Annotated in this window: 55 protein-coding genes and 1 pseudogene (2 of these 56 cut by a window edge); 36 read left to right on the top strand and 20 right to left on the bottom strand. The window is 64.3% G+C overall.

Going from position 1 to position 52,830, the window contains the following annotated elements; translation table 11 throughout:
* From IVA79_RS01800 to IVA79_RS01780, 5 genes are all read right to left on the bottom strand, one after another.
* On the bottom strand, positions 1-416 hold the beginning of the coding sequence (locus IVA79_RS01800) for an ABC transporter substrate-binding protein (protein ID WP_247549915.1). 673 nt of this gene lie to the left of the window's left edge; 416 of the gene's 1,089 nt are visible here — the first part of the coding sequence; its start codon is at positions 414-416; its stop codon lies off the left edge, out of view.
* Between the two features lie 183 nt (positions 417-599).
* Positions 600-1,913, bottom strand: coding sequence for a Gfo/Idh/MocA family oxidoreductase (locus IVA79_RS01795; protein ID WP_247549913.1), 1,314 nt, complete (start codon positions 1,911-1,913; stop codon positions 600-602).
* 163 nt (positions 1,914-2,076) lie between these two features.
* A complete protein-coding gene (locus IVA79_RS01790; protein WP_247549911.1) occupies positions 2,077-2,877 on the bottom strand; it encodes a phytanoyl-CoA dioxygenase family protein in 801 nt (266 codons plus the stop codon).
* A 142-nt stretch (positions 2,878-3,019) separates the two neighbouring features.
* Complete coding sequence (locus IVA79_RS01785; protein WP_247549909.1) at positions 3,020-3,697, bottom strand: GntR family transcriptional regulator; 678 nt, start codon at positions 3,695-3,697, stop codon at positions 3,020-3,022.
* Positions 3,698-3,880: 183 nt separating this feature from the next.
* The gene (locus tag IVA79_RS01780) at positions 3,881-4,738 is read right to left on the bottom strand and encodes a sigma-70 family RNA polymerase sigma factor (protein ID WP_247549907.1); all 858 of its coding nucleotides are present in this window, start codon (positions 4,736-4,738) and stop codon (positions 3,881-3,883) included.
* Between the two features lie 97 nt (positions 4,739-4,835).
* Between IVA79_RS01780 and IVA79_RS01775 the strand changes: the two genes are divergently transcribed.
* A complete protein-coding gene (locus IVA79_RS01775) occupies positions 4,836-5,294 on the top strand; it encodes a carboxymuconolactone decarboxylase family protein (protein ID WP_247549905.1) in 459 nt (152 codons plus the stop codon).
* Between the two features lie 41 nt (positions 5,295-5,335).
* On the opposite strand, the gene IVA79_RS01770 is transcribed toward IVA79_RS01775, so the two are convergent.
* On the bottom strand, positions 5,336-6,148 hold the full coding sequence (locus IVA79_RS01770) for an alpha/beta hydrolase (protein ID WP_247549903.1): 813 nt from the start codon (positions 6,146-6,148) through the stop codon (positions 5,336-5,338).
* A 2-nt stretch (positions 6,149-6,150) separates the two neighbouring features.
* A complete protein-coding gene (locus IVA79_RS01765; protein WP_247549902.1) occupies positions 6,151-6,969 on the bottom strand; it encodes an alpha/beta hydrolase in 819 nt (272 codons plus the stop codon).
* Between the two features lie 136 nt (positions 6,970-7,105).
* On the opposite strand from IVA79_RS01765, the gene IVA79_RS01760 reads away from it, so the two are divergent.
* The gene (locus tag IVA79_RS01760; RefSeq protein ID WP_247549900.1) at positions 7,106-7,648 is read left to right on the top strand and encodes a methylated-DNA--[protein]-cysteine S-methyltransferase; all 543 of its coding nucleotides are present in this window, start codon (positions 7,106-7,108) and stop codon (positions 7,646-7,648) included.
* A 98-nt stretch (positions 7,649-7,746) separates the two neighbouring features.
* On the opposite strand, the gene IVA79_RS01755 is transcribed toward IVA79_RS01760, so the two are convergent.
* Together IVA79_RS01755 and IVA79_RS01750 are read right to left on the bottom strand one after the other, a co-directional pair.
* The gene (locus tag IVA79_RS01755) at positions 7,747-9,291 is read right to left on the bottom strand and encodes an acyl-CoA synthetase (RefSeq protein WP_247549898.1); all 1,545 of its coding nucleotides are present in this window, start codon (positions 9,289-9,291) and stop codon (positions 7,747-7,749) included.
* 157 nt (positions 9,292-9,448) lie between these two features.
* Entirely contained in the window at positions 9,449-10,621 is a 1,173-nt protein-coding gene (locus tag IVA79_RS01750) for an acetyl-CoA C-acetyltransferase (RefSeq protein ID WP_247549897.1), read from the bottom strand.
* A gap of 150 nt (positions 10,622-10,771) precedes the next feature.
* On the opposite strand from IVA79_RS01750, the gene IVA79_RS01745 reads away from it, so the two are divergent.
* The 8 genes from IVA79_RS01745 (at position 10,772) to IVA79_RS01710 (ending at position 20,053) form a co-directional block, all read left to right on the top strand.
* Complete coding sequence (locus tag IVA79_RS01745; protein ID WP_346658137.1) at positions 10,772-11,431, top strand: TetR family transcriptional regulator; 660 nt, start codon at positions 10,772-10,774, stop codon at positions 11,429-11,431.
* A gap of 54 nt (positions 11,432-11,485) precedes the next feature.
* Positions 11,486-12,244: an SDR family NAD(P)-dependent oxidoreductase gene (locus IVA79_RS01740; RefSeq protein ID WP_200457351.1), complete on the top strand. Its 759-nt coding sequence runs from the start codon at positions 11,486-11,488 to the stop codon at positions 12,242-12,244.
* A 197-nt stretch (positions 12,245-12,441) separates the two neighbouring features.
* The gene (locus tag IVA79_RS01735) at positions 12,442-13,248 is read left to right on the top strand and encodes an enoyl-CoA hydratase/isomerase family protein (protein ID WP_247549894.1); all 807 of its coding nucleotides are present in this window, start codon (positions 12,442-12,444) and stop codon (positions 13,246-13,248) included.
* 43 nt (positions 13,249-13,291) lie between these two features.
* Positions 13,292-15,163 (top strand): AMP-binding protein, encoded by a 1,872-nt coding sequence (locus IVA79_RS01730; protein ID WP_247549891.1) that lies wholly within the window; start codon positions 13,292-13,294, stop codon positions 15,161-15,163.
* A gap of 120 nt (positions 15,164-15,283) precedes the next feature.
* A complete protein-coding gene (locus IVA79_RS01725) occupies positions 15,284-16,411 on the top strand; it encodes an acyl-CoA dehydrogenase family protein (RefSeq protein ID WP_247549889.1) in 1,128 nt (375 codons plus the stop codon).
* A gap of 144 nt (positions 16,412-16,555) precedes the next feature.
* Entirely contained in the window at positions 16,556-17,797 is a 1,242-nt protein-coding gene (locus tag IVA79_RS01720; RefSeq protein WP_247549887.1) for an acyl-CoA dehydrogenase, read from the top strand.
* Positions 17,798-17,934: 137 nt separating this feature from the next.
* Positions 17,935-19,179, top strand: coding sequence for an acyl-CoA dehydrogenase (locus IVA79_RS01715; protein ID WP_247549884.1), 1,245 nt, complete (start codon positions 17,935-17,937; stop codon positions 19,177-19,179).
* Between the two features lie 172 nt (positions 19,180-19,351).
* Positions 19,352-20,053, top strand: coding sequence for a nitroreductase (locus IVA79_RS01710; RefSeq protein WP_247549881.1), 702 nt, complete (start codon positions 19,352-19,354; stop codon positions 20,051-20,053).
* A gap of 97 nt (positions 20,054-20,150) precedes the next feature.
* On the opposite strand, the gene IVA79_RS01705 is transcribed toward IVA79_RS01710, so the two are convergent.
* Together IVA79_RS01705 and IVA79_RS01700 are read right to left on the bottom strand one after the other, a co-directional pair.
* The gene (locus IVA79_RS01705; RefSeq protein ID WP_018316216.1) at positions 20,151-20,699 is read right to left on the bottom strand and encodes a sigma-70 family RNA polymerase sigma factor; all 549 of its coding nucleotides are present in this window, start codon (positions 20,697-20,699) and stop codon (positions 20,151-20,153) included.
* A complete protein-coding gene (locus IVA79_RS01700) occupies positions 20,699-20,932 on the bottom strand; it encodes a NepR family anti-sigma factor (protein ID WP_247549879.1) in 234 nt (77 codons plus the stop codon). The genes IVA79_RS01705 and IVA79_RS01700 overlap by 1 nt, the downstream gene beginning before the upstream one ends.
* Before the next feature lie 231 nt (positions 20,933-21,163).
* On the opposite strand from IVA79_RS01700, the gene IVA79_RS01695 reads away from it, so the two are divergent.
* Together IVA79_RS01695 and IVA79_RS01690 are read left to right on the top strand one after the other, a co-directional pair.
* On the top strand, positions 21,164-21,970 hold the full coding sequence (locus tag IVA79_RS01695; protein ID WP_247549877.1) for a response regulator: 807 nt from the start codon (positions 21,164-21,166) through the stop codon (positions 21,968-21,970).
* A gap of 139 nt (positions 21,971-22,109) precedes the next feature.
* Entirely contained in the window at positions 22,110-22,709 is a 600-nt protein-coding gene (locus IVA79_RS01690) for a nuclear transport factor 2 family protein (protein ID WP_247549875.1), read from the top strand.
* A 54-nt stretch (positions 22,710-22,763) separates the two neighbouring features.
* Here the strand turns inward: IVA79_RS01690 and IVA79_RS01685 are convergent, their stop codons facing one another.
* On the bottom strand, positions 22,764-23,018 hold the full coding sequence (locus IVA79_RS01685) for a hypothetical protein (protein ID WP_247549873.1): 255 nt from the start codon (positions 23,016-23,018) through the stop codon (positions 22,764-22,766).
* A 172-nt stretch (positions 23,019-23,190) separates the two neighbouring features.
* On the opposite strand from IVA79_RS01685, the gene IVA79_RS01680 reads away from it, so the two are divergent.
* From IVA79_RS01680 to IVA79_RS01625, 12 genes are all read left to right on the top strand, one after another.
* Positions 23,191-24,330, top strand: a complete 1,140-nt coding sequence (locus IVA79_RS01680; protein ID WP_247549871.1) for a patatin-like phospholipase family protein — start codon at positions 23,191-23,193, stop codon at positions 24,328-24,330.
* Between the two features lie 151 nt (positions 24,331-24,481).
* On the top strand, positions 24,482-26,563 hold the full coding sequence (locus tag IVA79_RS01675) for a tetratricopeptide repeat-containing protein (RefSeq protein WP_247549868.1): 2,082 nt from the start codon (positions 24,482-24,484) through the stop codon (positions 26,561-26,563).
* A gap of 358 nt (positions 26,564-26,921) precedes the next feature.
* Positions 26,922-27,344 (top strand): hypothetical protein, encoded by a 423-nt coding sequence (locus tag IVA79_RS01670; RefSeq protein WP_247549866.1) that lies wholly within the window; start codon positions 26,922-26,924, stop codon positions 27,342-27,344.
* 125 nt (positions 27,345-27,469) lie between these two features.
* Complete coding sequence (gene htpG / locus IVA79_RS01665) at positions 27,470-29,347, top strand: molecular chaperone HtpG (RefSeq protein ID WP_247549864.1); 1,878 nt, start codon at positions 27,470-27,472, stop codon at positions 29,345-29,347.
* A 127-nt stretch (positions 29,348-29,474) separates the two neighbouring features.
* The gene (locus IVA79_RS01660; RefSeq protein ID WP_247549863.1) at positions 29,475-29,756 is read left to right on the top strand and encodes a DUF3551 domain-containing protein; all 282 of its coding nucleotides are present in this window, start codon (positions 29,475-29,477) and stop codon (positions 29,754-29,756) included.
* A gap of 33 nt (positions 29,757-29,789) precedes the next feature.
* A complete protein-coding gene (locus IVA79_RS01655) occupies positions 29,790-30,053 on the top strand; it encodes a DUF3551 domain-containing protein (protein WP_247549861.1) in 264 nt (87 codons plus the stop codon).
* A gap of 293 nt (positions 30,054-30,346) precedes the next feature.
* Entirely contained in the window at positions 30,347-32,152 is a 1,806-nt protein-coding gene (locus tag IVA79_RS01650; RefSeq protein WP_247549858.1) for a long-chain-acyl-CoA synthetase, read from the top strand.
* A gap of 141 nt (positions 32,153-32,293) precedes the next feature.
* Positions 32,294-32,539, top strand: coding sequence for an acyl carrier protein (locus IVA79_RS01645; RefSeq protein ID WP_008135396.1), 246 nt, complete (start codon positions 32,294-32,296; stop codon positions 32,537-32,539).
* Positions 32,526-33,911, top strand: coding sequence for a fatty acid--CoA ligase family protein (locus tag IVA79_RS01640; RefSeq protein ID WP_247549856.1), 1,386 nt, complete (start codon positions 32,526-32,528; stop codon positions 33,909-33,911). The genes IVA79_RS01645 and IVA79_RS01640 overlap by 14 nt, the downstream gene beginning before the upstream one ends.
* A complete protein-coding gene (locus IVA79_RS01635; RefSeq protein ID WP_247549854.1) occupies positions 33,901-34,626 on the top strand; it encodes an SDR family NAD(P)-dependent oxidoreductase in 726 nt (241 codons plus the stop codon). The genes IVA79_RS01640 and IVA79_RS01635 overlap by 11 nt, the downstream gene beginning before the upstream one ends.
* A 126-nt stretch (positions 34,627-34,752) precedes the next feature.
* On the top strand, positions 34,753-34,962 hold the full coding sequence (locus IVA79_RS01630; RefSeq protein WP_247549851.1) for a hypothetical protein: 210 nt from the start codon (positions 34,753-34,755) through the stop codon (positions 34,960-34,962).
* Between the two features lie 242 nt (positions 34,963-35,204).
* Positions 35,205-36,350 (top strand): DUF3095 domain-containing protein, encoded by a 1,146-nt coding sequence (locus IVA79_RS01625; RefSeq protein ID WP_247549849.1) that lies wholly within the window; start codon positions 35,205-35,207, stop codon positions 36,348-36,350.
* 4 nt (positions 36,351-36,354) lie between these two features.
* Here the strand turns inward: IVA79_RS01625 and IVA79_RS01620 are convergent, their stop codons facing one another.
* The 3 genes from IVA79_RS01620 to IVA79_RS01610 all read right to left on the bottom strand — a co-directional run bounded on the left by IVA79_RS01620 (position 36,355) and on the right by IVA79_RS01610 (position 38,880).
* Positions 36,355-36,789, bottom strand: a complete 435-nt coding sequence (locus IVA79_RS01620; RefSeq protein ID WP_247549847.1) for a DUF2147 domain-containing protein — start codon at positions 36,787-36,789, stop codon at positions 36,355-36,357.
* A gap of 95 nt (positions 36,790-36,884) precedes the next feature.
* Entirely contained in the window at positions 36,885-38,270 is a 1,386-nt protein-coding gene (locus IVA79_RS01615) for an MATE family efflux transporter (RefSeq protein ID WP_247549845.1), read from the bottom strand.
* An 82-nt stretch (positions 38,271-38,352) separates the two neighbouring features.
* Positions 38,353-38,880, bottom strand: coding sequence for a GNAT family N-acetyltransferase (locus IVA79_RS01610; RefSeq protein ID WP_247549842.1), 528 nt, complete (start codon positions 38,878-38,880; stop codon positions 38,353-38,355).
* A gap of 235 nt (positions 38,881-39,115) precedes the next feature.
* Between IVA79_RS01610 and IVA79_RS01605 the strand changes: the two genes are divergently transcribed.
* From IVA79_RS01605 to IVA79_RS01555, 11 genes and pseudogenes are all read left to right on the top strand, one after another.
* Entirely contained in the window at positions 39,116-39,712 is a 597-nt protein-coding gene (locus IVA79_RS01605) for a superoxide dismutase (RefSeq protein WP_247549841.1), read from the top strand.
* Between the two features lie 264 nt (positions 39,713-39,976).
* Positions 39,977-40,581 (top strand): annotated as a pseudogene (locus IVA79_RS01600) (permease).
* Positions 40,578-41,078 (top strand): hypothetical protein, encoded by a 501-nt coding sequence (locus tag IVA79_RS01595; RefSeq protein ID WP_247549838.1) that lies wholly within the window; start codon positions 40,578-40,580, stop codon positions 41,076-41,078. Before IVA79_RS01600 ends, IVA79_RS01595 begins: the two are co-directional and overlap by 4 nt.
* Before the next feature lie 43 nt (positions 41,079-41,121).
* A complete protein-coding gene (locus tag IVA79_RS01590) occupies positions 41,122-41,352 on the top strand; it encodes a hypothetical protein (protein ID WP_247550537.1) in 231 nt (76 codons plus the stop codon).
* Positions 41,353-41,354: 2 nt separating this feature from the next.
* A complete protein-coding gene (locus IVA79_RS01585; protein ID WP_247549837.1) occupies positions 41,355-42,110 on the top strand; it encodes an ABC transporter ATP-binding protein in 756 nt (251 codons plus the stop codon).
* Positions 42,111-42,116: 6 nt separating this feature from the next.
* Positions 42,117-42,986 (top strand): metal ABC transporter permease, encoded by an 870-nt coding sequence (locus tag IVA79_RS01580; RefSeq protein WP_247549834.1) that lies wholly within the window; start codon positions 42,117-42,119, stop codon positions 42,984-42,986.
* Positions 42,987-42,988: 2 nt separating this feature from the next.
* Positions 42,989-43,852 carry a zinc ABC transporter substrate-binding protein gene (locus IVA79_RS01575; protein ID WP_247549832.1) on the top strand — a complete coding sequence of 288 codons (864 nt, stop codon included), beginning with the start codon at positions 42,989-42,991 and terminating at the stop codon, positions 43,850-43,852.
* Between the two features lie 54 nt (positions 43,853-43,906).
* On the top strand, positions 43,907-44,950 hold the full coding sequence (locus IVA79_RS01570) for a GTP-binding protein (RefSeq protein ID WP_247549830.1): 1,044 nt from the start codon (positions 43,907-43,909) through the stop codon (positions 44,948-44,950).
* Positions 44,950-45,969 carry a WD40 repeat domain-containing protein gene (locus IVA79_RS01565; RefSeq protein ID WP_247549829.1) on the top strand — a complete coding sequence of 340 codons (1,020 nt, stop codon included), beginning with the start codon at positions 44,950-44,952 and terminating at the stop codon, positions 45,967-45,969. The genes IVA79_RS01570 and IVA79_RS01565 overlap by 1 nt, the downstream gene beginning before the upstream one ends.
* A gap of 144 nt (positions 45,970-46,113) precedes the next feature.
* Positions 46,114-46,830: an MgtC/SapB family protein gene (locus tag IVA79_RS01560; RefSeq protein ID WP_247549828.1), complete on the top strand. Its 717-nt coding sequence runs from the start codon at positions 46,114-46,116 to the stop codon at positions 46,828-46,830.
* A gap of 101 nt (positions 46,831-46,931) precedes the next feature.
* A complete protein-coding gene (locus tag IVA79_RS01555) occupies positions 46,932-47,270 on the top strand; it encodes a hypothetical protein (RefSeq protein ID WP_247550535.1) in 339 nt (112 codons plus the stop codon).
* Positions 47,271-47,456: 186 nt separating this feature from the next.
* Here IVA79_RS01555 and IVA79_RS01550 read toward each other — a convergent pair whose 3' ends face one another.
* The 5 genes from IVA79_RS01550 to IVA79_RS01530 all read right to left on the bottom strand — a co-directional run bounded on the left by IVA79_RS01550 (position 47,457) and on the right by IVA79_RS01530 (position 52,287).
* Entirely contained in the window at positions 47,457-48,899 is a 1,443-nt protein-coding gene (locus tag IVA79_RS01550; RefSeq protein ID WP_247549827.1) for a homospermidine synthase, read from the bottom strand.
* 64 nt (positions 48,900-48,963) lie between these two features.
* Positions 48,964-49,353: a RidA family protein gene (locus IVA79_RS01545; protein WP_247549826.1), complete on the bottom strand. Its 390-nt coding sequence runs from the start codon at positions 49,351-49,353 to the stop codon at positions 48,964-48,966.
* A gap of 146 nt (positions 49,354-49,499) precedes the next feature.
* Complete coding sequence (locus IVA79_RS01540; RefSeq protein ID WP_247549825.1) at positions 49,500-50,087, bottom strand: N-acetyltransferase; 588 nt, start codon at positions 50,085-50,087, stop codon at positions 49,500-49,502.
* Between the two features lie 130 nt (positions 50,088-50,217).
* On the bottom strand, positions 50,218-51,360 hold the full coding sequence (locus IVA79_RS01535; RefSeq protein ID WP_247549824.1) for a type III PLP-dependent enzyme: 1,143 nt from the start codon (positions 51,358-51,360) through the stop codon (positions 50,218-50,220).
* Between the two features lie 672 nt (positions 51,361-52,032).
* Positions 52,033-52,287 (bottom strand): hypothetical protein, encoded by a 255-nt coding sequence (locus tag IVA79_RS01530; protein WP_008139003.1) that lies wholly within the window; start codon positions 52,285-52,287, stop codon positions 52,033-52,035.
* A 140-nt stretch (positions 52,288-52,427) separates the two neighbouring features.
* Here IVA79_RS01530 and IVA79_RS01525 point away from each other — a divergent pair, with 140 nt between their 5' ends.
* On the top strand, positions 52,428-52,830 hold the beginning of the coding sequence (locus IVA79_RS01525) for a M3 family metallopeptidase (RefSeq protein WP_247549822.1). 1,679 nt of this gene lie beyond the right edge of the window; 403 of the gene's 2,082 nt are visible here — the first part of the coding sequence; its start codon is at positions 52,428-52,430; its stop codon lies beyond the right edge, outside the window.

Raw genomic sequence — 52,830 nt, 5'->3', positions numbered from 1 at the left:
AGCAGATCGTTGAGCATGTCCTGGCCGCCGCTCCACAACAGCCAGGAAATATGCTGGCGCGTGTTGAGACCGAATGGCAGCGATGTGCCGAAGGTGAATGCCGGGTTCTTGCCCCAATAGTAATAGAGCGCCGTGTTGCCCATCTCGACGGTGCCGTTGGAGACGGCGTCGAGCACTTGCAGGCCCGGCACGATCTCACCGGCAGCAAAGGGCTGGATCTGGAAACGATTGTCGGTGATCTCGGCGACGCGCTTGCAGAAATATTCGCAGCCGCCATAGAGCGTATCGAGTGATTTCGGCCAGCTTGCAGCCAACCGCCATTTCACTTCGGGCATCGATTGTGCAACGGCCGGCGCGGCAACGGCACTTGCGGCAAGGCCCAGCCCGCCCGCCGTCAGGAATTTACGACGTTCCATGCGTTTCTCCCTCTTCTTGTGATGTCGAGTCCTCGACGAGGGATCGCGATCTTGTCGTCGCTTTGTCTCCGTCGCTGGCCGACGTTTCTTGATGTCCGAAGTTCAGGGTCCCGGATCGCGGTCAGGATGACCAAAGGGCGGGCGCAAATCAAGCGCACTTTGGTTGCGCTATCGTCGCTACCTTCAATGCTGCGCTGCGAACGCGGCCTCCATGGCCTTGCGCGTCCTTACCGTCTCATTGCCGGCATCGAACTCGACATCGCTCCAGCGCACCACCGCGCCGTGCGCGACGTCATGCTTCAGCTTCACGCGGTGTGCGAGGCCAATCGGCAGCGCACCGGCCTTCAGGCTCGCGGCCGCCGGTACCAGCTTGCCCCACACGGTGTAGCCGCCTTCGCCGTCCAGCATCTCGCCCGCGCGCAGATTGCGTTTGGCCACCGCCGCGACGTCGCCGCGGAAGCTGCTGGCCTGGCCGGTCGGCTCACCCCGCAGCGCGGCCGACAGCACCGAGATGTTCAGCTCAAGTCCGATCAGATGATAGGGCTTGTACATTGCCGCGAAGCGTCCGCTGGAATCGGTCTTGAGGCCATATTGTTTGAAGCAATCGGCGGCATAATCGTTCGGCGCCTCCAGCACGACATAGACGCCCCAGCGCAGATCGCGAAACACCGGCCGTCCGTCGCGCTCGAGCGAGGAGACGACCTCGACCACGCCTGGTCGCTCCAGCACGCCACCGCGCGAGCGCGGCCGCATGATGTGCGGCAGATCGTCGACGCCGCAGGGCGGAAACAGCAGGCCGTCCGCGGGCACGTCGAGCGCGCAGGCGTTCGCGATCGCAGCCATCTCGATCGCCGATTTGGTGCCGTCGAGAAACGAGTTGAACATCTGCGGATTCATGCCGGCCGACTGCGCTTCGCCTGCGGTCAGGCCGTAATGCTGCCAGACGCCGTCCGGCGTCACGTCGTGATAGGCCGGCAGATATTTCGTGCCCTTGCCGGCGGCGACCACGCCAAAACCGGTGGCGCGGGCCCAATCGACCATCTCCGCGGTCAGCGCCGGCTGGTCGCCATAGGCGAGCGAATAGACCACGCCCGCTTTGCGCGCCTCCTCGGCGAGCAGCGGGCCCGCCAGCACGTCGGCTTCGACATTCACCATCACGATATGCTTGCCGGCCGCGATCGCAGCGCGCGCATGTTTGATCCCCACGGCGGGATTGCCGGTCGCCTCCACCACCACGTCCATCGCGCCGCCGGCGATGGCGCGTACGCCGTCGTCGGTAAAGACAGTCGCTGCAATCCGCTCGGCGCTCCAACCGACGGTGCGGCACGCCTCGCGCGCGCGCTCGCGGTCGATGTCGACGATGATGGGCACCTCCAGCCCCGGCGTGTGCGGCACCTGCGCCAGAAACATCGAGCCGAATTTGCCCGCGCCGATCAATGCGACACGGACAGGCTTGCCGGCGGACGCGCGGGCCTGGAGCATGCGGAAGAGGTTCATGGAGGAGATCCAGTATGACTATCGTGTCCTAGACAAGGTGCAGCGTGCAACGCTGCGCCGCAGAGCCGGGACCCAGTGTGAGGCAATTCCGCGTGGCGTGGGCCCCGGCTCAGCAGCGCAGCGCTGAAGAAGCGCTGCACTGTGTCCGGGGCACAAGACCTGTTTACTCCGCCGCTTGCCGCGGTGCCCGTGCCAGCCGCAGCAGCGCATCGTCATCCACGGTCTTGATCGGCGCAAAATCGCGATGGGCGATGTACTCCGGCCGTGTCGGAGTTCGGATGTAGTTCGAGACTGCGTTCAGCGTCAGGTACACGATCTTGCGCGGATAGGGCGTGATGTTGCCGCTTGAGCCGTGCACCAGATTGCCGTGGAACATCAGCATGCCGCCGGGCTTGCCCGTGGGCGCGACGATGCCGCCTTGCTTGACCAGGCGTGTCACTGTGGCCTCATCCAGCGTCCACAGCGGATAGGACGTGGTGGCGAGGTCGTGCGAGGCTTCGAGATCGCCGGCGTTCTGGCTGCGCGGCACCAGCATCAAGGGGCCGTTGATCGGCATCACCTCGTCGAGGAAGATCGCGATGTTCATCGCCCGCGGCTCCGGCATGCCGTCGTCGCGCTTCCAGGTGCCGTAATCCTGGTGCCATTGCCAGACATCGCCTGTGAAGGCCGACTTCGCGTTGATCTTGAACTGGTGCATGTAGACCGGCTCGCCGAACAATTGCTCGACCGGTTCGATCATGCGCGGATGGGCGCCGAGGATTCCGAACGCCTCGTTGTAGAGATGCGCGGCAAAAGCCGTGCGCGGCGCGCCGCTTTTCTCGCGCCAGACTTCCGGCCGGTTGGCGTCGTAGATGCTGACCGCCTCGCGCGCGAGCAGATCGACCTCCTCCTGTCTGAACAGCTCGGGCAGGAACAGCCAGCCCTCGCGGTGGAAGAACTCCAATTGCTCCTGAGACAGTTTCATGGGTCGTCCTCCTGTCTTGCTTATTTGTTTCTCGCTCGTCATGCCCGGGCTTGTCCAGGCTTGTCCCGGGCATCCACGTTCTTCGAGCGTGGAGCAAAGACCTGGATGGCCGGGACAAGCCCGGCCATGACGGCGTTTGCAGCTACGCCGCCGCCTCTTCGCTCGCCCTCAATCTCTCCTCGGTCATCCGTCCCGCCGTCTGCGCATGCGCGAGCGCGGCGCGTTCGGCTGTCTCGGCATCGCCCGCGAAAATGTGGCCGGCGATGGCGGCATGTTCAGCCCAGGCGCTGTCGCGATAGTCGAGCTCCGACAGCACCGTCGCCATCGAGCGGCGCATATGCGGCCATTGCGGCGCGATGGTCTCCTCGATCACGGGATTGCCGGCGAGCTGATAGATCGCGCGATGAAAATCGACATCGAGCACGATCAGCTCGGCGAGCGTCGTGTTGCGGTCGATGCGGCTGCCGGCGGCAAGCGCCGCTTCCAGCCGTGCGCGGCCCGCCGCGTCGTATCCCGCGCGCATCGCCGCGAGCCGGGCGGCCAGCGCATCGATGGCGCCGCGCACCTCGTAGAGCTGGCGGATGCGTGAGGGGTCGAGCTGGGTGACCTCAAAGCCGCGCTTGCCGCTCTCGGCGACAAGGCCCTGTCGGTGCAGCAGGTGCAGCGCGTGTGACACCGGCTGGCGCGACACGCCGAGCCTGTCGGCGAGTTCGTTCTGACGGATGCGCTGGCCGGGCTGCAGCGTGCGGTCGGAGATCGCCTCCAGGATCCGGGCATAGACCTGGTCGATTAGGTTCGGGAGCGGGTCGAGAGGAATCACGCCGGCAGCTCCGAAGATCAATGGGAATACGGAATTCCGTATTCAAAGCTACGCCTTGTCGGGTAGAGCCGTCAAGCGGCATCGAGGGTGATGCGATGACCCTCATAAGGCCGGCTAAGCCATTGATATCGCTAAGCCCGTCTACTGTGCATGGGGTTGTTTTCGCGATATTGTGTCCAGGCCTCAACCCTCCAACACCTCCACATCCAGCGCGGCGATCCGTTCCGCGTCGGCCAGTGCCTCTATCCCGGCGATGCGGTCGCCCCTGAACGTCACGCGCAGCGCGATGCGCAGTTGTCCGCCGAGGATGACGGCCACGCCGATCTCGCCATCGACCAGCGCGGTCCGCGCGGCCTGGGCGCGGCCCTTGTAGAGCTGCGCGACCGCATCGGCGCCGCGGATCTCCGGCAGCGTACCGAGCCGCACCGCGGCGTCGTCGGCGCGGAAGACGACGTCGGGATCGAGCACGGCCAGCAGCCCCTCGAAATTGCCCTCGCGCGACGCTTTGAGGAAGGCATCGACGATTCCGCGCTGGCGTGACATGTCGGTCTCGGGCACCGGCGCGCCCTGCACGCGCCGCCGTGCCCGGCTCGCGAGCTGCCGCGACGCCTCGACCGAGCGGCCGACGATCGGCGCGATCTCCTCGAACGGGACTGCGAACATGTCGTGCAGCACGAAGGCGAGCCGCTCCGCAGGCTGAAGCGTTTCCAGCACGACGAGCAGCGCCGCGCCGACGGAGTCAGCCATCTCGGCCTCGCGCTCCCGCGCGTCGTCGACCGGCTCGGGCACATGCGGGCCCATCGGATCTTCCTTGCGCGACTTTCGCGCGCGCAGCATATCGAGGCAGATGCGCGCGACCACGGTCGTCAGCCAGCCGCGCAAATTCGCGACATCGGACATGTCGTAGCGGCTGACCCGCAGCCAGGCCTCCTGCACGGCATCATCGACCTCGGCGCGGGACCCCAGCATCCGGTAGGCCACCGCGCGAAGATGGTCCCTGCTGGCCTCGAACTGTTCAGTGAGAAAATTCTGTTCGGTCATCGGTCACATTCCCTGGTCGCGATCCGTCATGCCCTTGACGAAGCCAATCCGGCCGATGTGACCGGAACCTTCGAAATTCGAGCGATGGAGACGAAAGATGCACGCCCGTATGAATCACCCCGTCATAGTCCTTCCCGAGGCCATGAATGTCCTTCAGTCCCTCGGCAATCTGACCAAGCAGGGCCTGCCGGAAAAGCTCCTGGAACTGGTGCACCTGCGCGCCAGCCAGATCAATGGTTGCAGCGTCTGTGTCGACATGCACCCCAAGGTCGCGCGCAAGTTAGGGGAGACCGACGAGCGCCTGTTCGCCGTCTCCGCCTGGCGCGACGCGCCCTATTTCACCGACGCCGAGCGCGCCGCGCTGGCGCTGACCGAGGCCGTCACGCGTCTCGCCGATCGTGAGGACCCGGTGCCGGACGCAATCTGGAACGAGGCCGCCAAGCATTTTAACGAGCGCGAGCTGGCGACGCTGATTGTCGCGATCGCGACCATCAACGTCTGGAACCGGCTCAACGCAACGATCAAGATGCCGGTCGGCGTGTGGAAGGTCGCGTGAGGCTTCTTCGCCTCTCCCCGCTTGCGGGGAGAGGCGCGCACCTACTCCGCCAAAAACCTGTTCACCACCTCGCCGAATTCCAGCGGGGCCTGCTCGAACATCCAATGACCGGCGTTCGGGATCACCGCCGTCTTGGCACCCGCAATGTGCGCGGCCAGCACGCGCCACATCACCGACAGGCTTCCCGTCGTCGCGCCGCCGCCGATCAGCAGCGTCGGCGTCTTGATCGCCTGCGCATCGCTGAGCGTGTAGGGCCTACGCTGCTCGTTGATTTGCCCGAGGAAGGTAAGAGCGTTATCGCGCAGCTGCTGCTTCGCCGCCGCCGGCACGCGCCGCCAGGCGCCGTCGCCTTCGATGCCCTCGTAGAAATTCTGCAGCGCGCCCTCGATATCGCCGGCGCGGATCATCTCGACCGATCGCGCCGTGCGCGCCGCCAGCGGCGGATGTGCGGGCGTGCCTTCGGGCACTGGCAAGGAGGCATCGAGATCGCCGCCCGGCTCGGCCAGCACCAGCTTTCGCAGCAGATCAGGCCGCGTCTGCGCCACGCGAAACGCAATGTGGCCGCCGCGTGAATGGCCCATCAGGTCGACTGGGCCAGGCCTCACCTGCTCGATGAACGCAATCGTATCAGTGACGTGCTGCGCCACCTTGTAATCGTCGCCGACGGCATCCCAATGCTCGGGAAAGAAGTGCCGCAGGCTGACCGAGATCACGCGACGGGCCTTCGACAGCGGGCCGAGCACGGAATACCAGGTGCGGAAATCACCCAACGTGCCGTGCACGCAGACCAGCGGCGGGCCGCTTCCGACTTCGAGATAGGCCATGTCGTAATCGTTGACGCGGAATGTCTGCATGATCAGCTCGCCAGGAAGTCCAGGATCACTTCGGAGAATTTTTGCGGCGCCTGCTCGAACATCGGATGTGTCGCGTTCGGGATGATTACCGTTCTGGAATAGGGCACATGCGCGGCGAGCGCATGCAGCACTTTTGGCAGCAGCCCCTTGGTCCGCGCGCCCAGGATGAACAGCGTCGGCATTTGGATGGACTCCGCATCCGCCTTCGAGAATGGCGGGCGGTTGTCGCGGACCTGGCCGATCAGCGTCATGGCATTGTCGCGCAGATTCTGCTTCACCATCGCGGGCAGCCGCGGCCAGGTGCCGGCGCCCTCCAGCGTGTCGACGAAGACGGCGAGGCCGCCGTCGACATCGCCAGCCGCGATCTTCTCTGCGGAAGCCGTGAAGCGCGCCAGCAGCGGCGATGGGCCGCCGACGTAATCCGGATCAAGGCTCGCATCGAGTTCACCGCCGGGCTCGGCTAGTATCAGCCGGCGGAGCAGGTCCGGCCGCCGCTGCGCCACGCGGAAGCAGATATGCCCGCCGCGGGAATGGCCCATCAGATCGACCGGCCCGAGATCGAGCTTGTCGATGAAGGCGATGACATCGTCGACATGCTGGGCGATCGAATAGGTGTCACCGAAGCCGTCCCAGCGGTCCGGGAAGAAGTGCCTCAGGCTGACAGCCATCACCCGGTGCCGCTGTGTCAGCGGCCCGAGCACGCAGCCCCAGACACGGAAGTCGTTGAGCGAGCCGTGCACGCAGACCAGCGGCGGGCGGCCTCTGTCTTCGCCCACGTCGAGATAGGGCATGTCGTATCCGTTGACGTGGAGGTTTTGCATTCGGGACTCGCGAGGCAGGCGGAACTCCTGTGCAAGATTCCCGGAAACCGGGTGGATCGCAACTATTTCCAAGCCTAGATTTGGCGGGAGATGAAACTGGGGGCATGCGACAAGGACGCAAGCCAGGAACCAAGCCATGACCGACCAGCATTTTGCCCTGTTCGACACCAGGATCGGCCTCTGCGCCATCGCCTGGGGCCCGCGCGGCATCAACGGCACGCAATTGCCGATGGGCGGCGAGCAGAAGATCCGCACCCGCATCAGCCAGCGTCACGCCGACGCTGTTGAGACCGAGCCGACCGCCGAGGTGCGAGAGGCGATCGAGCGCATCACAAAACTGCTCGCGGGCGAGCCGGATGATCTCACCGACATCCCGCTCGATCTCGACGGCGTGCCCGAGTTCAACCGCGGCGTCTACGCGATCGCCCGCGCGATCCCGCCGGGCAGGACCGTCACCTATGGCGATATCGCCAAGCAGCTCGGCGGCGTCCAGCTATCGCGCGACGTCGGTCAGGCGCTCGGCCGCAACCCGTGCCCGATCGTCGTGCCCTGTCACCGCGTGCTCGCCGCCGGCAACAAGCCCGGCGGATTCTCGGCCAATGGCGGTGTGGTGACGAAGCTGAAGATGCTCGAGATCGAAGGCGCGCTGGTGAACCACACGCCGAGCTTGTTTGATTGAGGCTTTGTAGGGTGGATTAGCCGACGGCGTAATCCACCACTTCTGGCGCCGCATGAAAGAGGTGGATTACGCTTCGCTAATCCACCCTACGAATTTCGCTAAATCTTCGCCGTCGTCTTCGGCCAATATTTGTCGCGCAAATGCCGCTTGACCAGCTTGCCGGTTGGCGTGCGTGGCAGCTCGGGCTCGAAATCGACCGAGCGCGGGCACTTGATGGCGGAGAGGCGACCTTTACAATAGGCGATCAAATCGGATTCGAGCGCCTTGCCTGCGCGGCTCATGTCGTGCGGCTGCACCACCGCCTTCACCTCTTCGCCCATCTCCTCGTTCGGCACGCCGAACACGGCGACATCGGCGACATCAGGGTGGGTGATCAGCACGTCCTCGGTCTCCTGCGGGTAGATGTTCACGCCGCCGGAGATGATCATGTAGGACTTGCGGTCGGTGAGATAGAGGAAGCCGTCCTTGTCGAGATAGCCGACGTCGCCGAGCGTCGACCAGCCCTTGGCGTTGTAGGCCTTCTTCGTCTTTTCAGGATCGTTGTGATAGGTGAAAACAGGCGCGTCGGCGAAGTAGACCGTGCCGATCTCGCCTAGCGGCAGCTCCTCGTCGCTCTCGTCGAGAATTTTGATCTTGCCGACCACGGCGCGGCCGACGCTGCCGCGATGCTCCAGCCATTGCTGCGAACTGCAGACTGTGACGCCGTTGCCCTCCGAGCCGGCATAATACTCGATCAGGATCGGTCCCCACCACTCGATCATCTTTGCTTTGACGTCGACCGGACACGGAGCGGCGGCGTGGATCGCGCCCTTGAGCGTGGAGACGTTGTACTTGGTGCGGACCTCGTCCGGCAGCTTCAGCATGCGCACGAACATGGTCGGCACCAGCTGCGACTGCGTGACCTTGTATTTCTCGACCAGCTTCAGGAAATCTTCGGCGTCGAAATGTTCCATGATGATCGAGGTGCCGCCGAGCACGCTCGCCATCATGTTGAAGCGCAGGGGAGCGGCGTGATAGAGCGGCGCCGGCGACAGATACGTGCTCTCGGCGTTCATGCCGCACATGTCGGCGCAGAGCACACGCAGAAGCGGATTCGGCTCGTCGATCGCCTTGCCCTCGAACGCCTTCTTGACGCCTTTGGGCCGGCCGGTGGTGCCCGACGAATACAGCATGTCGTAGCCGGCGACCTCGTCCGCGATCGGCGTGGTCGGCTGCGCCGCGGCCTCCTTGTCGTAGGAGCGGAAGCCCGGCAGTGGCTCGTCCATCATGTAGAAGATCGGCTCCCCTAGCGCGCCCTTGATCAGGCCCTTGATCTGGTCGGCGCATTTCGGCGTGGTGATCACGACCTTGGCGCCGCAATCGGCGATGATGTAGTCGATCTCGTCCTGCTTCAGATAGCGGCTGATCGCGGTGTAATAGAGCCCACTGCGCTGTGCGGCCCAGCAGAGCTCCATGAAGGCGAGACGGTTTTCCATCAACAGCGCGATGTGGTCGCCGGCCTTCAGCCCGAGCGAGCGAAACAGATGCGCGCCCTGGTTCGAGAGCTCGTCGAGCTCGCGATAGGTGATCGCCTTGCCGGTGCCGGCCATCTGATAGGCGATCTTGTTCGGCGTGGTGCGGGCGTGGACGGAGGGATGGGTCATGGCGCTGTTTCAAAACCGGTGAACCGATGTGACGTTCCCCGGACGCAGCGCAGCGCGTAGCGGTGCGCTGCAGATCCGGGGTCCACTGTGAGGCATGGGTCCCGGCTCTGCGCCGCAGCGTTTCACGCTGCAGCGCGTCCGGGACACGAGAAAGGACTTACAGTCGCTCCACGATCGTCACATTCGCCATGCCGCCGCCTTCGCACATGGTCTGCAGGCCATAGCGCTTGCCGCGCTGATGCAGGGCGTGGACCAGCGTCGTCATCAGCTTGGTGCCGGAGCCGCCGAGCGGATGGCCGAGCGCGATGGCGCCGCCGTTGACGTTAAGACGCGCGGGATCCGCGCCAGTGGTCTTCAGCCAGCCGGTCGGCACCGAGGCGAAGGCCTCGTTGACCTCGAACAGGTCGATGTCGTCGATCTTCATGCCGGCCTTCTCCAGCGCGCGCTTGGTGGCGTGCAGCGGCGCGTCGAGCATGATGACGGGATCACCGCCGGTCATGGTCATATGGTGGATGCGCGCCAGCGGCTTGACGCCGAGCTGCTTGAGGCCGCGCTCGTTCACAACCATCACGCCGGAAGCGCCGTCGCAGATCTGGCTGGCGCTGGCAGCGGTGAGCTTGCCGTTCTCGGCGATCAGCTTCACGCCCTTGATGCCGTCGAGCGTGACGTCGAAGCGGATACCCTCGTCGATGTGGTGGGTGTCCTTGGAGCCGTCGGCGCGGGTGATTTCCAGCGGCACGATCTCTTTCTTGAAGTGGCCGGCCTGCGTCGCGGCGATCGCGCGCTGATGGCTGTTGTACGAGTACTGGTCGAGCTCCTCCTTGGAGAGGCCATATCGCTCGGCCATCATCTCCGCGCCGGTGAACTGGCTGAACACGATGTTCGGATACTTCGCTTCGATGCCCGGGCTCTTGTAATTGCCAAAGCCGTTCTTGGCCGGAAGCTGCGACGACAGGCCCATCGGCACCCGTGTCATCGATTCCACGCCGGCGGCGATCACGACGTCCATCGCGCCGGACATCACGGCCTGCGCGGCGAAGTGCAGCGCCTGCTGCGAGGAGCCGCACTGGCGGTCGATCGAGGTGCCCGGCACGCTCTCCGGCAGTTTCGAGGCCATGATCGCGTTGCGCGCGACGTTGTTGGACTGTTCGCCGACCTGCATCACGCAGCCCATGATCACGTCCTCGACCTGGGCCGGGTCGACCTTGGTGCGATCGACCAGTTCGTCCAGCACCTTCGCGGCGAGATCGGCCGGATGCCAGCCGGCGAGGCGGCCCCCCTTGCGCCCGCCCGCGGTGCGCGCAGCGGCGACGATGTAAGCCTCGGCCATGTCGGTTTCTCCCTGAATCTTGATTGGGTTGGTTGTCGGGGACGGATTTAAGGGACGGACGATCGTTTAGTCAATCGATCAATTAACTCTTGTGATGACGCGCGGCTTGGGCTTATCTGCGCGCCTCTCGAAGCGCATTCAGGGATCTCCGTGGCTACCAGCGTACCGAACAGGCTCCCCAGCGGAAAGAATTCCACCGCGGAGAAATTGCTCGTGGCCGCGAGCGAGCTGATGATCGAACGCTCCTCGATCGAGATCTCGCTCAGCGATATCGCCCAGAAGTCAGGCGCCAACGCCGCCCTGGTCAAATACCATTTCGGCAACAAGGACGGCCTCTTGCTGGCGCTGCTAGCGCGCGATGCCGCGACCGAGATGTCCAATCTCGAATATCTGCTGGCGCAGCCGATCACGGCCACGGCGAAGCTCAAGCTGCACATCGCCGGGATCATTCGCGCCTATCACCGGTTCCCCTACATGAACCGGCTGATCCACTATCTCCTGCACGAGACCAGCGCCGGCTCGGCCGACGAAGTCTCGAAGTTCTTCGTGGCGCCGCTGCTCGACTTTCATCGCCGGCTGCTCGCCGACGGTGTCAGCCGCGGCGAGTTCCGGCAGACCGATCCGGTGCTATTCTACACCAGCCTGATCGGCGCCTGCGATCACCTGTTCTTCGGCCGGCACGCGATGTCTCGCGCGACCGGCGTCGGCCCGGTCACCGACGACGTCTGCCGGCAATACATCAAGCACATGGAAACGCTGATCTGCGGCGGCATCCTCACGCAAGCAGAGGAAGCTGTCGCTGCCGGATGATCCGGCTGAACCTCTCAAAGTCCAGAGAAGAAACGCCCAAGGAAAGGTACAAGCATGCAGTTGAAAGACGTAGCCGTTCTCATCACTGGCGGTGGTTCGGGTCTCGGTGAGGCGACCGCCCGCGCCATGGCGGCCAAAGGCGCCAAGATCGGCGTGATCGACCAGAACAAGGACAATGCCGAGAAGGTCGCCGCCGAGGTGAAGGGCGTCGCGCTGCATGCCGACGTCACCAGCGAAGAGCAGATCAAGGCGGCAATCGCCAAGGCGGAGGCCGCGCATGGCGTCGCCCGCGTGCTGATGAATTGCGCCGGCATCGGCGGCTCGCAGCGCATCGTCGGCCGTGACGGCGTCTATCCCTTGGAAAAGTTCGCGCGCATCATCAACGTCAATCTGATCGGCACCTTCAACTGCCTGCGTCTGTTCGCCGAGCGCCTCGTCACCATCGAGCCCGTCGGCGAAGAGCGTGGGGTCATCATCAACACGGCCTCCGTCGCGGCTTACGAAGGCCAGATCGGTCAGATCGCCTACTCTGCCTCGAAGGGCGGCGTCGTCGGCCTGACTCTGCCGGCCGCGCGCGATCTCGCCAGCCAGAAGATCCGCGTCAACACCATCGCGCCCGGCCTGTTCTTCACGCCACTCCTGATGGGTCTGAACGAAGAGGCGCGCAAGAGCCTGGGTGCGCAGGTGCCGCATCCTTCGCGCCTCGGAGATGCCGCCGAATACGGCTCGCTCGCCGTGCACATCGTCGAGAACGCGATGCTGAACGGCGAGACCATCCGCCTCGATGGCGCGATCCGCATGGCGCCGCGGTAGGGTTCATTTTCCTTCTCCCCTTGTGGGAGAAGGTGCCTTGCCGAAGGCAAGGCGGATGAGGGGTTCTCTCCGCGATCTCATCTGTGGAGGCAGACCCCTCACCCAAGCTAACTCTGGGCTCACAGCGACCTGCCCTCTCCCACAAGGGGAGAGGGCGCAGCAATTGGCACCGCGTCAGCGGTACTCAGGAACGCCCCATGTCCCAACCGCTGCTGATCGAGCATGACGACGGCGTCGACCGGGTGACGCTGAATCGGCCCGAACACCTCAACGCGCTCGATCCTGCGCTGATCGACGCGCTCAACATTTATTTCCAGGGTCTGCAGCGCAACCGCGACACGCGCGTCGTCGTGCTGAAGGGCGCCGGCAAGAATTTTTGTGCTGGCCTCGATCTCAAGTCCGCGATGGCGCGTCGCGCCGGGCAGCAGGAGCCGCCGGGAGTTACCGAGTCTCTCGACTCGCAGCGCCGCATTGCCGACATCGTGATGTTGATGCGCCGCTGCCCGCAGCCGATCCTGTCGCTGGTGCAAGGCGCGGCCGCCGGCGGCGGCTTTGCACTGGCACTCGCCTCCGACATCCGCATCGCGACGAAATCGGCACGGATGAACTGCGCCTTCATCAAGCTCGGTCTCGGCGGCTGCGACATCGGCACCAGCTATTTCCTGCCGCGTCTCGTCGGCGTCTCCGTCGCATCCGAATTGATCCTTACCGGACGCTTCATCGGCGCCGAACGTGCGCTCGCGGTCGGACTGGTCTCGGAGGTCGTGGACGAGGACAAGCTGGACGCGGCCGCCGAGCCCTATGTCGATGCGATGATGACGGCGTCGCCTGTGGGCCTGCGGCTGTCGAAGGAATGCCTCAACATCAGCGTCGATGCGGGATCGCTGGAAGCCGCGATCGCGATGGAGGATCGCAACCAGGTCCTGTGCAGCCGCTCCGAGGAATTTTCAGAGGGCATCAGGGCCTTCCTTGAGAAGCGAAAGCCTGTCTATATCAAGCGCTGAACTAGAACGATCCGCAAAGGACGATAATTCCGGGAGACGCAAAATGAGTGGAAGCGCGGCGGCCGTGATGACGAAGCCCGCCTTTCGCAAGATCGAGTGGCTCAAGCGCGACATCGGCGTCGAGCGCCGCGCCGACGGCACGGTGGTGCTGAAGTCGCGCATTCCGCTGCAAGCCTACGAGAAACACATTCCAGCTTCGCTGGCGAAATGGGCGAAGGAAGCGCCGGAACGCATCTGGCTTGCCCAGCGCGGCGGCGCAAGCCGCGAATGGCGCAAGGTGTCCTATGGCGAAGCCAAGCGCACCGTGGATGCGCTGACGCAAGGGCTGCTCAATCTCGGACTCGATGGTCGTCCCGTTGCGATCCTCTCCGGCAATTCGATCGAGCATGCGCTGATGACGCAGGCAGCGATGCAGGCGCGCGTCCCGGCGGCGCCGGTGTCGCCAGCCTATTCCCTGATGAGCCACGATCACGTCAAGCTGAAGTATCTGTTCGACCTGATCAAGCCGGCCGTGGTGATGGTGCAGGACGGGCCGACCTTCGAGAAGGCCTTGAGGGCGCTCGATCTCACCGGCGTCACCGTCGTCCATGTCGCGCGGCCCTGCGACGGCATCAAGAGCGTCAGCTTCGCCGAGCTTGCGGCAACCGCCGTGACGGCCGACGTCGAAGCGTCGATCGCAAAAATCACGCCGCAGACCGTCGGCAAGCTGCTGTTCACGTCAGGCTCGACCGGCATGCCCAAGGCCGTCATCAACACGCAGGAGATGATGTGCGCCAATGCGGCGATGATGATGCAGGTGCGGCCGCGCGATCCGAACGGACCGATCGCGACCATGCTGGACTGGATGCCGTGGAATCACACCATGGGCGGCAACGCGGCATTTCATCCGATCCTGGTCGATGGCGGCACGCTCTATATCGACGACGGCCGGCCGATGCCGGGCCAGTTCGAGGAGACGCTGCGGAACCTGCGCGAGATTTCGCCGACCTATTACGCCAACGTGCCCGCCGGCTATGCCGCGCTCGCAGCCGCCATGGAGAAGGACGATGCGCTGTGCCGCTCGTTCTTCAAAAACCTCTCGATCATGGCCTATGGTGGCGCGCGGCTGCCCGACGATCTCTACGACCGCATGCAGGCGCTCGCCGTGAAGACCACCGGTGAGCGCATCGTGTTCTACACCGGCTGGGGCTCGACCGAGACGGCGCCGACCTCGACCGGCACCTATTGGGACACCGAGCGCGTCGGCCTGATCGGCCTGCCGTTCCCCGGCGTCGAATTGAAGATGGTGCCGTGCGGCTCGAAATACGAGCTGCGCCTGCGCGGCGTCAACGTCACGCCCGGCTATTTCGGCCAGCCGGAGCTGACGAAGAAAATGTTCGACGAGGAGGGCTTCTACTGCATCGGCGATGCCGGCATCTTCGTCGATGATGCCGATCCGGTGCAAGGCATCATCTTTGCCGGCCGCGTGGTTGAGGACTTCAAGCTCACGACCGGCACGTTCGTGCATGTCGGCTCGCTCCGTACCGATGCGATCGCGGCGGCCACGCCTGTCGTGCACGACGCGCTGGTCGCGGGACAGGACCGCCCGTTCATCGGCCTGCTGGCCTGGCCGAACCTGCACGCCTGCCGGCAGCTGGTCGGCAATCCCGATCTGAGCTTTGCGGATGCGGTGAAGCACCCTGAGGTGGTCACCCGCTTCAAGCGCGGGCTGGAAGGGCACAACAAAGAATGCGAAGGCGCCAGCAGCCGCATCATCGCGCGCGCGATGCTGATGGTCGAGCCGCCTTCGATCGATGGCAACGAGCTCACCGACAAGGGCTACATCAACCAGCGCGCCGGCCTCGAGCGCCGCGCCGCGTTGGTGGAGCGGCTCTATGCGGATCAGCCGGATGAGAACGTGATCGTGCTGCGATGAACACCGTAGGATGGGTAGAGCGCAGCGAAACCCATCGCCTTTCGTCAGACAATTGATGGGTATCGCTTCGCTCCACCAATCCTACAGAACTACAGAACAGCAATAACAGGGTAGCCCGCCATGAATTTCGACTTCTCTGACGATCAGAAACAGCTCCGCGACCAGGCGCGCAAATTCCTCACCGAAAAATGCTCGCCCAAGGCAGTGCGCGTCGTGCTCGACGGCAAGGCACCTTATGACAAGGAATTGTGGAAGGGCCTCGCCGAGATGGGTTTCCTCGGCGTCGCGATCCCCGAGGAATTCGGCGGCGCCGGTGCCGGCCATCTCGAGCTTTGCGTGATCGCGGAGGAGATGGGCCGGGCGAACGCGCCGGTGCCGTTCTCCTCGACGGTCTATCTTGCTGCCGAAGCGCTGCTGATCGCGGGCAGCGATGCGCAGAGGAAGAAATGGCTGCCGGCGATCGCTTCCGGCGAGGCCATCGGCACGCTGGCGCTGTTCGAGGGCAAGGGCAATCCGTCGCCGAAGAATGTCAAGCTGACGGCTGCGAACGGCGTGCTCAACGGTGTCAAGAAGCCGGTCGCCGACGGCGCCATCGCCGATTTTGCGGTGGTCGCAGCGCGCAACGGTTCGAGCGGGCGCGACAGCGACATCTCGCTGTTCCTGGTCGACCTCAAGGCCGGGGGCGTCGAGGTGAAGAGCCTCACCAATCTCGATCCGACTCGTGGGCAGGCCGAAATCACCTTCGAGGATACCAAAGCTGAGCCACTCGGTGCTGCCGGCGAAGGCTGGAGCATCCTCACTCAGGTGCTCGACCGCGCCGCGGTGCTGTGCGCGTTCGAACAAGTCGGTGGTTCCGACCGTGCGCTGGAAATGGGCCGCGACTACGCGCTCGACCGCATCGCCTTCGGCCGCCAGATCGGCTCGTTCCAGGCGGTCAAGCACATGCTCGCCGACATGTACGTGTCGGCGACGCTGGCGCGCTCCAACAGCTATTACGGCGCCTGGGCACTCTCGACCAACGCGGCAGAGCTGCCGGAAGCTGCGGCCGCCGCGCGCATCAGCGCGACGCAGGCGTTCCAGCATTGCGCCAAGAACAACATCCAGGTTCACGGCGGCATGGGTTTCACCTGGGAGTTCGACTGCCACATGTACTACCGCCGCGCCAACGCCATGGCGCTGGGCCTCGGCAGCTTGTCCTATTGGGAAGACCAGTTGATCGACCGGATGCGCAAGAAGAACGCGGCGTAACGATAGGTGCGTAGGGTGGGTTAGCCGGGCGGATTGCGCGAAGCGCAAGTCGTTTGGCGTAACCCACCTCTTCTGTCGACGAGAAAACCAAAGTGGTGGATTACGCCTTCGGCTAATCCACCCTACGGACAACAGAGAAGCAACATGAACTTCGACGACACCCCGCAGGAAGCCGAATTCCGCGCTACCGCCCGCGCCTGGATCGGCGCCAATGCGCCCAGGCAATATGAGCAGGAGCTGCGCAAATCCTCTCTCGGCCGCACCGTGCTCAAGAACGCTGACATTCTCGAAGTGGCAAAGGCCTGGCAGAAGAAGAAGGCCGACGCCGGTTGGGCCTGCCTGCACTGGCCGAAGGAATATGGCGGCCGCGGCGCCTCGCCGATCGAGCGCGTGATCTGGTCGCAGGAAGAAGGGCCGTTCGGCCAGCTGTCGCGCATGTTCATCATCGGCCACGGCATGTGCGGACCGACCATGATGGCGTTCGCGCGCGAGGAGCATAAGCGCACCTATCTGCCGCCGCTCGCGTCCGGCGAGAAGGTCTGGTGCCAGCTGTTCTCCGAGCCCGCCGGCGGCTCCGACGTTGCGGGCTTGCGCACGCGTGCCGAGAAGGACGGCGATGACTGGATCATCAACGGCCAGAAGATCTGGACCTCGGGCGCGCATTATTCCGACTACGGTATTTTGCTGACCCGCACCGATCCAACCGTGCCCAAGCACAAGGGCCTCACCATGTTCTTCCTGGACATGAAGAGCCCGGGCGTCGAGGTGCGGCCGATCAAGCAGGCGAGCGGGGCGTTCGACTTCAACGAGGTCTATTTCACCAATGTCCGCATTCCCGACCATCAACGTCTCGGTGAGGTCGGCGACGGCTGGAACGTCTCGCTGACCACGCTGATGAACGAGCGCAGCGCGATCGGCGCGGCCGTCTCGACCGGTTTCCCTGAATTGTTCGAGTACTGCTCCAGCCTCATGCTCGACGATGGCCCGGCGATCGAGGATCGCGCGGTGCGCTCGAAGCTGGCGAACTGGGCAGTGAAGGCGAGCGGGCTGAAATACACCAGCATGCGCGCGATCTCGGCGCTGTCGAAAGGCGAGCGGCCGGGGCCGGAAAATTCCATCGGCAAGCTGGTGGCGGGCTCCATGATCCAGGACGTCGCGACCTACGCACTGGACCTGCAGGGCGCGAGCGGCGTGGTCAGCGGCGAGGATGCCGAGCTGGCCGGTCGTTTCCAGGCGATGCTGCTGCGCGCGCCCGGCACCCGCGTCGAGGGCGGTACCGACGAGATTATGCGCAACATCATCGCCGAGCGGGTGCTGGGCCTGCCCGGCGACATCAGGGTCGACAAGGACGTGCCGTTCAACAAGATCCCGACGAAGGGAAGATAATCGTAGGGTGGGTTAGCACCGCGGATGCGCAAAGCGCATCTGCGGGGCGTAACCCACCATTGGCTGCAACGACGCTCGAACAGAAGAGGTGGGTTACGCCTTCGGCTAACCCACCCTACGCAGAAGTGAGGTCCGCCATGAATTTCGACGACACCACGCAGGAAGCCGCATTCCGCGAGACCGCGCGCAAATGGATCGACGCCAATGCGCCTAGGGAATTGCATGCCGAGCTGTCAAAATCCTCGCTCGGCCGCATCCGCCTTGCCCAGCACGACATCGTCGATGTCGGCAAGGCCTGGCAGAAGAAGAAGGCCGAAGGCGGCTGGGCCTGCCTGCACTGGCCCAAGGAATATGGCGGCCGCGGCGCCACGCCGATCGAGCGCGTGATCTGGCAGCAGGAGGAGGGCGTCTACGGCAAGCTGACGCAGCCGTTCCAGATCGGCGAGGGCATGTGCGGCCCGACCGTGATGGCTTTCGGCAGCGAGGATGCCAAGCGCCGCTATCTGCCGAAGCTCGCCTCGGGCGAGGAGATCTGGTGCCAGCTGTTCTCCGAACCGTCGGCCGGCTCCGACGTTGCGGGCTTGCGCACCCGCGCCGAGAAGAAGGGCGACAATTGGATCGTCAACGGCCAGAAGATCTGGACCTCCGGCGCGCATTATTCAGACTACGGCCTGCTGATCGCGCGCACCGATCCGAATGTGCCCAAGCACAAGGGCCTCACCATGTTCTTCCTGGACATGAAGAGCGAGGGGGTCGAGGTTCGTCCGATCAAGCAGGCCAATGGCATGCAGGAGTTCAACGAGGTCTATTTCACCGATGTCGTGATCCCCGACAGCCAGCGGCTCGGCGCCGTGGGCGAGGGCTGGAGCGTCTCGCTGACCACGTTGATGAACGAGCGCATGTCGATCGGCTCGCGGCTTGCGACCGGCGTGCCTGAAATGTTCGAGTTCTGCTCCAATCTGATGCTGGAGGACGGGCTCGCCATCGACGATCCCGCCGTGCGCTCGAAGCTTGCGAGCTGGGCGGCGAAGTCGAACGGGCTGAAATACACCAGCTACCGCACTATCTCGGCGTTGTCGAAGGGCGAGCGGCCGGGTCCGGAGAACTCGATCGGCAAGCTCGTCTCGGGCATGATGCTCCAGGACATCGCGACCTATGCCATGGACCTTCAGGGTGCGGCCGGTGTTCTCACCGGCAGCGACGAGGAGACCGTGCAGGGCCAATTCCAGCAGATGCTGCTATCCTCGCCCTCGATGCGCATCGCCGGCGGCACCGACGAGATCCTGCGCAACATCATCGCCGAGCGCGTGCTGGGATTGCCGGGCGATATTCGTGTCGACAAGGACGTGCCGTATAACAAGATCCCGACCAAGGGGCGGTGAACTCGGTATTGTAGGGTGGGTTAGACGAGCAGATGAGCGAAGCGCATCTGCTCGGCGTAACCCACCACTTCTGCCGATGCGGAAACAAATGAGGTGGGTTACGCCGAGCGGTTTGCGCGCTTCGCGCAATCCGCGGGGCTAACCCACCCTACGAGAACAACGTGAGCTGTCCATGGACGCAAAAGTGAGCCAAACCCGAAACCGCATCGAGGTGCTCGAAGAGCTCCTCAACGAGCGCTACTCTGTTCGCGCCTTCCTGCCCAAGGAGGTCGACCGCGCCACCATCGAGCATGTGCTGGCCACCGCGCAGCGCACGGCGTCATGGTGCAACAGCCAGCCCTGGCAGGTCGTCATCGCCAGCGGCGCGGCCAAGGAGCGCTTTCGCCAGGCGATCTACAAGGAGGCTTCCAGCGGTCTCGGCGACGACTACGATTTCACACCGCCGCGCGAATATGTGGGCGTCTATTTGGAGCGCCGCCGCGAGAGCGGTTTTCAGCTCTACAACACGCTCGGCATCGCCCGCGGTGACAGAAGCGCCTATGCCAAGCAGGCGCTGGAGAACTACAATTTCTTCGGCGCGCCGCATGTCGCGATCATCCACACCAACGAGCCGCTCGGCATTTACGGCGCGATCGACTGCGGCGCTTATGTCGGCAATTTCATGCTGGCCGCGCAGGCGCTTGGGCTCGGCACGATTCCGCAGGCGGCGCTCGCGCGGCATTCCGGCCTGATCCGCCGCCACTTCAACCTGCCCGACGATCGCCGTGTCGTCTGTGGCATCTCGTTCGGCTATGCCGACGACGCCCACAAGGTCAACAGCTACCGCACCTCGCGCGCGAGCGTGGCAGATACCGTGACCTTCGCGGATAAGTGATCGAGCGACGTCGCCCGCGCCATCGGCGTCACACGCGCGCGGAGACGGCCGTGGAAACGGCCGCCTTCGTCTGTCTCGGTCCTGACGTCGCCGCCCGTCAGCCGCCGCTGCCGCCGATCACGGCCCGCACGGTCTCGTCAGGCCCAAAATCCTCGGCACCGTCGACATAGAGCAGCGCGGCGAGCTTCGAGCGCGCGCGGTTGACGCGGCTCTTGATGGTGCCGACCGCGCAGCCGCAGATCGAGGCCGCATCCTCGTAGGAGAAGCCGGAGGCGCCGACCAGGATCAGCGCTTCACGCTGGTCCTGCGGAAGCTTGTCGAGCGCCGTGCGAAACTCCTCGAACTCGAGATGCGCGTTCTGCGACGGCTGTGTCTTCAGCGTCTTGGCGTAGTTGCCTTCGGCATCCTCGACCTCCCGTCGCCGCTTGCGATAGTCGGAGCGGAACAGGTTGCGCAGGATCGTAAACAGCCACGCCGGCAGGTTGGAGCCGGGCTGGAACGAGTCGATATTGGCGAGCGCGCGGAGCAGCGTCTCCTGGACCAAATCGTCGGCGCGGTCCGCATTGCCGCTGAGCGAAATGGCGAACGCGCGCAGACTGGGCACCGCCGCCAGGATGTCGTTACGCAGGGAGTCCGTGAGAGGCATTAATCCCTCCCATTGGTGTTGTCGTTGGATCCGCCCTCATTTTCCACGTGGGGTGTCGCTCCCGGCGCATCAAGCTTCTTGATCAGTTCTGCGAACCGATCTGGAACCCCTTGTCGCACGACATCATCATACATGGCGCGCAACTGATGCCCGATCCGGGATTGAATCTCCGGAGTGAGGCCTCCCTTGCCGGGGGTCGTGCTTCTGCTGGCTTGAGACTTGAGATCTTTCATGACCTGTTCCACGTTTCCCCGAGTTAAGTGACTGAAAATTCGAGAGGTTTTCTCAACCGGGAGCCGTTCCCTGGTTAGGCACAATTCGAGGTTCGAGAAAAAGTTCCCGCCCGAACGGAACTTTTCTTGAGGTGAGGCGTAATCAGCCCAGCAGGGGAACCCGGGCCCCCCGCGTGACGCCTGACCTCAGGATTGGACCTCAAGGCCGGCCCGAACACGAATGGAGTGGGGATGTCCCGTTCACAGCTTGTTGCTGAACACTTGCCGTTGTTGCGCCGGTACGCACGCGCCTTGACAGGCAGCCAGGCCTCCGGTGACGCCTACGTCGCAGCCATGTTGGAAGCCATGCTGGGAGATCCGGCGGTGCTCGATGAGAGCCACGGGCCGCGCGCCGGCCTGTTCCGGCTGTTCACCCAGATATGGAATTCGGTCTCCGTCAACGACGATTCGGAGGTGACGACCCTGCCGATGCCGCCAGAGCGGCGTCTGTCGAACATCACACCGCTGCCACGGCAGGCCTTCCTGCTGCTCTCGCTGGAGGGATTCTCGGAAGAGGAGGTCGGCTACATCCTCGGCGCCGACGTCGCCGAGACGCGGCGCCTTGCGGACGCCGCAGGCCGCGAGATGGCGGCCGAGATCGCGACGGATGTGCTGATCATCGAGGACGAGACCTTCATCGCCATGGACCTCGAGAGCCTGGTGAAGAATCTCGGCCACAACGTCGTCGGCGTCGCACGCACCCACGCCGATGCGGTGGCACTGGCCAAGAACAAGCGGCCCGGCCTGATCCTCGCCGACATCCAGCTCGCCGACGGCTCGTCGGGCCTGGATGCCGTCAACGAGCTGCTCCGCACCTTCGAAGTGCCGGTGGTGTTCATCACCGCCTACCCCGAGCGCTTCCTCACCGGCGAGCGCCCCGAGCCGGCGTTCCTGATCTCGAAACCGTTCCAGCCCGCGATGGTGTCGGCGGTGGCGAGCCAGGCGCTGTTCTTCCAGCGCAACTCGCGCAATCGCACGCCAAAGGCGCCGGCGGCGTAACAGAGCCGGCCATATGGTGAAATGATCTGATCCGGCGTGCTGCAAGGCACGCCGGATCCTTTATGGCCGTCGGCCGGCTTGACGGACATCGAATTCGCCGCTCAAACCTCGTGCATCGCCCCCAATCGGAGACGTGCACATGGACCAGCAACTCCTCGATCGCCTCGCCATCCGCGACCTCGTCGAGAACTGGGCGGTCTGGCGCGACGCCGGCGACTGGGATCGCTTTGCCACGGTCTGGCACGAGGAGGGCTGGATGTCCGCGACCTGGTTTCAGGGGCCGGCGCGGGATTTCATGCGCGTCAGCCAGGAGGGCTTCGCCAGGGGCGTGCGCATCCTGCACTTCCTCGGCGGCACCAGCATCGACCTCTCAGGCGAGCGGGCCATCGCACAGACCAAGATGACGATCTCGCAGCGCGCCCCGGTACACGACGTGCTCTGCGATGTCGTCTGCACCGGGCGCTTCTACGATTTCCTGGAGAAGCGGCAGGGACGATGGGGCATCATCCGCCGCCAGCCGATCTACGAGAAAGACCGGATCGACCCGGTCGATCCCGCCGCGACACTCCGCCTCGACCAGAAGGCGCTTGCCGCGCTGCCCGAAGGCTACCGTCATCTCGCCTACATGCAGGAGCTGATCGGCTACAAGGTCAAGCGCGACATGCCGGGCCTGATCGGCGCCGAAGTGGAGAAGCTGTATGGCGAGGGACGGACATGGCTGGCAGGGAAGGCCTCTTGACGCCTCGAGCGATGGCAGGGCGCCGCTGCCATTGGCGTCCCTTCGCCGGCAAACTCACAATGCAGGCGCGTCGTGCAGGGATGCGGCGGTTTCCAGATCTGCGAGCGTGACGCGGTAGTCGCCGCTCTCGATCCTGCGGCCAACGTCTTGTATCAGCCTCGCCATCTGGTCCATCAGATAGGCTGCGACGGCTGGGCGGCCACGTGGCGCGGTTGGCGTTTTTCTCTGGCGTCTTTTTCTGCATTCCCAGCGCGAAGCCACGACGAGGGCGAGGCCGGTCTGGCCTTTGTCGACTGTAATCTCGATCACTATACTTTAGGCTGTGTTTCCTGCAAGATGGTTGTCTTGAAGCAGCCTGTTTTGAAGGCCGGATCGAATTGATGCCTCGGCACATTTCGTAAGCCGTCGCGGAAGAGAATTGTGAGCTATCGAATTGCTGCAGCCGGCATCGCCGGCTGCCTTTGCAGCCTGGGAGGGCCGCATGCCCAAGACCAAGCAACAACATTTGGACAGGACGAACGGACCGAAGCGGATACTGGCTCTCGATGGGGGCGGGATACGCGGCATTCTCACCCTCGAATATCTTGAAGCCATGGAGCGGGAGTTCAGGAGACGATTCAACAACCCGAAATTCCTGCTCTGCGACTATTTCGATCTCATCGGGGGTACATCGACGGGGTCGATCATTGCGGCCGGTCTGGCCTGTGGATTGACGGTGGAGCAACTCAAGAAGCTCTACACCGGGATCGGGACGGATGTTTTCCAGGCCGAGTTCTGGAGGCTCGGGCTGTTGGCGCCGAAGTTTAGATCTGAACCACTTCAAGATGCGCTCGATGAGCAACTCGGGGCAGATACGACGCTCGACAGCGAGCGCATCCGCACCGGTTTGATGATCATGACGAAGCGCCTCGACACCGGCAGTCCCTGGCCGCTGCACAACCATCCCGCCGCTCGATATGCCGCGCAGGACGGCAAGTTGCATTTGACCAAGGTGGTCCGGGCGAGCACGGCAGCACCGACCTATTTCACGCCTCAGGAGATCGACATCTCCTCGCGTGAGGGAAACGTCGTCGCTGGCGCGTTCGTCGACGGCGGTGTGAGCCCTTTCAATGACCCATCGTTGCAACTGCTGATGCTGGCCGCGCTCGATGGCCATGGTTTTCGCTGGCCAACCGGCAGAGACGAGTTGTTGCTGATCTCGGTCGGCACGGGCGCGTTCAAGAAGACTTACACGACGGAACAGATCACGGGCATGGCTGCGGCCGAGCAGGGCCTGCGATCGCTGCAATCCCTCATGGATGATTGCGGACGCGTCAATCAGGCGATGCTGCAATGGCTGACGAACTGCCTGACGCCATGGGCGATCGACCAAGCTGTTGGGGATATGAAGCTGGACAGCCAGAGTGGCCCGCAGCTGGCCAGCTATGCACGCTACAACGTGCTCCTGGAGCCCGGCTGGCTGAAGACCACGGTCAAGCTCGACCTTGCGCCGAAAGCAGTGGCGAAGATCGCGGCGATGGATGATCCCAACAATCTCGCGGACCTTGCCGACATCGGACGGCTTGCCGCGAAGGAGCAGGTCAAGCCGGAACATTTTCCGTCCTGCTTCGATGTGAGCTGATCCGGGGGCGGCCGCTGCTAAAGCGCGATGCGATTAGGATGAATCGTCATCGCGCTTTAGGTTGTTGTTTGAGCATGATCTTTTCGGAAAACCGCTGCGCACTTTCCCGGATCATGCTTTAGCATCTGATGCAGATCCGAGGATGTCAGTCATGGAAGTCACGCGCGCTTTCATCGTTCGTCCCTTCGGCACGCAGGGCGGCATCGATTTCGATCGGGTGGAGAGGGATCTCGTCGCACCTGCGCTCAAGGCGGCCGGAATTGAAGGCCGCACCACGCTTGAGATCACGCGGCAGGGCAACATTCGAGAGGATATGTTCCGCCTGCTGGTGCTCTCCGATCTGGTGATCGCCGACCTCTCCATCCACAACGCCAACGTATTCTACGAGCTTGGTATCCGGCACGGTTTGCGCGATCGGCACACCCTGCTGATGCGCGCCAGGGATACGAAGGACAAGTATCCCTTCGATCTCCAGACCGATCGATATGGTCAATACGACCCTGCGGACCCTGCCGCCGCGCTCCCTGGCTTCATCGAGTCGCTCAGGGCGACGCTTGCCGACACCGACAAGGACAGTCCGGTCTTCAAGTTGCTCCCGCGCCTGACGCCGCACGACCGGGCCGCGCTCATGATCGTGCCGTTCGATTTCCAGGAAGAGGTCGAGATCGCGCAGAAGGCGGGGCGCGCCGGCGACCTGCGGCTGCTCGCTCAGGAGGTCCGCGGTTTCGAATGGGGGAGCGCGGGATTGCGGATTGTTGGCGAGGCGCAATTTCGGATCAAGGCCTTGGCCGGAGCCAAGGAGACGTTCGAACTGCTTCGGGGCCTGGACAGCAACGATCTTCAGGCCAATTACCGCCTGGGCACGATCTATCAAAAGCTGGCGGCGAGGGCCCTTGGTCCCGATTCAAAGCTCGACTCCATCACGCGTTCGGAGCAGGCGATCAATCGGGTCCTCGCCCGCACGATGCCGCCGAATGATCGCGATGAGACGCCCAAGGAATCGGCGGAGCGGCGGTTTCACCGCGCCGAAGGACATTCACTGCTGGGGAGCAATGCCAAGACGCGATGGATTGACGATTGGCAGGCCGCGGCGTCCCCCGACGCGCAACGCGAGGAGGCCCTCCGCTCGCCGCATCTTGCCTCCGCCATCCAGCATTATCTCGATGGCTTCGCCGAAGATCTGGATAGCTTCTATGCGGGGATCAACGCGCTTGCGATGCTCACGATCCAGATCGGTCTCGCCAAGGCGCTCCCCGACGTCTGGGCCGAAAGTTTCGATGACGGGGATGCGGCGATGATCGCTCTCAAGACCAGCGAACGCCGCGCCGGTCGTCTCGCTGCAGCGTTACACCTGGCCGTCGGCAACGATGACAAAGTGGTGCGGAAGGGCGAGAAATTCGACGTCTGGAAGGAAATCAGCCGTGCGGACCTGTCGTTCCTCACGGCCGAAAGGCCGGCACAAGCCGGGACCGCCTATCGAAGGGGCCTGGCAAACGTGGGCCCATTCGAAATCGATGCAGTGCGGCGCAATCTCCTGCTGTTTCGCGAGCTCGGGGTGCTATCGGCAAATGTCGAAGCCGCACTGAGGGAGATGAACCAGGCCGCGCCCGATAAACCCTCGGCGCTGCCCGTGCGGGTCCTCCTTTTCACGGGCCATATGCTGGACTCGCCCCGCCGGGACAAGAATGACCCGCGTTTCCCCAACACACCCGGGGCCGTCGCCGCGGCGCGCAAGATGATCGAAAAAGCGGTCAAGGCCGAGATGAACGAGAATGGCGGCGTTGCGTTCGGAATCGCAGGCGGGGCTTGCGGCAGCGATATTCTGTTCCATGAGGTCTGCAACGAGCTCAACGTCCCCACGCAGCTCTTGCTGGCGCTGCCGGAGGCCCAATTCCAGGCCGAATCGGTCAATCACGGCGGGGTCGATTGGGTGATGCGATATCAGCAACTCTGCCAACGCGTGACCCCTCGCGTGCTTGCCGAATCCAAGGATCTGCCTCGCTGGCTGTCCGGCAGGAAGGGTTACGATATCTGGCAACGGAATAATCTCTGGATGATGTTCAATGCCCTCGCCACGCAAGCGCGCTACCTGACGCTGATCGCGCTCTACAATCGCGAGAAGGACCCCGACGGCCCCGGGGGTACGGCGCATCTCGTGACTGTTGCGGCGGACTGGGGATTCAAGACGGTCGAGCTCGACGCGCGGCAATTGCTGAAGGCCGGCGGTACGTAAGCTGAAGCCAGGCGGCGATTTGGCTTGATCTCTGCCGCCGGGGGACGTCGAAAACATCGAGGTTTTTCATCGCCTTCCGTCCTTGAGGTCGAGGGAGCGGCGATGAGCGCAAAAGCAAAAAAGTAAGGCGCGACTGGCATCACCACAGTCGCGCCCTACGTCGCCGGCTTATGGGGCAGGGGGGAATAGCCGGCTGCTGAGACGACTCCTGTCTGCGCGAGTCGTTCCAGGCCTTGCGAAATATTTTGCGAGACTGCTCCATTTGTCGCACACGGTTAAGTGATCGTAACGGCCAAGAACCCCCGGTCCTCCGCCCGCGTTGTTCCCGCGATCGCCATGGGGCGAGGGACCGACAGCCATGTCACAGATTCATAAGGTATTTTTGGGCGCCGTCGCGATTGCCGCAACGCTCGGCGCGGTGCAATTGGCCTCCGGCCACGATCTGGCCGACCGCTGGCAGGCGGTCGCCGATACGTCCAGCCACGGCTCGAACTACGCACCAACCCATAACGTCCATCGTGCCGGCAAGGCCGACCGCCTCGCCGAGATCAAGCCGGCACCAGCGCCCACCCGCACCGTCTCAATGCGGCTGAACGACCTCGCCGACACTTCGGTGCTGCTGCGGGTTCCCGCGGTGATCGAGACCGGCAACGCCAAGCCACCGGTGCTGCTCCAGAACCAGAAGAAAGTCCGCAGCAAGCCGACGATCGCCTGCGAGCCGATGGTCAGCTCCCTGACCGAGGTGGCAAAACTGCTCCAGCCCGGCCGCTGCGTGACCTGATCTGCACCGGGCCGACGGACCAGGCGTCCTTCTGCCGAGAGCATGATCGTTCACGTCCACTTGATCCCCCGTACGCGCGCGTTATATCCCGGGTTTCTTCCCCTTCGTTTTGACCGGGTAAACGCATGACGACGTCAGACACGGCTGTGCATACGCAGCCTTTCCAGGCCGAGGTTTCCGAGCTCCTGCACCTCATGGTGCATTCCGTCTATTCGGAGACCGACATCTTCCTGCGCGAGCTCGTCTCCAATGCCTCCGACGCTTGCGACAAGTTGCGCTACGAGGCGATCGCCAGCCCGGCCCTGCTCGGCGAGGGCGATGCGCCCAAGATCCGCATTATTCCCAACAAGCAGGCCACGACGCTCACGATTGCCGACAACGGCATCGGCATGGAGCGGCAGGAGCTGATCGATCATCTCGGCACCATCGCTCGCTCCGGCACCAAGGCATTCGTGTCGAAGCTGAAGGAGGCCAAGGACGGCCTCGGCTTGATCGGCCAGTTCGGCGTCGGCTTCTATTCCGCCTTCATGGTCGCCGAGAAGATCGTCGTGGTCAGCCGCCGCGCCGGCGAGAGCGACGTCTGGACCTGGACATCCTCCGGCGGCTCCGGCTTCGAGATCGCCCGTGCCAGCGACGAGGAGGCGGCGCGCGTGACGCGCGGCACCGAGATCGTTCTGCATCTGAAGGACGATGCCAAGAAATACCTCGAGACCTACGAGATCGAGCGCATCGTCGGTGCCTATTCCGACAATATTCTGTTTCCCATCGAGCTTGTGGCGGAAGAAGGCGAGCCGCGCCAAATCAATTCGGCGAGTGCGTTGTGGCAGCGCTCGAAGTCCGAGCTGACCGCGGACGACTACAAGAAGGCCTATCAGCAGATTGCGTCCGCCTTCGACGATCCCGCGATGACGTTGCATTACCGCGCCGAGGGCCGCTATTCCTACGCCGTGCTGCTGTTTGCGCCCTCGACCAAGCCGTTCGACTTGTTCGAGCCGAACCGCAAGGGCCGGGTGAAGCTTTACGTCCGCCGTGTCTTCATCACCGATGATGCCGATCTGTTGCCGGGCTATCTGCGTTTCATCCGCGGCGTCGTCGACAGCGAGGATCTGCCGCTCAACATCTCCCGCGAGATGCTTCAGAACAATCCGCAGCTGGTGCAGATCCGCAAGGCGGTGGCGACCCGGGTCGTGTCGGAGCTCGAAAGCCTCGCCGAGAAGGATCCGGACAATTTCGCCAAGATCTGGGACGCGTTCGGTGCGGTGCTCAAGGAAGGCATCTACGAGGACTTCGAGCGTCGCGAAAAGCTGCTCGCGCTGTCGCGCTTCACCACGACGTCGGGGGAGAAGCGGTCGTTGAAGCAGGTCATTGCCGATTTCAAGCCGAACCAGACCGAGATCTATTATCTCGTCGGCGACAGCATCGAGCGGCTGAAATCCAATCCGCGGCTGGAGGCTGCGACCGCGCGCGGCATCGAGGTGCTGCTGCTGTCCGACCCCGTCGACGCCTTCTGGACTTCGATGCCGTCGGAGTTCGAGGGTAAGCCGCTGAAGTCGCTGAGCCAGGGCGATCTCAATCTCGATCTGATTCCGCGCGTCGACGACAAGGGCGAGGCGAACAAGGAGGAGCCGGCCGCCGATGAAGCCGCCACCATCGCCGTGATCAAGGCCGCACTCGGCGAGCGCGTCAGCGACGTCAAGGCCTCGACGCGCCTCACCAGCTCGGCCTCCTGCCTCGTCGCCGACAGCCAGGGCCCGAGCCGTGAGCTCGAGCGCATCCTGTCGCAGCAGAACCGCGGCATGAAGACCAAGCCGATTCTCGAGATCAATCTGCGCCATCCGCTGGTGACTGCGATCACCAAGGCGCAGGCCGGCTCCAGGGATGTCGACGATCTCAGCCTGCTCCTGCTCGAGCAGGCGCAGATCCTGGACGGCGAATTGCCGGAAGATCCCGCGGCGTTTGCGGCGCGGCTGAACCGGCTGGTGTTGCAGGGGCTGGGCGCCTAGCGCCGCTAGCCTGCTCACCTTGCCGTCATCTGCCCCAGGAACAGTCGCCGCCGGCCTCGTGCTATGTCATAGCAGGCCGTCGGCATCAAACCCGCCCGCCGACGTCGTCGATTCGAGGATTAAGTCCATGCGCCTGCCGATCTTGACCCTCACCGCGATTGCCGCGCTGTTCGTTGCGGCACCGGCCAATGCCCAGAGATACGACCCGCGCTATCCGGTGTGCATGCACGTTTACACGCCCGGCGGCGGCGGCTTCGGCGGTGGCGGCGGCGACTATTTCGACTGCTCTTTCACCTCGATGCCGCAATGCCGGGCCACGGCGTCCGGACTTGCGGCGAGCTGTGACGTCAATCCCTACTACGCGCCCGAAGAGCCGCCGCCGCGCCGCCGCCACAAGAAGCCGCATTAGCGCTCGTCGATGCGGCGTGCAGGAGCACCCTTCATGCGTCTTTGGTTGTGCCCCATCGTCGCCATCGCGGCTTTGCTCGCGGTCACGCCCTCGCATGCGCAGACCTACGATCCGCGCTATCCCGTCTGTATGCACGTCTATGCCGGTCGCGGCGGCCTGAATTGGTATGATTGCTCTTTCACCTCGCTGCCGCAGTGCCGCGCCACAGCCTCAGGCCGCGCCGCGACCTGCGATCTCAATCCGTATTATCAGTTCAATGCACCGTCGCAGCACCCGCGTCACAAGCGCAGCGGCTAGTGCCACTCCGCCGGCCACCAGGCCAAGCGCGTGCTTGCAAAGATGACGTGAGGGCGAGCCGCATTGCTGGGGTGGATGGCGCGTTTGCAAGCCGGACAGCACTATCCCCTCCCGCATCTCGCGCCGGCAATCGGCCTGCGCTGACAGCATGCCGCCGAAATCGCCGGCCTGGTAAAGGATGGCTAGCGTTAATCCCGCACTAATCGGCTTTTACCTTGTCCTTTAACACCTGGGCAGGGCGCGCGAGTTAAGTTGCCAGAACCAGCAGACACGTTCCGAAAGAATGAACGGCAATGACGACCGCTGTCATCGAGCAACCGAACGCCGGGCGCGCTCCTTCGGCTTCAAAGATCTGGCTGAAGGCGATCGAGCTCACCGCGCGCATCGAGACGCTGCCGGGACGTCTGTTCGCCGACGTCATTGACGACTGGGCGCAGCGTCAGCCCGACCGTGTCGCACTGATCACCGATGACACAAGTCTCGACTATTCAGGCCTGTCGAGGCGCATCAACCGCTACGCGCGCTGGGCGCGCTCGGTCGGTGTGGCCAAGGGTGATACCGTCGCGTTGATCATGCCGAACGGCATCGACTATGTCGCGGCATGGCTCGGCATCAGCCGGGTCGGCGCTGTGGTCGCGCTCCTCAACACCAAGTTGGTCGGGCAGTCGCTCGCGCATTGCATCGACGTCGCCAAGCCCAGGCATATCATCGTGGCGCATGAGCTGACGGAGATATTGGAGAGTTCGACGCCGCATCTGAAGACGGAGGCTAAGGTCTGGACGCATGGCGATGCCCGCAGCGATCGCGCCATCGATGTCGCGCTTGCGGTGCTGGACGACGCTGCTCTTTCGCCGGAGGAGCGCGGCGAGGTCACCATCAACGACCGTGCGCTGCTGATCTACACCTCAGGCACCACCGGACTGCCGAAGGCCGCCAGCATCAGCCACCGCCGCATTCTCAATTGGGGTTTTTGGTTCGCCGGTCTCACTGGCGCCACGCCGCAGGACCGGCTCTATGACTGCCTGCCGCTGTTCCACTCCGTCGGCGGCATCGTCGCGCCGTGCAGCATGCTAGCGGCCGGCGGCTCGGTGGTGATCGCGGCGAAATTCTCTGCCTCGCATTTCTGGCCTGACATCGTCCGTCACGACTGCACGCTGTTTCAATATATCGGCGAGCTCTGCCGTTATCTGCTCAAGGCGCCCCCGTCGGAGTATGAGAACCGTCATCGTCTCCGCCTGGTCTGCGGCAACGGCCTGCGCGGCGACGTCTGGGACGACTTTCAGACGCGTTTCGCCATTCCCCGTATCCTCGAATTCTATGCGGCGACGGAAGGCAATTTCTCGCTGTTCAACGTCGAGGGACAGCCGGGCGCGATCGGCCGCATCCCGCCGCTGCTCGCGCATCGCTTCCCTGCCAATCTCGTCAAACTCGATGCCGACAGCGGCGCGCCGCTGCGCAATGAAGAGGGATTTTGCCTCGCCTGCGTCCGCGGTGAGGCCGGCGAAGCCATCGGCCGTATCGGCACCGCCGACGAGGGCGGCGGTCGCTTCGAGGGCTATACCGACGCCGGTGAGACCGAGAAGAAGATTCTTCGCGATGTCTTTGCCAGGGGCGATGCCTGGTTCCGCACCGGCGATCTGATGCGGATCGACGACAAGGGCTTCTTCCATTTCGTCGATCGCATCGGGGACACTTTCCGCTGGAAGGGCGAGAACGTCGCGACCTCAGAGGTGAACGACGCGATGCGCGACTTCACCGGCATGGTCGATGCGACGACCTACGGCGTCAGCATTCCCGGCGCCGACGGCCGCGCCGGCATGAGCGCGATCGTCGTCAACGAGGGCTTTGACATCGCGGCATTGCCCGCGCATCTCGCGCAGCGCCTGCCGGCCTATGCATGCCCCGTCTTTATCCGCATCTCCAGCGAGATCGATGCGACCGAGACGTTCAAGCAGAAGAAGGGCGACCTGGTTCGAGAAGGCTTCGATCCCGCCACGATCTCCGATCCGTTATTCATGATGGATTCGAGATCCTCGGCCTATGTCCCCCTGGACGCCGCGGCCTATGCCCGGATCCTGGACGGCTCGATCAGGCTGTAGATTCCGGCAAAATCCGCAGATAGGTCCAATTTTATCTGAATTGTCCAAGAAGCCATTTACTTCTCTCCGGTAAACAAGCGGCCATGGGGAGGCGGTCAGCAAGAGCCGCCGCAACACCAACGATAACAAAGCGAGCCAGCCATGTCGGTAAGGTCTAAGGTCATTGAGGCGATCCAGCAGATCGCCAGAGAGCAGCACGTCACGCTTCCCGCTCTTTCGGACGATCTGTCCCTGCACGAAACGGGCTTCGACTCGCTCGCCTTCGCCATCCTGGTCGCGCGCCTCGAGGACGAGACCGGTGTCGACCCCTTCACCATTTCCGAGGACGCAGCATTCCCCGCTACGGTGGGCGATTTCGTGCGGGCCTACGAAAATGTCCCCGCGTGAGATCTTTGCGCTCCGCGACCATCTCGGCGCGGAGCTGAAGGGCCGCACGATTTCCGATGCGCATGAGGTCGTGTCGCTGACCGACATCCTGTCGCACACGGTTCTGGGCGGCCGCCTGCGCGAGCTGTCGGGCCGCGCCGTGCTGCTCAAATTGTCCGACCAGCTTCGCTCCGGCCTTGCGATGATCGAGCTCGATGGCATCGCCCGCCGCATGCTGCTATGTCCGCCCGACCTCAATCCGGCGCATCTCGAAGCGCTGATCGCTGATGCTGCGATTGATGCCGTTGTCACCGACGCGCCCGACCGCTGGGCTGATACGGGCATCACGCTCGTCGTCACTGCGCAATTGCCGCTTGAAGCCACCGCGCCGGTCAAGTCCGAACGCGCCACCGAATGGCTGATGCTCACCTCGGGCACCTCAGGCGTGCCGAAAATCGTCGGCCACACGCTGGAAGCGTTGACCGGGGCGATCGTTGCCGAAGGCCCGGCCCGTGGTCCGGCGCCGGTCTGGGCGACGTTCTACGACATCCGCCGCTATGGCGGCTTGCAGATCTTCCTTCGCGCCGTTCTCTCCGGCGGCTCGATGGTGCTGTCGGACCCGCATGAGGCGCTCGGTGATCACGTCGCGCGGCTGAAGGCGCGTGGTGTCTCGCACATCTCCGGCACGCCTTCGCATTGGCGCAAGCTGTTGATGAGCGGTTCGGCGACGCAATTCACCCCTCGCTACGTCCGCCTCTCCGGTGAAATCGCCGACCAGGCGGTGCTCGATGGGCTGAAGGCGGCATTTCCCAATTCCTCCGTCGGTCATGCCTATGCCTCGACCGAAGCCGGCGTCGGCTTCGCCGTGAATGACGGGCTGGAGGGCTTTCCGGCCGACTATCTCGGCAATCGCAACGGCGTCGAGATGAAGGTGGTCGACGGCTCGCTCCGTATCCGCTCGACGCGCACCGCGCATGCCTATGTCGGCCGCAGCGCCGCGGCGTTGACCGATGGCGACGGATTTGTCGACAGCGGTGATATCGTCGAGCTGCGCGGTGACCGCTATTACTTCGTCGGCCGCCGCGGCGGCATCATCAATATCGGGGGGCTGAAGGTCCATCCCGAAGAGATCGAGGCGGTGATCAACCGTCACACCGACGTGCGGATGTCGCGGGCCAAATCGCGGAAAAGCCCGATCACCGGCGGCATCGTGGTCGCCGACGTGATCCTCACTGAGAGCACCGATCCCGCGCGCGCAAAAGAAATCCGCGACCAGATCCTGGATCTGTGCCGTGCGCAGCTCGCCTCCCACAAGGTGCCGGCGGTGATCCGCTTCGTCGAGGCGCTCGATGTCACCCCGGCCGGAAAACTGGCGCGAACCGATGCACAATAACGTTCTCGTCACCGGCGGTAGCCGCGGCATAGGTCTCGCGATCGGCAGACGCCTCGCTGGCGCCGGCTATAACGTGATCGCGGCGGCACGACGCGAGAGCGACGAGCTCAAGGCGGCGATTGCCGGGTCCGACGGATGCTTGCATTTCCGCGCCTGCGACCTTGCGGTGATCGACGCCATTCCGGCTTTTGCAAAACTGTTGCGCGACGAGTTCGGACCCATCTACGGCCTCGTCAACAATGCCGGCCTCGGCACCGAGGGTTTGCTCGCCAACATGCATAATTCCGAGATCGAGGCGCTGGTGCAGCTCAACGTGCTGTCGCCGATCATTCTCACCAAATATGTGGCGCGCCAGATGATGGCGGACGGCACTGGGCGCATCATCAACATCTCCTCGATCATTGCGTCGACCGGCTATAACGGTCTGTCCGTCTATGGCGCGACCAAGGCCGCCGCTACCGGCTTCACCCGCTCGCTGGCGCGCGAGGTCGGCAAGCTCGGCATCACCGTGAATGCGATCGCGCCGGGCTTCATCGACACCGAGCTCACGCACAATCTTTCCGACGACGGGCGCAAGCGCATTGCCGGCCGCAGCGCGCTGCGCCGCCTGCCGGAGACGGACGACGTCGCGCGCATGGTGGAATATCTGCTCGGCGAGGGCGGCCGCAATGTCACCGGGGCCGTGTTCACCGTTGACGCGGGGAATACGGCATAGGCGGAACCCGGCCGACATGATTGCGTTGATCCGGCGCAATGACATTCAGCCGGATTTGGTCGTAAGATGCCCCGCAATCGATTGGGTTACGTCAATCGATCTGCCCTAATCGAGAAGGAGCAGTCCATGGCCATGCCTGACATGACCGCTTCAAATCAGGGCCGGACGGAGCAATCCCGCGCGAAGCCGGATGATGTCCATTGCCCGCCGATGACTCATCAAAATTCCGGCAGTCACGGCCATGAGATGTACCCACAGCAATTCGTGCGCCTGGTCGGCTGCCACGACGCGACTCTCGATAATATGCGCAAGCGTCAGGACGAGAAGCTGCATTAGCTTCTCACGTCCGGCGCAAGTCCTTCGGCAGGTCAATTCGTTCGTGTGAAAATTCCGGCGGCCCTTCGGTGAGGCGGCGGATGCGGCCGCCTGCGGCCTTGCAACGCGGTCGCATCTTGTTGTCGCCGCATCTTGTTGTCCAGGCCTGTTTCGGCCAATGATCGAAGGGGGCCGCCGGCCGGCGAACCCGGATCGATTCTGCCGCGTATTTGTTTTCGCATTCCAACCATCCAGCATCCCCGATGACCTCAGGCGAATCCTTCTATGGCGGCATTCCCGTCTTCCGCGGCTTCACCAGCCTGATGGACCCTGCGCTCTATGCGCCGCTGCCGGACGACTGGAGCATCGGCGTTGCCGATATCGTCGATTCGACCAAGGCGATTGCGGCGCAGCGCTACAAGGCGGTGAACATGGCCGGCGCCGCCGTGATCGCGGCGGTGACGAACGCGCTTGAGGGACGCGAATTCCCCTTCGTGTTCGGCGGCGATGGCGCCAGCTTTGCGGTCGCGCCTCACGATCTCGAACGGGCCCGCGATGCGCTGGCTGCAACCGCGACCTGGGTGCGAGAGGATCTCGATCTGACGATGCGTGTCGCCCTGGTGCCGGTCAGTGCCATCCGCGCGCAGGGCCTCGACGTGCGCGTCGCGCGCTTCGGTCCCTCGGCGAACCTGTCCTACGCAATGTTCTCCGGCGGCGGTCTCGCCTTCGCCGATGCGGCCATGAAGCGCGGCGAATTCGCGGTGACGGAAGCGCCCGCCGGCACGCAGCCCGATCTTTCCGGCCTGTCCTGCCGCTTCGAGGTGATGCCGGCCTCACGTGGATTGATCCTGTCGGTGCTCGTGATGCCAGCACGCGGCGCCGATCCGCATGCATTCCGCAAGGTAATCGAGGACATCATCCACCTCGTCGAGCGCAGCCCGGATGGCGGCCGCCCGGTGCCGCCGCAGGGGCCGCCGCTGAAATGGCCGCCTCAGGGACTCGACTTCGAGGCCCGCACCAGGCGCGGCGGTCCGCTGCTCGCACGCAGAGCCAGCGTGCTGGCCTATACGCTGTTCGCCTATCTGATCATGCGCTTCGATATCAAGGTCGGCGGATTCGTGCCAAACCTCTACAAACGTCAGGTGGTCGAGAACTCGGACTTCAGGAAGTATGATGATGGCCTGCGCATGATCCTCGACTGTACGCCGGAGCTCGAACGCGCCCTCAACGATCGTCTGACAGCGGCCGCGCGCGAGGGCATCGTGCGCTATGGCCTGTACCAGCAGGACGCCGCCATGATGACCTGCTTCACGCCCTCGGCGCTGCGCAGCGATCACGTCCACTTCATCGATGGCGCGCGGGGTGGCTATGCCTCGGCGGCGACCGCGCTGAAGGCGATGATGGCGTGAGGCGTTACCGCCCCGCGCGCGTCCAGGTCTCGCCGCCGCAGAGCGCGCCGACGCAGCCTTCGACCCGCAGCGAATCCGCTGACATCGCCGTGACGCTGCTGGCATAGCTGCTGCCATCGTCGGCGTTGTAGATCTGGCCCGACCATTTGTTCTGGCCTGACGGCTGCATGCCGTTGAACAATGGCAGGCCGATCATCGGGCGCCTGGCGAGCGCGGGATTGGGATTCTTGCTGTCGGTAGCGGGCTGGCCGGTGGCGGTATCGTAGGGTTCGCGCAGCCAGACGATGTGGCCACAGATGCCGTCGCCGCATTTGCTGATCTTCACGCGCGCATCGCCCGCCTGGGTGAGCCAGGTCCCGTCCGCATTCTGCGCACGCGCGGCAGATGCGCCAAGCAGCGCCACGAGAAGGACGACGAGAGCAGCGAATCTGGAAGTCATGGAGAGGGGCCCCGAAAATGGAGCGCCTCCATAGCAGGCCGGCGGGATAGTGCAACGCTGGCTGGAATCACATTCCTGCGCTTATGAGCCTGCGCTCATTTGCCCCACCGCGCGAAGGCGACCGAGGCCGCAGTCGACAGGCCGAACACGACCATGGCGCCGCCGACCAGCGCGAACAACGTCCAGGCCGGCGCCTGCGCTATCATCAGCCCGATGCCGCCGATCGCGACGATCAGAAGCCGCGCGGTGGAAGCGAGCACGGGGCCACCGACGCGCGCCGCGCCTTGTGAGGAGAAATACAGCGACACGCCTATGCCGAAGAACGCGAAGGCCGGGCCGGCCCAATGGAAATAGCTGTAGGCGGCGGCGGAGACGCCGGGATCCCGCGTGAAGAGCGCGACCCACAGCGACGGATCGAGCGCGATGACGAGCCCGACCAGCCCGACCGTGAGTCCGGAGGCCGCCGCTGCGGTCCAGGCCACACGCCGCGCCCGCTTCACATGTCCCGCACCCATCGCCACACCGACCATCGGCACCGAGGCGATGCCGAAGGCGAAGGTGATCGGGATCAGCAGGAATTCCAGCCGCGAGCCGATGCCGTAGCCGGCTAGCATCTCGGTGCCGAAGGTCGCGAGGATTTTTGTGAAGACCAGGATTGTGAGCACGGTCTGCAACGGCGACAAACAGGCCACCGCACCCACTTTGAGAATGTCCAGGAACATCGCGCGCTCGAAATGAAACGCACGAAGGTTGATCGGCAGCCGGCTGCGGCCGGACGCGAGATACCAGAGCAAGAAGATCGCAGCGAAGGTGAACGCGATCAGCTGGCCGCTCGCGACCCCCGGCATGCCGAATTGCGGCGCTCCGAACAGGCCGAGCCCCAGCGTGCCACCGAGCGCGACCTGGAGCACGCTCGCCCCGATCAACGTTATCGAGGGCAGGCGCATGTCGCCGGTGCCGCGGATCACCGAGGCCAGCGTGTTGACGAGCCAGATCGCGACTGCGCCGGAGAACAGCACCTGCGAATAGCCATTGGCCTCCTCGAGCACGTGATCGCGTCCGCCGAGCAAGGCGAAGAACGAGCGGCCGAAGACGAGCATCATCACCGTGAAGAACAGCCCGCCGCAGAGGCCGATGATGGCGGCATGCAGCGCCAGCGTCGCGGCGCGGTCCCGATCGCCTGCGCCGAGTGCGCGGCTGACCGCGGAGGAAACGCCGCCGCCCATCGCGCCCGCGCTCATCATCTGCGTCAGCATCGCGAACGGAAACACCAGCGCGATCGCGGCGAGCGGAATGGTGCCGAGCCGACCGATATAGGAGGTCTCGGCGATCGCCACCAGCGTGCTGCCGACCATCGCGATCATGTTGGGGATCGCGAGCCGCAGCAGCGTCGGCAGGATCGGCGCCGTCAGCAGGCTGGCTATGGAGAAGGCGACCGGGGCACGCGGCGGCGCGGCGTCAAGGGAGGCGTCGATCGTCATGGGTCACCGGACGGAATTAGATGATGATCGACATGTTATAGGGGCAGGCAGGCCCCGGCGGCAGCCTCACCTCACGCAGGGGTCACCACGGCAGGCCGCATAGGTCGATGGTGCCCAAAGTCGGCGCGCGGACGATGTCGAAGACGTAGGGCGCCATGTGGGTGAAGCGGATCCGCCCCTCCGGCTGCTCGCAATAGACCTCCCCGGTGAAGGGTCGCCATTTGCGGGCCTCGTAGAACGCGAAATTGTGCGGCTCGCAGAACAGCAACGCGAAGCGGACCGCCTTGTTTGCCCGCATGGTGTGCACCGCCGCGTCGATCGCCAGGGTCGCGTAGCCGCGGCCGCGCCGGTCCTCGCGGGTGCAGACTCCGCCGATGCCGCCGACGTGAACCTTCTGCCCATTCCAGGTTACGGTGCGGAAGTAGACGCCGACATGGCAGACGAGACCGTCCTCGGGCGTTTCGACCAGCACGCGAAGATGGGCGTTCTCCCATTTGACGCCAGCCCAGGGCTTGTCCGCGACCATGTGCGGCCCCCAGACCGCCTGGTGCAGCGGCTCCGCAATCGGCCATGAGGCGTCACCGTTCAAGATGTCGATCTCGATGCTCATGATTCTGTCTTTCGCGCGTCGGTTCGTAGTGCATTCGTTCCGCGATAAGCACCTCAAAGGCAACGATATTTTGCATCAAGTCACCAAGGCGGAGCGAATGTCGCGTCGTGCGACGATTTTATGCAATCCGGCCACGCGTCGCGTTTTCGCAAATTCTGAGGTATTTAACGGCCGCGGAACCTTCTATAAGGGGTGACCGTTAGAACTCGTTCCCACCAGTTGCGGACAAGAACCCATGACCTTTACGCTGCCCCCACTCCCTTACGCCTATGACGCCCTCGGCCAGTACATGTCGAAGGAGACGCTGGAATTCCATCACGACAAGCATCATCAGGCCTACGTCACCAACGGCAACAACGCGCTCAAGGGGACCGAATGGGAAGGCAAGTCCCTTGAAGAGATCGTCAAGGGCTCGTTCGGCAAGAACCCCGCAGTGTTCAACAATGCCGGCCAGCACTACAACCACATCCATTTCTGGAGCTGGATGAAGCCCAATGGCGGCGGCACCAAGCTGCCCGGCAAGATCGAGAAGAAGATCAACGAGGACCTCGGCGGCTTTGAGAAGTTCAAGACCGACTTCCAGGCGGCCGGCGTCGGCCAGTTCGGCTCCGGCTGGTGCTGGCTCCAGGTCAAGAACGGCAAGCTCGAGATCTCCAAGACCCCGAACGGCGAGAATCCGCTGGTGCACGGCGCCACCCCGATCCTCGGCTGCGACGTCTGGGAGCACTCCTACTACATCGACTATCGCAACCGCCGTCCGGACTATCTCAAGGCGTTCGTCGAGAACCTCGTGAACTGGGAATACGTCGAGTCCCTGTTCGAGAAGGCCTGAGTTCTCACCTCGTCGTTCCGGGGCGATGCGCTAGCATCGAACCCGGAATCTCGAGATTCTCAGGTGCGCAATTGCGCACCATAGTTCGGCTTCGCCGCCCGGAATGACAGAATAGCGAGAGGCGGTCGCGCATGCGGCCGCCTCTTTTTGCTGTGCGGAATTGCCCTGCGCGGTGCGCGCGCAGGTCTGTCATCGTACCGTTTGCATCCCTCTGGCGGCGCGCTTAATCAGAACGGGCATCATCCTCGAGCCGCCCCACACCCGTTGTCAGAACCTTCCCCGAAAGACCCGGCGCCTGCCGAGGACGCGGACTCCGAGCCGCGGCCGGGGCGAGCGCGCAAGCCGATCGGCTGGTCGACGATCATCATCGCCGCGCTGGTCGCGGTGAGCGCGGCGCTGGTCTGGCGGCGTGACGGCACCGACGGTGTTCTCGACATTCCGACCTCTCGCTGTTCTCAGGCATCCTGCCACGCGTTCTGGCCGGCTGCCTGCTCGGGGCGTTCATCTCGGAAATCCTGCCGCACGAAAAAGTCTCGCGCTCGCTCGGGCCGAAGTCTGGCCTGAAGGGGCTTTTGATCGGGACCGCTTTCGGCGCGATCCTGCCCGGCGGTCCCTTCACCGCATATCCCGTGGCGAGCGCGCTTCTAGCTGTGGGCGCCGATTTCGGCGCCACCATCGCGATGGTCGTGAGCTGGACCTTGATCGGCTATGGCCGGGCGGTGGCCTGGGAAATCCCGATCATGGGCACCGATTTCACGCTGTGGCGGATCCTGATCTCGCTGCCGCTGCCGGTGCTCGCCGGCGCGCTCGGCCGCTTCGTCTATGTGCGGATGTATCCGAAGCCGCCAGCGAAGGACGACGAGACGTGAGCGCGGCGCTGCTGATCGACATCCTGCTGTGGGGCTCGGTCCTCGGCGTCGGGCTGATCGCCTTCCGCCGCGGCCCTCCGGTATTCAAGGCCTCGTTGCGCGAAGGCTCGATGGACTTCATCAACATCGTGCCGCGGATCGCGCTCGGGGTGATCGGCTCCGGCTACATCGCCGCCATCATCCCGCAGGAGCTGATCACCGGCTGGCTCGGACCGGACAGCGGCTGGCTCGGCGTTGCGAGTGCCGTGGTCGCCGGCGCCGCGACGCCCGGCGGCCCCGTGATCGGCTTCTCCATCGGCACAGTCGCGCTGAAGTCGGGCGGCGGGGTGCCGCAGGTGGTCGCCTATGTCGTCGCCTGGGCCCTGTTTGCCTTCCAGCGGGTGATCCTATGGGAAATCCCGTTCATGCCGGCCCGTTTCGTCTGGTTCCGCTGCGCCGTCTCGGTCCCGTTCCCGTTCGTGGCGGCCGGCATCGCGATGGTGATCGGCAAGCCGTGACCCGACGTGGACAGGCGTAATGTTATATTATAACGTCTGTGGCATGGTTCCCGCCGCGTCCCACGCCCATCATCACGACCATGCTCACGGTCACACCCACGCGCATTCGCACGGGCACGACCACACCCACGCCCATGTCCACGATGCGGCCTCGCCGCATCCTGCCCAGGCGGCGCCCTGGTCGATCCTGCGCATGACCATGGCGGGCCGCCTCGCGGCCGCGCTCGCCGTCTGCGCCGTGCTCTGGGGCGTGGTCTTCCTGGCGATGAGGTGACCATGGCTCAGCTCGCATTCCACAACGTCACGCTCGGTTATGACCGGCACCCGGCCGTGCACCATCTCAACGGCGAGGTCGCACGAGGCGCGCTGGTCGCCGTGATCGGCCCGAACGGCGCGGGCAAGTCGACGCTGCTGCGTGGCATCGTCGGCATCCTCAGGCCGCTCGACGGCAGCATCCATCTCGGCGGGCTTGATAGCAGGGACATCGCCTATCTGCCGCAGAGCGCGGAGATCGACCGCAGCTTTCCGATCTCGGTGTTCGATTTCGTCGGCACCGGGTTGTGGCGCGACGCCGGCCTGTTCGGCGGCATCGGCAAGGCCGCCCGCGAGAAGATCCTCCGCGCGATCGCTGCCGTCGGCCTCAATGGTTTCGAGAACCGCCCGATCGGCACCCTCTCGGGCGGCCAGATGCAGCGCGTGCTGTTCGCGCGCGTGCTGCTGCAGGATGCGGCGCTGATCGTGCTCGACGAGCCCTTCAACGCCATCGACAGCAAGACCACGGCCGATCTGCTCGCGCTGGTGAAGCAGTGGCAAGGCGAGGGCCGCACCGTGCTCGCCGCGCTGCACGACATGGAGATGGTGCGCAACCATTTCAGCGAGACCCTGGTGCTGGCGCGTGGACCGGTCGCGTGGGGACCGACGGCGGAAGTGCTGACGCCGGAGAACCTGCTGGTCGCAATGCGGATGTGCGAAGCTTTTGATGACAGCGCGGCGGCCTGTGCGGCCGACGATGCCCGCTCGCGGGCGGCTTGATATCCGATGCTCTATGACGCGCTGATCGGTCCGTTCACCGAATTCGAGTTCATGCGGCGCGCGCTTGCCGCCGTGATCGCCTTGTCGCTGGCCGGCGCGCCGATCGGCGTGTTCCTGATGCTGCGGCGGATGAGCCTCGTCGGCGACGCCATGGCGCATGCGATCCTGCCCGGTGCAGCGGTCGGCTTCCTGCTCTCCGGCCTCAATTTGTTTGCGATGACCGCCGGCGGCCTGGCCGCCGGTTTTGCAGTGGCGATCCTTGCCGGCGTGGTCGCGCGCTCGACGGGGCTGAAGGAGGACGCTTCGCTCGCGACCTTCTATCTGGCCTCGCTGGCGCTCGGGGTCACCATCGTCTCGATCAAGGGCACCAATATCGATTTGCTGCACGTGCTGTTCGGCAACATCCTTGCGATGGATGACCAGACGCTGCTGGTGGTGGCCTTCAACGCCACCGTGACGTTGCTGGTGCTCGCGGTGATCTACCGCCCGCTGGTGATCGAGAGTGTGGACCCTCTGTTCCTGCGCACCGTCAGCCGTGCCGGGGGACCTGCGCATCTCGCCTTCCTCGCCCTCGTCGTCATCAACCTCGTCAACGGCTTTCAGGCGCTCGGCACGCTGCTTGCGGTCGGGCTGATGATCCTGCCGGCCGGTATCGCGCGGTTCTGGTCGCGTGATCTCACCGCCATGATCTGCATCGCGGTCGTTGCTGCTGCGGTCTCGGGCTATGCGGGCCTCGTGCTGTCGTTCCAGACTCGTGTGCCGTCGGGCCCTGCGGTCATTCTGGTGGCGACAATGCTCTACATCGTCTCCGTCCTGTTCGGCCGCGTCGGCGGTATCGTGCGGCAATTGTTTCCCGGCCGGCATCTGGAAGCGTGACGATGCGGATCTTCCTGCTTTGTGCGCTGTTGCTGATCGCCTCGCCGCTCCACGCCGCAGAGCGGCTCAACGTCGTCGCGAGCTTCTCGATCCTCGCCGATCTCGTCCGCAATGTCGGCGGTGACAGGATCAATCTGACCACGCTGGTCGGCGCCGACGGCGATGTGCACGTCTACACGCCGGCACCAGCCGATGCGAAGCGGGTCGCGGAGGCGAAGCTCGTCATCGTCAACGGGCTTGGGCTGGAGGGCTGGCTGCCGCGTCTCGTGCAGTCTTCCGGCAGCAAGGCGCAAATCGTCACCGCCAGCGCCAGCATCGTGCCGCTGAAGCTCGGCTCGGCCGCAGACCCTCACGCCTGGCAGTCCGTCCCCAACGCCAAAATCTACGTGACCGATGTCGCCAATGCACTCGCCGCGGCCGCCCCGGATGACGCGGATGTCTTCCGTGCTCAGGCAAAGGCCTATCTGGAAAAGCTCGAAACGCTTGATCGCGAGGTTCGGGAGGCCATCGCCAAAATCCCGCCGGAGCGGCGCAAGGTGATCTCCACTCACGACGCTTTCGGCTATTTTTCCGCCGAATACGGTATCCAGTTCATCGCCCCTCTGGGTGTCTCCACGGAAACCGAGCCCAGCGCCCGGGATATCGCTGTTATCATCGGCCAGATCAGGGCCCAGAAAATCCCGGCCGTGTTCCTGGAGAATATCAGCGATGACCGCTTGATCCGGCGGATCGCGGCCGAGACCGGGGCCAAGGTCGGCGGGACCCTGATTTCGGACGGGTTGACCGGCGAAAAGGGGCCTGCACCCACTTACATTGACATGGTCAGGCACAATATAAAGGCCCTGTCCAGCGCGCTTGACCATTAGGGCAGGGGCCACCCCGCCTCGCGTCGCGCGAAAAGCCCGAAGTCCGGAGTTGTTATGTCTGAAGTGACCTCTCAAAAGATTCCCGTGACCGTGCTGACCGGTTATCTCGGTGCCGGCAAGACCACGCTTTTGAACCGCATCCTGTCGGAGAACCACGGCAAGAAATACGCCGTCATCGTCAACGAATTCGGCGAGATCGGCATCGACAACGACCTCATCATCGGCGCCGATGAGGAAGTGTTCGAGATGAACAATGGCTGCATCTGTTGCACCGTGCGCGGCGACCTCGTCCGCATCATGGACGGCCTGATGAAGCGCAAGGGCAAGTTCGACGCCATCATCGTCGAGACCACCGGCCTTGCCGATCCCGCGCCTGTCGCCCAGACCTTCTTCGTCGACGAGGACGTGCAGAAGAACGCGCGGCTCGACGCGGTCGTGACGGTTGCCGACGCCAAATGGCTGTCCGACCGGCTCAAGGATGCGCCCGAGGCCAAGAACCAGATCGCCTTTGCCGACGTGATCGTGCTGAACAAGACCGACCTCGTCAACAAGGGCGAGCTTGCCGAAGTCGAGGCCCGCATCCGCGGCATCAACCCCTATGCGAAACTTCACCGCACCGAGCGCTGCTCGGTGGCCCTGGCCGACGTGCTCGATCGCGGCGCGTTCGACCTCGACCGCATCCTCGACATCGAACCGGATTTCCTGGAGGCCGACGATCATGACCACGACCATGATCATCACCACCATCACGGCCACGACCATCACCATCATGGCCACGGCCTGAAGCACTATCACGACGAGGACATGCAGTCGCTCTCGCTCAAGACCGACAAGCCGCTCGATCCCAACGTGTTCATGCCCTGGCTGCAGAACCTGGTGCAGGTCGAGGGCGGCAAGATCCTGCGCTCCAAGGGCATCCTCGCCTTCCACGACGACGACGACCGCTACGTCTTCCAGGGCGTCCACATGATGCTGGAGGGCAACCACCAGCGGAAGTGGAAGGAGGGCGAGCCGCGCGAGAGCCGCCTCGTCTTCATCGGCCGCGAATTGCCGGAAGAGGCGATCCGCAAGGGTTTTGAGAGCTGCATCGTCTCGTGATGAAAGAGTTTACGCCGGCCCCCGATTCCGCCTCGATCGTCTCCGTCACAGACCGCGTCAAGCCTGTTAAGCTCGGCATGGCCGTGACGTCGGTGCACTTCCTCGGGCCCCGCGCCGCCTTCGTTGGCGGCGAGGAGAACGTCGCGTTCGTCGATGCCAAGGGCGAGGTCAGCACTGTCGCCGTGCACAGCGGCGGCATTCTCTCGACTGCCTCTGACGGCAAGCGCCTTGTCATGGGCGGCGACGACGGCAAGGTCGTCTCGCTCGACACCAAGGGCGAGGTGACGCTGCTCGCCACCGATCCGAAGCGGCGTTGGATCGACGCGGTCGCGCTGCATCCGGATGGCGCCTTCGCCTGGTCGGCCGGCAAGGTCGCGACCGTCAAGAGCGGCAAGAGCGAAGAAAAGTCGCTCGAGGTGCCCTCGACCGTCGGCGGGCTGGCGTTTGCGCCGAAGGGGCTGCGGCTTGCAATCGCGCATTACAACGGCGCGACGCTGTGGTTTCCGAACATGGAAGGATCAGCCGAATTCCTGCCCTGGGCCGGCTCACATCATGCGGTCACCTTCAGCCCGGACAACAAGTTTCTCGTCACGGCGATGCACGAGCCGGCGCTGCACGGCTGGCGGCTCGCCGACAACAGGCACATGCGCATGACCGGCTATCCCGGCCGCGTCCGCTCGATGTCCTGGAGCGCGGGCGGCAAGGGATTGGCGACCTCAGGTGCCGACACCGTCATCATATGGCCGTTCGGCAGCAAGGACGGTCCGATGGGCAAGGAGCCCGCGATGCTCGCGCCGCTGCAGGCGCGCGTGGCGGCGGTCGCCTGCCATCCGAAGAACGACATCCTCGCCGCCGGCTACAGCGACGGCACCGTGCTGATGGTGCGGCTGGAGGATGGCGCGGAGATTCTGGTCCGCCGCAACGGCACGCCACCGGTCGCGGCGATCGCCTGGAATGCCAAGGGCACGCTGCTGGCGTTTGCCGACGAAAATGGGGACGGCGGCCTGCTCGAACTTTAATCTGTCATCGTTTGGCCCGTAGGGTGGGCAAAGGCGCCCTTGCGCCGTGCCCACCATCTTTTTGCGAGACAAAGGCGGTGGGCACGTCGCGCGAAGAGCGCGCCTTTGCCCACCCTACCGCATCCTCAATGGCGGCGCGCATACATGCGGTTTCTGACGACATTCCAGCTTGCCGACTTCGGCGACACGCTGATCAGCCTGTTCACGGCGTTCGTGCTGGGCACGCTGATCGGCGCCGAGCGGCAATATCGCCAGCGCACCGCGGGCCTGCGCACCAATGTGCTGGTCGCGGTGGGGGCGGCCGCCTTCGTCGACCTCGCCATGCATCTGACCGGCGCCGACGGCGCGGTGCGGGTGATCTCCTATGTCGTCTCCGGCATCGGCTTCCTCGGCGCCGGTGTCATCATGAAGCAGGGCATGGACGTGCGCGGGCTCAACACCGCGGCGACACTATGGGCCTCGGCCGCGGTCGGCTCTTGCGCCGGGGCCGACATGGTCGCGCAGGCGGCCGCGCTGACCGTGTTCGTCATCGCCGGCAACACCATGCTGCGCCCGCTGGTTAATGCCATCAACCGCATCCCGCTGAACGAGAAGGCGCTGGAGGCGACCTATTATTTCAAGCTCGCGGTGGCCGCCGACGCCTTGCCCGACATGCGCGACCGTCTCGTCGAGAAGCTCGAGGGCGCAAACTATCCGGTGGCCGATATCGACGTGGTCGAGACCGGGGACGATCTGATCGAGATCGTCGCAAGGCTGGTTGCGTCCGCGGTTGATCCGAACGAACTGAATGCGGTGGCGACGGATCTCCAGCACCTGCCCGGCGTGCGGCACGCGACGTGGGAAGTTAGCACCACGGAGTGAACGCGGCGTTTTGGCGCGCAGGTGTTCGGTTCCCGTCTTGCCGGCCAAGGAACTGCAACTGGCTAAATTCGTTGATCCCGCGGATAAAGGCGGTGATCGATATGACCGGCCAATACGACAAGCGCAGATTGAAACGCGACCTGATGATCGCCTGTTCGCTGTTCGCAGCAGGCGTCGTGGTGTCGGGGATATCGCTGGCGCAAATCCGAGCTCAGAGCCGGATGGAACTGGCGCAGGCAACGCCGCCGCTCCAGGGCACGCCGTCCGACGAACAGGGCAAGACTCCCGCGGAGTCGAAGCCCGGCGGCGATCGGCCGACCACGCCGGCGCCCGAGCCTGCAAGGCCCGATTCCCAGACGCAGGGCGCGGCGGGTGGTGCCAAGCCGGCATTGCCGCCAGCTCCGCCCGAGAAGATCGCGCCGCCGATCGAGAAGAAGTAGGCGGTCGGCACGCACGTAGTCACACACTCGGTGTCATCACGCTCGAAAGCGGGTGATCCAGTATTCCAGAGATGGTTGTGATCGTCCGAGAAGCCGCGGCGTACTGGATGCCCCGGTCAAGCCGGAGCATGACAGTGGAGTGTGGGGGCAGGTGCCGCTTCCGACAGGTGAGCGCGAGAAAAGCCCCTACCGCACCAGGATGTTCTTGAACTGCCACGGATCAGACGTATCGATGTCTTCCGGAAACAGCCCAGGACGATCCGTCAACGGCGTCCAGTCGGTGTAAAAACCCTTCACCGGGCCGAGATAGGGCAGCTGGATTTCCAACAGGCGATCGAAGTCAATCTCGTCGGCTTCGACGATGCCTTCGTTCGGGTTTTCCAGCGCCCACACCATGCCGCCGAGCACGGCGGAGGTCACCTGCAGGCCGGTGGCGTTCTGGTAGGGGGCGAGCGCGCGGGTCTCCTCGATGGAGAGCTGCGAGCCGTACCAATAGGCGTTGTTGTCGTGCCCGAACAGCAGCACGCCGAGCTCGTCGATGCCGTCGACGATCTCGTTCTCGTCGAGGATGTGGTGCTTCTCCTGCATCTTCGCCGCGCGGCCGAACATTTCGTGCAGCGAGAGCACGGCGTCGTCGGCCGGATGATAGGCATAGTGGCAGGTCGGCCGGTAGACCGCCGTGCCCGAGGCGTCACGCACCGTGAAGTAATCGGCGATCGAGATCGACTCGTTGTGGGTGACCAGGAAGCCATATTGCGCGCCGCGGGTCGGGCACCAGGTGCGCACGCGCGTGTTGGCGCCGGGCTGCATCAGATAGATGGCGGCGCCGCAGCCGGCCTCATGGGTCCGCGCATTCTCGGGCATCCATTTTTCGTGGGTGCCCCAGCCGAGCTCGGACGGCTGCACGCCTTCCGACAGAAAACCTTCCACCGACCAGGTGTTGACGAATACATCCGGCTCCTTTGGCTTCTTCGAACGCTGGGTGTCGCGTTCGGCGATGTGGATGCCCTTGACGCCGGCCTGCCGCATCAGATCCGCCCATTCGGCCTTGGTCTTCGGCTTGGGAGCGTTGAGCTTCAGGTCAGCGGCGACGTTGAGCAGCGCCTGCTTGACGAAGAAGGAGACCATGCCGGGATTGGCGCCGCAGCAGGAGACGGCCGTCGTCGAGCCGGCGGGGCGCGCTTTCTTCGCAGCCAGCGTCACTTCGCGAAGCGCGTAGTTCGACCGCGCTTCGGGGCCCTTCGAAGCGTCGAAATAGAAGCCGAGCCAGGGCTCGTTGACGGTGTCGATGTAGAGCGCACCGAGCTCGTTGCAGAGTTCCATGATGTCGGTCGAGCCGGTATCGACCGAGAGATTGACGCAAAAGCCCTGGCCGCCGCCCTCGGTGAGCAGTGGGGTCAGCAAGTCGCGATAATTGTCCTTGGTCACCGCCTTCTGGATGAAGCGGACATTGTGCTTCTCGCAATGCGCCTTGCGGCCCTCGTCCTTGGGATCGATCACGATGACGCGCGACTTGTCGTAATCGAGATGCCGCTCGATCAGCGGCAAGGTGCCTTTGCCGATGGAGCCGAAGCCGACCATGACGATGGGACCGGTGATCTTCGCGTAGATCTGCGAGGGAGGGCTCATGGGATGGTTTCTCCGGAACGTGCTGGCAGGCAAACGGTGGGTGGATCAGGCGCTGCGGCGCTTCTCAGAGGTTGCGGCGCTTGGCGGTGGCTTCGATCTCGACTTTCATCTCGGGCTTGTAGAGCGCCGAGACGACGAGCAGCGTTGCGGCCGGGCGGATGTCGCCGAGGACTTCGCCGCAGACGGCGAAATGCGCGTCGGCGTCCTTGATGTCGGTGAGGTAGTAGGTCACGCGGACGATATCGGCCATCTCGAAACCGCCCTCCTTCAGGGCGGCTTCGATGGTCTTGAAGCAGTTGCGTGACTGGCTCGTGACATCTGATGGCATCGTCATCGTGGTGTAGTCATAGCCCGTGGTTCCCGCGACGAAGGCGAACTCGCCGTCGATCACAGCGCGGCTGTAGCCGGCGGTCTTCTCGAACGGGGAGCCGGTGGAAATCAGGCGACGGGACATGCTCGCGGACCTCGACGGAGGAGATGTTTTGCGGGGTTAAAGGGCGTTTCCGGTGCCTGCGCAACCCCCAACGAACAGGCTTAGTTCAGGTGTGGCCGGGCCGCGCCGCGCAACGCGGCTTCGGTCGTCACCATCATGGCGATCCCTCAGGCGGCGCGCGCGTGGAGGGCGCGAACCGACCTCCGTTTGGGCAGGGCCGCGCCGGTCGGGACGATCATCCCTTCGGCGCCGTCGAGCCCGCCTTCCGCGAACTCGATCGCCAGCAGCCGGTCGCGCTCGAACGGGCCGGGCAGCGACAGTGCGCCGGTCTTCTCGCCCGAGAAGCCGAAGCGGGCGTAATAGGGGGCGTCGCCGAGCAATATCACGGCGGCATGCCCGCGCGCCCGGGCGGCGGCCAGCGCTTGATGCATCAGCGCGGCGCCGATCCCGAGCTCGCGGCAGGCAGGGTCGACCGCCAGCGGTCCGAGGACCAGAGCGGGCCTGCCTCCGGCGCTGACGTGCCACAGCCGCACGGTTCCCACGAGCTTGCCCTCGCGCACCGCCGACAGGGCAAGGCCTGCGGCGGGCGCACGTCCGTCGCGCAGGCGCTGGCAGGTGCGGCCATGGCGGTTCTCGCCAAAGCAGGCATCGAGCAGCGCTTCACGCATTGCGACGTCGGCAGCACGTTCCGCGCGGATCACGAACGGAGCGGCTTTCGAGGTCAGGGCGATCTGTGGCTTCCGAAAAGCGGTCATGGCGCGTCAGTCCCCGCTTGAACGGACGTGCGAGTGGCACGCCTGTCCAAGACGTCGTCAGAATCGAGATGTTGGGTAAGAGCCGGCAAGCCGGCTCCCGGGTTCGTCAGGCCTCAGAGAAAGAGGCGGATCAGATGTGGTACGTCCGCAGCGGCGGGATGCCGTTGAACGCCACCGACGAGTAGGTCGACGTATAGGCCCCGGTGCCTTCGATCAGCACCTTGTCGCCGATCTCGAGCGTGACCGGGAGCGGATACGGGCTCTTCTCGTACAGCACGTCGGCGCTGTCGCAGGTCGGACCTGCGAGCACGCACGGCGTCATGTCCGCGCCGTCGTGACGGGTGCGGATGGCGTAACGGATCGACTCGTCCATGGTCTCGGCGAGACCGCCGAACTTGCCGATGTCCAGGTACACCCAGCGCACCTCGTCCTCGTCGCTCTTCTTCGAGATGAGGACGACCTCGGATTCGATGATGCCGGCGTTGCCGACCATGCCGCGGCCCGGCTCGATGATGGTCTCCGGAATCTGGTTGCCGAAGTGCTTGCGCAGCGCGCGGAAGATCGAGCGGCCGTAGGTCACCACCGGCGGCACGTCCTTCAGGTACTTGGTCGGGAAGCCGCCGCCCATGTTGACCATGGACAGATTGATGCCGCGCTCGGCGCAGTCGCGGAACACCTGCGAGGCCATCGCCAGCGCACGGTCCCACGCCTTCACCTTGCGCTGCTGCGAGCCGACATGGAACGAGATGCCGCACGGCTCCAGCCGAAGACGCTTGGCTAGGTCGAGCACCTCGACCGCCATCTCCGGGTCGCAGCCGAACTTGCGCGACAGCGGCCATTCGGCGCCGGCGCAGTCATAGAGGATGCGGCAGAACACCTTCGCGCCGGGAGCGGCACGGGCGACCTTCTCGACCTCGGCGGCGCAATCGACCGCGAACAGGCGAATGCCGAGCGCGAAGGCGCGCGCGATGTCGCGCTCCTTCTTGATCGTGTTGCCGAAGGAGATGCGGTCGGGCGTCGCACCGGCAGCCAGCGCCATCTCGATCTCGGCGACCGTCGCCGTGTCGAAGCAGGAGCCCATGGATGCCAGCAGGGCCAGCACTTCCGGCGCGGGGTTCGCCTTGACGGCATAGAACACGCGGCTATCGGGCAGCGCCTTGGCAAAGCTCTGATAATTGTCGCGCACGACCTCGAGGTCGACGACGAGGCACGGCTCGGTGTCGAGGCCATCCTTGCGGCGGTTGCGCAGGAATTCCTGGATACGTTCGGTCATGGCACTCTCCCAAACGGCCCAGCGACGGGCCCGTTCAAAACATGACGTCGGATAAGAGTGCTCTGGCCGGATCGCGCGATGGAGGCGCGACGAAGCCAAAAGACTCAAACCAGACTGTGCTGCCGTGGATTGGTTGGGAGTGTTCCCGCCCGCACACCTGGCAATGAAGGACAAGCCTTTTCAGTAGCCCGCGCCGGCGTTGGACTGCCGGTAGAGACCAAAAAAGCCCGATCCGTCGTTGCTTTAAGTCGCGTCCCCCGTTGAGAGCGGGGTGCGCCGGTTCGCCTCCGGCTGCCAGTCACGGTTGCAAAAAGTGAAGTCACCTTCGACAAGGCACCTCTTGAGAGAGATGCTGGACGCTCCGGGTTTGCTGTCGTCTTCGGGCTAAGAGCCTTCCGACTTCCGCACTTCCGAAGAGCCCCTCGGCTTCTTCACCCCTTGGCGGCTGTCCGGCCTCTTGTCCGGATACCTACCGACTGACACACGACCACAGGCACGTGCGAAATTGGGCAAGTCCGCACATAAGTGTTTTGACTCAGCTTCGCAAGAATTTTTTTAGGCTGACAACAGAATTGCCTAACATCTGCTTGCGCAGTGTTGCGCGAGCGACGCGGAAGATGAACGGGCGTTAAGTTTTCTGTGTCGGCGCGCGTCTGTAGCGCGCGAGAAGCGTCAGCCGCGCTTCGTAAAGGGCTCGACGCGCTGAGCCGCGCGGATGAACGCCGTCATCACGAGCACGCCGAGTGCGAACAGCACGGCCTGCAGGATGTGCGTGCCCTGATCGCCGAGCCCGAACAGGATCGCGAGCGCCCAGCCGCCGGCGAACGCCGCGCCGAACACCTCTGCGCCGATCAGGATGGCGGCGCTGATGACGGTGATGACGCTGGGCCAGACGATCCGGCGGGAAGACGAGGAAGACGCGTTCATGAGATTAAGGGGTCCGTGGTCCATCGAGGGCCGCAATCTCCCCGAAAAGGCGGCCGGGAGCAAGGCCAAATGGCCCAAAAAAGCCCCATCGCGTGCTATAGCTGGCCGCAACAATCGACCCATGAAAACCGGGACTTGCGATGTCAGAACCCCGCCAGACTACGGACTCCGAGACCAATCCGCTGCTGAAGGCCTGGGTGACGCCGTTTGCGACCCCGCCCTTCGACGAGATCGAGCCGGCGCACTTCCTCCCGGCGTTCGAGCAGGCCTTCGCCGACCACTCGGCCGAGATTGCGGCGATCACCAATGATCCGGCCGCGCCCGACTTCGCCAACACCATCACGGCGCTGGAGCGCTCGGGCAAGCTGCTGAGCAAGGTGGCGGCCGTCTTCTACGACCTCGTCTCGGCGCATTCCAACCCGGCCATCCTGGAGATCGACAAGGAGGTCTCCTTGCGGATGGCGCGGCACTGGAATCCAATCATGATGAACGCCGTGCTGTTTGGTCGTATCGCCCAACTGCACGAGAACCGCGCCAATCTCG

Origin of the sequence: Bradyrhizobium sp. 138 (genome assembly GCF_023074075.1) — a bacterium.
In the GTDB taxonomy this organism is placed as follows: domain Bacteria; phylum Pseudomonadota; class Alphaproteobacteria; order Rhizobiales; family Xanthobacteraceae; genus Bradyrhizobium.
This window is presented reverse-complemented; position numbering and strand designations above follow the sequence as displayed.

Excerpts from the sequence above, each read along its gene's own strand:
- IVA79_RS01560 (WP_247549828.1), top strand. The coding sequence starts at position 46,114 with ATGCGGTTTCTGACGACATTCCAGCTTGCCGACTTCGGCGACACGCTG.
- IVA79_RS01790 (WP_247549911.1), bottom strand. The coding sequence starts at position 2,877 with ATGAAACTGTCTCAGGAGCAATTGGAGTTCTTCCACCGCGAGGGCTGG.
- IVA79_RS01660 (WP_247549863.1), top strand. The coding sequence starts at position 29,475 with ATGCGCCTGCCGATCTTGACCCTCACCGCGATTGCCGCGCTGTTCGTT.
- IVA79_RS01565 (WP_247549829.1), top strand. The coding sequence starts at position 44,950 with ATGAAAGAGTTTACGCCGGCCCCCGATTCCGCCTCGATCGTCTCCGTC.
- IVA79_RS01645 (WP_008135396.1), top strand. The coding sequence starts at position 32,294 with ATGTCGGTAAGGTCTAAGGTCATTGAGGCGATCCAGCAGATCGCCAGA.
- IVA79_RS01585 (WP_247549837.1), top strand. The coding sequence starts at position 41,355 with ATGGCTCAGCTCGCATTCCACAACGTCACGCTCGGTTATGACCGGCAC.
- IVA79_RS01570 (WP_247549830.1), top strand. The coding sequence starts at position 43,907 with ATGTCTGAAGTGACCTCTCAAAAGATTCCCGTGACCGTGCTGACCGGT.
- IVA79_RS01725 (WP_247549889.1), top strand. The coding sequence starts at position 15,284 with ATGAATTTCGACTTCTCTGACGATCAGAAACAGCTCCGCGACCAGGCG.
- IVA79_RS01615 (WP_247549845.1), bottom strand. The coding sequence starts at position 38,270 with ATGACGATCGACGCCTCCCTTGACGCCGCGCCGCCGCGTGCCCCGGTC.
- IVA79_RS01715 (WP_247549884.1), top strand. The coding sequence starts at position 17,935 with ATGAATTTCGACGACACCACGCAGGAAGCCGCATTCCGCGAGACCGCG.
- IVA79_RS01530 (WP_008139003.1), bottom strand. The coding sequence starts at position 52,287 with ATGAACGCGTCTTCCTCGTCTTCCCGCCGGATCGTCTGGCCCAGCGTC.
- IVA79_RS01765 (WP_247549902.1), bottom strand. The coding sequence starts at position 6,969 with ATGCAAAACCTCCACGTCAACGGATACGACATGCCCTATCTCGACGTG.
- IVA79_RS01590 (WP_247550537.1), top strand. The coding sequence starts at position 41,122 with ATGGTTCCCGCCGCGTCCCACGCCCATCATCACGACCATGCTCACGGT.
- IVA79_RS01535 (WP_247549824.1), bottom strand. The coding sequence starts at position 51,360 with ATGACCGAACGTATCCAGGAATTCCTGCGCAACCGCCGCAAGGATGGC.
- IVA79_RS01695 (WP_247549877.1), top strand. The coding sequence starts at position 21,164 with ATGTCCCGTTCACAGCTTGTTGCTGAACACTTGCCGTTGTTGCGCCGG.
- IVA79_RS01575 (WP_247549832.1), top strand. The coding sequence starts at position 42,989 with ATGCGGATCTTCCTGCTTTGTGCGCTGTTGCTGATCGCCTCGCCGCTC.
- IVA79_RS01670 (WP_247549866.1), top strand. The coding sequence starts at position 26,922 with ATGTCACAGATTCATAAGGTATTTTTGGGCGCCGTCGCGATTGCCGCA.
- IVA79_RS01545 (WP_247549826.1), bottom strand. The coding sequence starts at position 49,353 with ATGTCCCGTCGCCTGATTTCCACCGGCTCCCCGTTCGAGAAGACCGCC.
- IVA79_RS01625 (WP_247549849.1), top strand. The coding sequence starts at position 35,205 with ATGACCTCAGGCGAATCCTTCTATGGCGGCATTCCCGTCTTCCGCGGC.
- IVA79_RS01605 (WP_247549841.1), top strand. The coding sequence starts at position 39,116 with ATGACCTTTACGCTGCCCCCACTCCCTTACGCCTATGACGCCCTCGGC.
- IVA79_RS01740 (WP_200457351.1), top strand. The coding sequence starts at position 11,486 with ATGCAGTTGAAAGACGTAGCCGTTCTCATCACTGGCGGTGGTTCGGGT.
- IVA79_RS01760 (WP_247549900.1), top strand. The coding sequence starts at position 7,106 with ATGACCGACCAGCATTTTGCCCTGTTCGACACCAGGATCGGCCTCTGC.
- htpG (WP_247549864.1), top strand. The coding sequence starts at position 27,470 with ATGACGACGTCAGACACGGCTGTGCATACGCAGCCTTTCCAGGCCGAG.
- IVA79_RS01780 (WP_247549907.1), bottom strand. The coding sequence starts at position 4,738 with ATGACCGAACAGAATTTTCTCACTGAACAGTTCGAGGCCAGCAGGGAC.
- IVA79_RS01680 (WP_247549871.1), top strand. The coding sequence starts at position 23,191 with ATGCCCAAGACCAAGCAACAACATTTGGACAGGACGAACGGACCGAAG.
- IVA79_RS01580 (WP_247549834.1), top strand. The coding sequence starts at position 42,117 with ATGCTCTATGACGCGCTGATCGGTCCGTTCACCGAATTCGAGTTCATG.
- IVA79_RS01610 (WP_247549842.1), bottom strand. The coding sequence starts at position 38,880 with ATGAGCATCGAGATCGACATCTTGAACGGTGACGCCTCATGGCCGATT.
- IVA79_RS01640 (WP_247549856.1), top strand. The coding sequence starts at position 32,526 with ATGTCCCCGCGTGAGATCTTTGCGCTCCGCGACCATCTCGGCGCGGAG.
- IVA79_RS01540 (WP_247549825.1), bottom strand. The coding sequence starts at position 50,087 with ATGACCGCTTTTCGGAAGCCACAGATCGCCCTGACCTCGAAAGCCGCT.
- IVA79_RS01750 (WP_247549897.1), bottom strand. The coding sequence starts at position 10,621 with ATGGCCGAGGCTTACATCGTCGCCGCTGCGCGCACCGCGGGCGGGCGC.
- IVA79_RS01630 (WP_247549851.1), top strand. The coding sequence starts at position 34,753 with ATGGCCATGCCTGACATGACCGCTTCAAATCAGGGCCGGACGGAGCAA.
- IVA79_RS01705 (WP_018316216.1), bottom strand. The coding sequence starts at position 20,699 with ATGCCTCTCACGGACTCCCTGCGTAACGACATCCTGGCGGCGGTGCCC.
- IVA79_RS01710 (WP_247549881.1), top strand. The coding sequence starts at position 19,352 with ATGGACGCAAAAGTGAGCCAAACCCGAAACCGCATCGAGGTGCTCGAA.
- IVA79_RS01620 (WP_247549847.1), bottom strand. The coding sequence starts at position 36,789 with ATGACTTCCAGATTCGCTGCTCTCGTCGTCCTTCTCGTGGCGCTGCTT.
- IVA79_RS01635 (WP_247549854.1), top strand. The coding sequence starts at position 33,901 with ATGCACAATAACGTTCTCGTCACCGGCGGTAGCCGCGGCATAGGTCTC.
- IVA79_RS01655 (WP_247549861.1), top strand. The coding sequence starts at position 29,790 with ATGCGTCTTTGGTTGTGCCCCATCGTCGCCATCGCGGCTTTGCTCGCG.
- IVA79_RS01550 (WP_247549827.1), bottom strand. The coding sequence starts at position 48,899 with ATGAGCCCTCCCTCGCAGATCTACGCGAAGATCACCGGTCCCATCGTC.
- IVA79_RS01770 (WP_247549903.1), bottom strand. The coding sequence starts at position 6,148 with ATGCAGACATTCCGCGTCAACGATTACGACATGGCCTATCTCGAAGTC.
- IVA79_RS01795 (WP_247549913.1), bottom strand. The coding sequence starts at position 1,913 with ATGAACCTCTTCCGCATGCTCCAGGCCCGCGCGTCCGCCGGCAAGCCT.
- IVA79_RS01555 (WP_247550535.1), top strand. The coding sequence starts at position 46,932 with ATGACCGGCCAATACGACAAGCGCAGATTGAAACGCGACCTGATGATC.
- IVA79_RS01675 (WP_247549868.1), top strand. The coding sequence starts at position 24,482 with ATGGAAGTCACGCGCGCTTTCATCGTTCGTCCCTTCGGCACGCAGGGC.
- IVA79_RS01700 (WP_247549879.1), bottom strand. The coding sequence starts at position 20,932 with ATGAAAGATCTCAAGTCTCAAGCCAGCAGAAGCACGACCCCCGGCAAG.
- IVA79_RS01755 (WP_247549898.1), bottom strand. The coding sequence starts at position 9,291 with ATGACCCATCCCTCCGTCCACGCCCGCACCACGCCGAACAAGATCGCC.
- IVA79_RS01775 (WP_247549905.1), top strand. The coding sequence starts at position 4,836 with ATGCACGCCCGTATGAATCACCCCGTCATAGTCCTTCCCGAGGCCATG.
- IVA79_RS01730 (WP_247549891.1), top strand. The coding sequence starts at position 13,292 with ATGAGTGGAAGCGCGGCGGCCGTGATGACGAAGCCCGCCTTTCGCAAG.
- IVA79_RS01735 (WP_247549894.1), top strand. The coding sequence starts at position 12,442 with ATGTCCCAACCGCTGCTGATCGAGCATGACGACGGCGTCGACCGGGTG.
- IVA79_RS01650 (WP_247549858.1), top strand. The coding sequence starts at position 30,347 with ATGACGACCGCTGTCATCGAGCAACCGAACGCCGGGCGCGCTCCTTCG.
- IVA79_RS01690 (WP_247549875.1), top strand. The coding sequence starts at position 22,110 with ATGGACCAGCAACTCCTCGATCGCCTCGCCATCCGCGACCTCGTCGAG.
- IVA79_RS01720 (WP_247549887.1), top strand. The coding sequence starts at position 16,556 with ATGAACTTCGACGACACCCCGCAGGAAGCCGAATTCCGCGCTACCGCC.